Source organism: Enhygromyxa salina (assembly GCF_002994635.1).
GTDB lineage: Bacteria > Myxococcota_A > Polyangia > Nannocystales > Nannocystaceae > Plesiocystis > Plesiocystis salina_B.
In genome coordinates this window covers 115,343-173,013 of sequence record NZ_PVNL01000030.1, presented here as the reverse complement: position 1 = coordinate 173,013, position 57,671 = coordinate 115,343, and the positions used below count along the sequence as shown (strand labels likewise).

Below are 57,671 nucleotides of genomic sequence, written 5' to 3'. Positions count from 1 at the left end.
GGGCTGACGAGACCCAAGACTTTCTCGGGCACAGCGTGCGGCTCGCCGAATTGTCCGATCCCCAGCTGACCGTCGCGGTTTTCCCCCCAACACCAGACATCTCCGCCCTCGACCAGGGCGCACGTGAAGTTCGAGCCGGCGACCAGGCTCGTCGCGGCCGCAGGCAGAGCGACGTCGACGGGGATGTCCGCGCCGTCGGATTCCCCGACTCCGAGCTGCCCGAGCCCGTTGGCGCCCCAACACTGCACGTCCCCCGACTTCAGCAGCGCGCACGCATGTTGGTCGCCAACGGCGATCGCCTGGGCCGGACCGGACAGCTGCACCAGGGCGTCGGGGGCCTCGACCGATGTGCAGTCGAGGCTCTGTGACAGGCCGTTGCCGAGGGTGCCAAACCAACACTGCCCCCAACACTGGACCTCGCCCGAGTCGAACAACACACAGCTGACACGCTGGTCGGAGTCGACCATTTGCGGCTGACCTGCGAGGTTGGTGAGCGAGGCCGGTGTGCTGGGATTGATCCGCCCCTCGCCGTCGCCGACCTGGCCAAACCAATCGCTTCCCCAGCACAGCGCGTCCGTGTCTGTGGTTGCGCAGGTGGTGAGCGAGCCCGTGCCAACGCTGCGGGCTTCGGCGTCGAGCACGACGCGACTCGGCGCGGCCTGATTGACGTACCCGGGCCCGTCGCCGAGTTGGCCAGCGATGTCCAGCCCCCAGCATGAGATCACGCCGTCTTCGGTCAGCGCGCAGGTGTGAGCGCTGCCCGACGCGAGCTGCTTGATCACACCCTCGAGACCCGTGACCGGGACGGGGTAGTCGCTGTCTGCAAACGGCTCGCCGTTGCCGAGCTGGCCAGCGCCGTCGGCTCCCCAACACTCGAGGACGCCAGACTCGAGCCGCGCACACGTGTGTCGTGCACCGAGGGTGACCTCGACGACCCTGGTGGTAGCGCCGGTGTCGCCGGTGTCGCCGGTGTCGCCAGTGTCGCCGCTATCACCCACATCGTCCCCGTCGGCGACGCAGCTGCTCACGAGCAACAGCACGGTGGGTAGGGTCGCGAGGCAGGACCAGCGCACTCGTTGATATCGAAGGTTCACGCGGGTGCGCATGTCCAGATACTACCAGCGTTGTACCTTCGATAGGGCTGGCCGCTGAGGGTTCGGTTCACGCTTCCAAAGCCTTGGCCTGGATGACACCCGGTGACGCACGTAAATGAGTGCAGGGTGCGCGGTCTCGGCAATACCCACAATAGCTCGCGGGTCAGCGGCTGCAGCCGGCGACAAGCCAAGCTGTCTGTGGGGCTCATATACAGCCCCCTTCCAGGGGGCCACACATGCGGTCGCAAACAACCAGCCCGATGGGAGCGAGCGAAGCGAGTGACCGCGAAGTGCCAAGCCGCCTGTGGGGCTCATATACAGCCCCCCTATTCGACCGGGACGAACTCGTCGCAGGCGGTGTCGATCGCGGCGACGGCCTGAGCGAAGAAGGGCGCGTAGTCGGCCGCACACACGCTCCCCGCTTGCCCATGGGTAAACGACTCGGCGAAGCTGCGCAGCGTCGGCGCGTCCTCGTTGGGCGCACACTGACCACCCATGACGCCGCCGTCGGCGACCAGCCCGAGCACGACGATCGCCTCTTCGTTGCCGCCCTTGGCGTCGACCAAGAACTGCTTCCAGCTCGCGGGGTCGCCCATTGACTGGTCGACGTCGTCCTCGTCGGAGATCACGGTCACGACCAGCACGGCGTCGTCGCGCAAGAAGCCCTCGTTGCAGCCACCCACCTCGCTCTGGGTGCTGATCGCCTCCATCATCGCGTCCATCGGGCGCTCGAGCCCGTCACCGCCCGCGCCGACCAACGCGGCGCAGCTGAACGTGTCTTCGAGGTTGGGCTGGCTATCGAGCATGTAGCGCAGCCCGCCCGCGATGCCGCACGCGTCGCCCGCTTGATCCTGATCTTTGCCCGCGCCGATCTCCGCGTCGCACCCGGTCGGGAGCGGGAAATTGTCGCAGGACTCCCCGTTACACATGGTCGGGGGTGGTTGAATGACGATCCCGCCGACGCCGTTGCAGGCACCCTGACAGCAGGTCGGGTGGGGCTCGCACATGATCGTGTTGTTGGAGATGCTGACACTCGACGCGCCGACCGAGGCGGCGTCCGTGTCGGTGACCATCAGGTGGTAGTCCTGGGCCATCAAGGTGTCGGAGATCGTCGAGATGAAGCCCGGGAACGAGGTCACCAGCGCCATCTGCTCCTCGGTCATCGAGCCCGAGTTGTCGATCACGAACAGAAAGTCGACCTTCTCGCACCCAGCTTCGGAGCTCGTCTCGTTGCCGTCGGCGCTGCCGACCACGTCGAGCAGCGGGCCGTCATCGCTGTCGCCGTCGCCGTCGCCGTCGCCGTCGCCGTCGCCGTCCCCCGGACCCGAGCTGGCGTCGCCGCTGCTGGTGCTCTCGCCGTTGTCGGCGGTGCCCAGGCTGGTCTCACCCAAGGTCGCGGCCGTGGTCCCGCCGTCGTCGCGGCTGGTCCCGCAGGCGCACAAGAACGAGGCAATGGAGAGCACGGTAAAGCTTGGCAATTTCATGATGAGGCTCACACTCGAATACGGCGCAGATGGTATCATCTGGTGTGTCATTTCGACGGCTCTATCTCGCATGTGTCCCCCTGCTCACGCTCGCGTGTGGCGGGCCTGCTAGCCAAGATGGTGGTGGTGACAACACATCGGACACCGCCGGGACCGAGACCGCTGGCGAGCCAGTGTGCGACGCCGGCCTGATCGCGGGCGAAGATGGCGAGTGCCACTGCGGCACGCCCGAGGGCGTGATCTGTGGCGAGGACGCCTACTGCGACGAGCCCAGCGGAACCTGCGTGGAGCCCACCTGCGGCGCCGCGCCAGCCTGGAGCCCGGGCACCCAGGCATTCACGGAGGTCACGCAGGCGTGGGGTCTCGCTGGGGTCGAGGGCACGCGCCTGAGCGTGACGGATCTCGACGCTGACGGCTGGCCGGATCTGTTCGTGCGCCGCGGTGGAACCCGCAGCGACGACTTCAACACCGACACCCGCCACACCTGGCTGCTGCGCAACGCCGACGGTCAGGGGTTTGAAGACGTCACCCAGGACTCTGGCGTGCTCGCCCCGCGCCAGGCCTTGGCCACTGGGATCGGGCGCCCGGCAGAGATCGTCGCCTCGGCCGACGTCGACAACGACGGCGACCTCGACATCTTCACCGGGATCACCACCTCCGACCCCATGGCGAGCCTCGGCGAGACCAGCGAGCTGATGCTCAACCAGGGCGACGGCAGCTTCGTGCTCGCCAGCGTCGACAGCGATCTACGCCACGCGGCCAGCGAAGACATCGTCGCGGGCGCGTCGTTCATCGACGCCAACCGCGACGGGTTCGTGGACATCTGGGTGACCGAGCACGGGATCCAGGACGAGCTGTACTACGGCACGGGCGACGGCGGCTTCGTCAAGGCCACCAGCGGCTCGGGGCTCGCTACCAGCGGCGCAGCCACGATCGCCGAGCTCAACTCTGGCGCCGTCCACAGCCGGGCCTGGAGCGCGCTGGCCTGCGACCTCAACGGCGATGGCTGGACCGAGCTGCTGGCCGGCTCGTACGGCCGCTCGACCAACCACCTGTGGCAGGGCCGCCTGGATCAGGAGACCGGGTTCGTGGCCTTCGACGCGCGCGGGGTCGAGTCCGGGTACGCCCGCGATGAGAACTACGAGTGGCAGAGCAACCAGTTCGCGCGGTGCTACTGCCAGTCCAACCCGATGGCCGAGGACTGCGCGGGCGTCCCGGCCCCGGCGATCAACTGCGGCACGCCCAACTGGAATCACAGCTCCGACCGCGAGCCCTTCCGCCTCGGTGGCAACAGCGGCGCGACGGCCTGCGCCGACCTCGACAACGACGGCGACATGGATCTCTACACCGGGGAGATCCGCCACTGGTGGGCCGGGCTTGGCTCGGACATGAGCGAGGCGCTGATCAACACGGGGGCGCAGGACGTCAGCTTCGAGCGCCCGGGTCGTGACGCGATGGGGATCACCGTCGAGCACGTGACGGGCGCGTCTTGGGACGAGGGCCACATGAGCTTGACCACCCTCGACTTCGACAACGACGGCTGGCGCGACGTGTACGTGGGCGCCTCCGACTACGCTGGCAACCGCGGCCTATTGTTTCACCAGCGCGACGTGCTGCAGTTCGAGCCGGTCTCGACGGCCGACGCGTTCGAGCACAACCGCTCGCACGGGGTCGTGACCGCGGACTTCGACCGCGACGGTGACCTGGATCTGATCGTCGGGCACTCGCGCTCGCGGTGTGACGCCAACGCCCCCAACGACTGCTACGCGACATCGGCGATCCGCATGTTCGAGAACGTCTACGGCGACGGCGGCAGCTGGATCCAGCTGAAGCTCGAGGGCGTGACCGCCAACCGGGCCGCGATCGGTGCTCGGGTCCGCGTGACCGCGGACGGCGTGACCCAGACCCAGGAGGTCGGCGGCGGCTACGGGCACTACGGGGCCCAAGATGATCTGGTCCTGCACTTTGGCCTGGGCGACGCGTGTGCGGCCGAGATCGAGATCCGCTGGCCCGACGGCGATCTGACCACCCAGCAGCTCATGCTGCCGGGCGGGCATCGCTTCCACGTGGTCCAGGGCGAGCGCGCGACCTTGGAGTAGCCACCGTCCCCACGGGAGTTGGCCGGCTGTCTGCGGTTCCCTCTGGCCGCAGACAGCCCCGCTCAGCGGCGGCTACGGCTCGCCGTCGCCGTCGCCGTCGCCGTCTCCGTCTCCGTCTCCGTCGCCGTCTCCATCGCCGTCTCCGTCTCCGTCTCCATCCCCATCGCCGTCGCCGTCTCCATCCCCATCGCCGTCGCCGTCGCCGTCCCCGTCGCCGGTTCCGCCACCGCAGTCGTCGAACGCGACCGAGCCGCCCTCGCACCACCAGTTGTTGCCGTTCTCGTCACAACAACCGACGATCGTGAGGCCCATCGGGCACGCGCCGCCCGGCTCGAGACCTTCGGGGCACATCAGCGGCTCGGCTGGGTTCTCCGTGACCTCGCCGCACGCGTTCCAGCCGTTTCCGTTGTCCCACCCACAGTTGGGATAGGGGCTCGCGGGGAACCCACAGATGTCTGCGATGCACTCGAGGCCGCCAGCGCAAGCGCCGTTGTCACACATGCAGTCGAGCGTGCCAGGCGTGCAGTCGGGCGGGCCCTCGAGCTCGCAGGTGCCGTCGACACACATCAACCCCTCGTCACACAGGCCGCCGTTGCATTCACAGTTGAAGGCGCCGGGGGTGCAGCCCGGATCGCCGTCACCGGCAGGGTCGCCGTCGCCGTCGCCGTCGCCGTCGCCAGTGGGATCACCGTCACCATCGCCGCTGCTGGTGGTGCCCTCCGCAGCGGTGTTGCCGTCGGCAGTGGGCGGGGTGGTGCACCCGAACGGGAGCGTGATCAATGCCAGGCCGAGGACGCACTCGACCGAAACGAACCAAGGTTTAGCCATTTGTCGCATCATGGGTAGCGGCGACCGTCTCACAGTTCTGGGGCTGCTGCTACGAAGAATGACCGGGGATTGCAGCCGGACCGGCGGGGTAGCGCACACCCGTGCGCAGCTCGGACACCTCCCACAACCGCGCACCGTCGGCCTGGCTGCGGGCGGCCTTGGTCGTGCCCACCTGCTTGGGGTACCCCCACATCTGGTAGAGGCCGCGGGGGCCGTAGTAGTCCCCGCTGCGCACGCCAGGGTCGGTCGCGGCCCGCAGCGTCGGCAGGGCGCCCTTGGCTGGCGCCATGCCAAGCAGCGGGTTGAGCAGATCCGCGAGCCCCCAGTGCTGCTGGAGGTTGGTCCGGGTCCAGCCGGGGTGCGCGGCGGCGACGAGCACGCCGACCCCGGCGGCCTCGAACCGCCGCTGCGCCTCGAAGGTGAACAACAAGTTGGCGAGCTTGCTCTGCCCGTATGCGGCCATACGATCATAACCGCGGGCCTCGAAGTCGAGATCGTCGAAGTTCATCCGCCCCGACCGATGGGCCTGGCTCGACACGCTGACGACCCGGGCGCCGGGGCGGGCCTGCAAGCGCTCGAGCAGCAGGCCGGTCAGCGCGAAGTGGCCCAGGTGGTTGACCCCAAACTGCAGCTCGAAGCCCTGCTTGGTCGTGCTCGCGGGCGGCATCATCACGCCGGCGTTGTTGATCAGCAGATCCAGGTGGTCGAGGCGCTCGCCGAGCTGCGCCGCGAACTGCCGGACGTGGTCGAGATCGGCCAGATCCAGGGCCATGACCGCCAGCTTTGCGCTGGGGTGCTGGGCCAGGATCTGGGCCTTGGCCTGCTCGCCCCTGGCCACGCTGCGACACGCGAGCACCACGGCGGCCCCGCGGCCTGCGAGCGCCCGCGCGGCCTCGAAGCCGATGCCGCTGTTCGAGCCCGTGATGACCGCGTGCTTGCCGGTCTGATCAGGGATCTGCGCGTGCGTCCACTTGGCCATGCGAAGGCTCGATCGCTCGCTCAATTGATCAGAGCAGCCCGCACTCGTTGAACGACTCCGACTTCGGATAGTACAGCACGAAATTAATGCACATCTCGTCGGCGGTCTCGGGGCCACCTTCGACGGGGTTGACGCCGTCGGAGTTGTCGTACACGCAGTGAGTCCGAACTTCGTCGCCCGGCATCAGCACCGTGTTGGCCGGGACCAACGAGAAGGTCTGATTGTCGAAATAGTACGGGTCCTCGCGCCCGAGCTCGTAGGGCGCGCCACCGCCAGCGGGCACGACCTCGCCCCACAGCACGCTGCCGATGTCGTGGGCGTGCAGCCAGGTGGCGATGACGTTGAGCGGGCCGCCAAAGTTCGCGGCGGTGAAGTTGCTCGGGCAGCTTGCGACGTGCTCGTGCGCGGCCTCCCCGGCGGGGATGTAGATCGAGCCAATGTCGCCAAACGTGGCGATCGCGGCGTCGTTGGGCCGCAGGTTCTCCGTGTACAGCACGTCAAACCCACCGCTGTCCGTGAACGACTGGTTGAGCGGGTTGTCGTAGTGGACTTGAAAGCGGACGGTGACCGTGCCGTTTTGACCCGCGCGAAAGCCTGCCTCTGCCGGTAAGTACAGGTTCTCGCCGCCCGGGGCCCAGCCCCAGATCATGTCATCCCACGGGTCTTCCACGCACAGATCAGCGGGGTCGTCGGTGGTCGGCACATCCAGCATCTGCACGACATAGTGGTGCACGTGATTGTCGGTGACCTTGGGCTCGAAGCCGACAATGTGGACATCCGAGGGGACCTCGATGGTCTGGGTGTAGCAAGAATAATAGGTCGGAAACAGCGAGGGCGGGCTGAAGTCCGGCATGCGGATCTCCCAGCGCTGCAGGTCCTCGTCGCCGTCGCCGTCGCCGTCACCAGGGTCACCGTCGCCGTCACCGTCACCCGTGTCGCCGTCGCCCGCGTCGGTCTCGCCTGCGCTCGCCGACGTCGTGGAATTGCCTTCGTCCGCGCTGGGGGGATCGCCGACACACGCGGCGGCCAGACCAAGGGATACGACGAGACTCAGGGTGGATCGAATGCTTGTGTTCATGTCAGGCTCATGCGTTTCGTGATCGCGCGTCATCCCGGCGCGCCGCCGGCAATCCACGCTTCAATGGTCTGGATCTGGGCCTCGTCCAGCGCCTGCAACGGCGGCATCGGGTCGGTGCCCATCTGGCCCCCAACGTCGACGTGGGTGCCCCGCAACTTGTGGACCAGGTAGCTGTTCTCAGGGTCCCCCGCGGCGACGCGCTTCATGCTGGACAGCTGCACCGCGTCGACCCCGACGAGCTCACCGAGCCCCACGCCCGCGTTGAGGATCAGGTAGGGCGCCGACATGTCGCCGCCGTTGGCGGGCATGAAGTGGCACAGGCACGCGCTCTCGAGGATCGGCTGGACCTCGGCCGCAAACTCGGGCGTCTCGCCCCCGGTCGAGTCGGTCGAGTCCGTCGAGTCCGTCGAGTCGGTCGTCTCGGTGCCAGTGTCCCCTGCGTCGCCTGCGTCGTCCGTGGGCGACGCGCACGCCGTGAGCAGCGCGACGCCCACGCAGATCTGCCACCTGGGTCGCATCGGGGTCGAGACTACCAGGAGAACGATGTCGCGATGACCTGTCCCTCCGTGCGCGCGCGCATGTTCAGGTTCAGCGCCGGCGGGCATCGCGCGTCCAGCGCGGAGATGTTCTAGAACTCGCGCAGCAGCTCGCCGAGGCCGAGCACGCGCAGCGCCCACATCCCGACCAGCACGTGCGAGATCACGACCCCGAGCAGCGAACGATGCCGGGCGTAGAGCGCCCCCCAGACCAGCCCCGCCGCGAAGGTCACGATCGCCAGGTAGGGCGAGACGTGGGCGTGAAGCGCTGCGAACAACCCGTTCGACAGCACGATCGCGAGCGTGACCCCGCGCGGGTCCGCCTCGAACACCGCCGCCAGCGAGGACTGCAGCGCTCCGCGAACACACAGCTCCTGCAGCGCCAAGAACACGACATAGCCGAGCCCGATCACGATCCCGGTGAACCCGAGATCGAGCGGCCTGAACAGCTCGAGCCCCCACAACCCTGGGACCATGTGGATCAGCGCAACCTTGAGCCCCGTCACCAGCGCGATCAACAGCCCAGTCGCGACCGCGGTCTCGCGCAGCTCAGCCCGCCAGTCATCAGCCAGCCGCACCCCAAACAAGCGCAGCGATCCCGAGCGCTTCGCCATCATCCAGATCAGCAGAGCGCCCAGGCCCAGGTAGATGGTGTTGCTGAGCACACGCCCGAGCGACGCCGTGGCGGCCGAGCGCAGCGCGAACGCGGAGGTGATCGCATACAGCGACAGGCCCGCAATTGCGGTGATCACAAACCGATGGAGGGCGACCCCACGCTTGCCCCCGTCGGCCTCGGCGCGCAGCCCCTCGACGGTCTGGCTGGTCCGACGATCGAGGCGGGTGGCCCCCTCGCGGGCCAGGTTGAGCAAGAACCCGGGCAGCCAGCTGTGCGCTTGCGGAGCCTCGCGGACCTCACGAGTCTTGAGCATCGCGAGCGTCATGGCTGTGCGCGTGCGGATCGTCGCCGTACGCTTGACCCGTTCGAACAGCGCGGTCTCGCCAAAGTGCTCGCCGGGACCCAGAGTCGCAATTGGAAACTGTTGCCCGCCCCCGTTCTCGCGCTTGAGGACTTCGGCCTCGCCCGCGAGGATCATGTAGAAATTCTCGGCGTCCTCACCCTCGCGCACGATGACCGCGTTCGAGGCCTCGAGCTCCACGACCGTGACTTGCTGCATGAACGCGGCGAGCTCAGCCTCACCGAGCCCGCGCAGCAGCTCACTCTGGGCGAGCAGCAAGCTCTGTCGCTCCTCGATCATTTGGGTCGGCATGCATAGCCGAATAGCCCGATCGCTACCAGCTGATCACCCGCGCGGGATCCTGCGCCAGCACGCCCGCGTGTCGGTACGCGACGCTTGCCCCCAGCGAGCGCGGCGAGGCAACCGCCTCGTCTCTAGAGCGTCGCGAGAAAGTCAATCAACGCCGCGCGATCGCGCGGGGTCAGGTCTGTACCAAAGCGATGTCCGACCACCGGCCCACGTCCACGCGCCCCCGCTGCATAGTCTGGCTCGAGCCGCGCTGTGCTCAGCAATTCCTCGAGCGAGGCGACCGAGCCGTCGTGGAGATAGGGCCCCGCTTCGGCCACGCGCACGAGCGGCGCGGGTCGGTACACGCCCGTGCCGCGAGCGTGGCCAAACGCGAGCGCGGGATCGGTGCCGATCGTCTTCGCTGACATCGGTGGCCCCGCGCCCGTGGCGTCACGATGGCAGCGCGCGCACTCGCGGTCAAAGATCACGCGACCCGCGGCAACGGCCGCGTCGTCCACACTCGGTAATTCTCGGACCGGTGGCGCGAGCGAATAGACATACATGGCCAGCGCCCACGCGAGCTCCCGCGGCGGCCGGGCTCGCTCGCCGTTGGTGTGGAGCAGCTGGGTCTCCTGTCGAATCGCGAGGGCCGCGGGGTGCTCGTGGCGAAGCGTCGCGGCCTGGGTCAGATCACGCAGCTCGCGGATCTGCCACAGATCTGGAATCGCAACCGGATCCGCGTCTTCGTCGTCCGTGACGTCGGCGCGACCCGGGCCCCAGCTGGCCATGCGCGCGGCCAGCTCGGGATCGATCGGCGTCTCGCTGTCGTGGTAGTAGGCCAGGCGCATGCGCCCATAGTCGAGGCGACGGCGTGCCCGGCCCACGATCATCGGATCGCTGGCGTCCCCGCCTGCAGCCTCGCCCACATGGCACAGCGCACAGGTGATCCCCACCTTTGTCTGGCCATCGAGATCCGCGAACGCGACCACCCCCGGCCAGCGTCCGTCGGCGTCGGCTCGCAGCCCGACGGCCTCGCCGAGGTCTGGGTTGGCCAGCGCGTAGTGGGCGAACGGCTCGGCGCGCAGCGGATACTCGAAGAACACCCGCTCGCCCAGCGCGACCCACTCGGCGAGCCCGCTCGGGCGACGGCGATCCCACAGCGGCGAGCCCGACCCAGGCGTTGGGAGCTCACCGGTCTCGCGAAGGATTGCGAGGTCCGCGTCGGTGATCGGCGCGACCGCGGGCACCCACTCGGGGAGCCGATCCCAGCCGCGATCACCCAGCGCGTAGCTGCCCACGCGCTTGCGGGAGTACTGGTTGTCGCGGTTGCGCAGCGAGGCCAGCAGCGCGGCCCGGCGAAACTCGGGATCGTCGAGGTAGCGGGACGCCTCGAGCTCGAGCCAGCGATCCGACCACGGCTCGGGCCCAGCGCTCGCCGGACTCGACCGCGGTACGGTCGGCGTGTCGCCCTGGACGCGCGTAGCCAGCTCCGGCTGCTCGCTAGAGTTGGCGCCGCAACCAAGTGTGAAGGCGAGCGCGGCGGCGACGATCCTCGCTCGCATCAGGTCACGATGACGTGGGGCTCCTCGCGGGGAAATTCCGGCGACTGCAGGGTATGGAGCTCACCCGCGATCTCCACGTCGACCTCGAGCTTGAACATGTAGCCGAAGCTGGGCTGACCGATCGCCGCGTCGACGGCGTTCCAGTCGGGCAGCGAGAGCTTGTAGCTGGCCTTGACCTCCTCGGCGCCCACGGTCTCGTCCCACGGTACGTAGCTCTGATCGACCCACGCGGTCGGCTTGCGCGAGCTGAGCGTGCCGACCGTCTTGCCCTGCTTGTCGAGCAGCCGGATCGCGGCGACCCGTACCTGCTGCGGTTCGTCGCCCTCGACCGCCAGGGTCAGCTGCATCGTCGACTGGGTGCAAGGCTGGACGAAGCCTGGGCCGGCCTTGCGGGCCGCCCCCGCAGCGGGCTCCGCGGAAGGCTTCGCCACCCCGGGAGCCATGCTCTCGTCAGCCCGGAGGGTCGGGGCCGCCTCGGTCGGGGCCGCCTCGGGAGGATCGGGACAGTCCTCGATCACTTGCACCGAGGCCACCGCCAGCTCGACCGCCAGCTTGGGCGGCGGCTGCTCGGGCTCGACCGAGGTCTTGGCCCCGCCGTCGCCCTTGTCATTGGTTTTGGGATCGGGCGCCTCGCCGCCAACGGCCGCACACGCCGACGCGGACAGGAGTGACGCACACAGCAGCGGGATCAGCCAGGGTTTGGACATCCGCGCAACAATGCCACGAGTGTGGGCCAAAGCCGAGCCCCGGCTGCGCGACGACCATACGCGATCGGTCACACTGCGAGCCGATATCCTCGGCCGTGCCTCGAATTCGTCGCGTTTTCCTGGTCTTCCCGTTGTTGTTGCTCGTCGCGGGCGATGCAATCGCGGCCCCAGTCCGGACCCTGGACCTGCGTGATCGCGTCTCCGCATCACCCGCCACCGCACAGGCCCGGCGCGACGGCTACGACGAGCTCACGGTCGCTACATCGTTACAGGAGATCGTCAACCTCGACGCGCCCAACCTGACCTTGTTCTATGTCACCAGCGTGGTCGACGGCAGCGTCCAGACCGATCAGCTGTGGTTCGACCGGCTCGCGGATCCCGGGATCGGCGGGGGTATCTTGGCGGTCGCACGATCGAGGCGCTGCCAGACCTCGACGGGCGCCACCCGCTCGTGGGCACCACCGAAAAGTGTGCTCGACACCGTCCATCGTGCGGAATTTCAGCATACAGCGGCGCGCCCGGCATAGACCTCGACCGTCGCAAATCGCCGCCGTTACTTGCTGTCGAGCCGCGCCACACCCGTCCAATCACTGGGCACCCCCACCCGCTTGAAGTAATCACAATCATTCCGCAGCAACCTGGCCGGAATGTCCTGCGGACACGACCGCAAGCACGCATCAAACTCCACGGCCGCCTCATCAAACCGCGCAGCATAAAACGCCGCGACCCCCCGCTCGTACTTGGCCAAAGTCGCGAGCTTGGCGTCCCGCACGGGCAGCCGCATCTCGGCGTCAATGACCTCGTAGAGCGTGGTCGGGATCTGGCTGCCAGCCACGGTCACGCGCCCGACCACCCGGGTGGTGTAGCGCGCCGCGTCAGCCAGCGCGGCGATCGACGAGTCGGTCACCAGCAGGAAGGTCTGATAGCGCTTGGTCAGCTCCTGCACGCGCGCGGCCAGGTTGACGCTCTCGCCGATCACCCCGCACTTGATGCGGGTCGGCCCGCCGATCGTGCCGAGCGTGAGCGGGCCGCTGTTGATCCCGACGCCCATGTTGACCGGCGCCTCGCCTCGGGCCGCGCGCTTGCCGTTGAGCTCGCGCAGCTCGGCGCTCATGTCGACGGCGGCCTGGACGGCGCAGTCCGAGGTGCCCTCGAACAAGGCCATGATCGCGTCGCCGATGTAGCTGTCGACGAAGCCGTGATTCGTGGCGATCGGCGGCTCCATGTATTGCAGGTATTCGTTGATGAACTCGATGTGCTGCTGAATCGGCAAGCTCTCGATCAAGCTCGTGAACCCGCGGATGTCGGAGAACAAGATCGACATGTCCTTGGACACGCTCAGGCCCAGGCCGACCTCGAGCAGGGTGTCCTTGCCCAGACAGCCCAGAAACTCGCTGGGCACGAACCGCGACATCGACTTGTTGATGCGCTCGAGATCCTGCGAGTAGCGGTTCAAGTTGGCGTACAGCCGCGCGTTTTGTATGGCGATGACCGAGTGCGAGGCGATCAGCTTGAGGGTCTCGATGCGACCGGGGGTGAACGCGCCCGCGACCAGGTTGTTCTCGAGGTAGATGACGCCAAACAGCCGGCCCTGCTGGACCAGCGGGGTGCAGATGACCGAGCGGACCCGATTGCTGGCGATGTAGGGGTTTTGGACCACGCGACCGCGGGCGTGGGCGTCGTCGAGCACCATGGTGTCGCGGGTCCGCGCGACGTACTGCGCGACGCTGACACACACGGGCAGGCCGTCGGCTTGCTCGAGCGGGATCGGGGCGTCGGCGAAGGTCTGGATGTCGGCGCGCGGACCATCGAGCCGACCCGAGGCCTCGACGCGCAGCTCGTCACCGTCGGCGATCAACAGCACGCCACGCTCGGCCCCGGCGTTCTCGAGCACGATCGTCAGCGTGGTCTGCAACAGCCGCTGCAGGTCGATCTCGCTGGTCAGGACCCGCGAGGACTTGAGCACCGAGGCCAGGTCGATGCCGCGCGGGTCTCGTGAGGTCAGGTCGCCCTCGTCCTGCTGCGCGTGGCTGTCGGCGACGGCGTCGGGGAACTCTTGGCGCAGCTGCTCGACCTTGGCGCTGGCGCCCCACATCGCGTAGCGGTTGCTGGCCTCGCGCAGGTAGCCCTTGGCGACCTTCTCGCGGCCTTGCTCGAGGTGAAAGCGACCGGTCCGCTCGTTGGCGAACGCCTCGATGTGCACGAGCTCGTGCTCGCGCGCGGCCATGATCGCCTGGTCGTAGCCGGTCATGGCGTCGAGCTGATCCCCGTCGAGCCGCGACTGCTCGGCCTGCAACAACAGCCGCATGGCCTCGAAGTTGGAGGGCGCGTTGCGGGCGTAGATCTCGAGGCGCTCGCAGCAAGCATCGGCGGCCGCGCGGCGCTCTTCGGTGTGCTCGTTGGCGGGCTCGCTCGACAGCAGATCGCACAGCGCGACGCCCTGAAAAAATACCCACCACGCGTTGACGACCTGGGCGAACAGCACGATCGCGGGGTCGCCCGAGCCGAGCGAGGCCTCGGCCAGCTCGACGGCCTCGCGGCTGCGCCCGAACAGCACCAAGCCGGTGATCGCAGCCACATAGTAGTGCTTGAGGCCCAGCACCCGGCCGGGCTCGCTGTTCTGCGCGATGAAGCTGGCGTCGTCGAAGTTGGCGTCGGACAGGGTGCCGGGCTCGGGGGTGCGCCCGGTCAGGCTGAGCACCAGCTGCAGATACCCGCGCGTGCCCGCGGCCGACAGCGGATCCATGAGCGGCAGGTAGCGCCCGACCGCGTCTTCGACCTCGTCGAGGCGCGCGCCGCTGACCAGCGTGTGAACGGGGACGAAGAAGGTGTTGTAGGCGGCCCAGATCGGCGCGCCAATGCGCAGCGCGTGCTCGACCCCGGACTTGAGGATCGGGATGCCGTCGGCGATCGGCGCGTACCAGTGGTTGGTGAAGGCCGCGAACCAAAATGCGGCCTGGCACTCGGCCCGGCGGTCGCCCTGACGGCGCGAGAGCTCGAGCCCGACCTTGCCGAACGCGTAGCCGGACGCGTAGTCACCCAGCGCGCTGCCAACGACCATGCCGTGGGCGCCATAGGCCGGCCCCGACACCCGCGAATTGCCCCGCTCGATCGAGAGCGTGACCCGCTTGAGCGCGCCGATCGACGCGAGCTGCGGGTTGTAGAACATGCCGATCAGCGACAGCTCGTTGTAGAGCTCGGCCTCCGCGAGCGCGTGCGGATCGACCATGGGCGGCAGATCCACGAAGCTCGAGATGCTGTGGCCTTCGAGCAGCTTGGCCAGCGTCGCGCCCTCTTTGGCCGCGAGCGCGTCGAGGCCCGCGGCGTCGCTGACGTCGGGGAATTCGTGGCCGAGCACCAGCAACCCCGCACGCGTCGCGGCCAGGGCCTCGGGGTACTTGGCGCTGTGATACGAGAGCGTGGCCTTGAGCTTGTAGATCTCGACGCGGGTCAGCTCGGCGTGCGCGTGCTCGAGGATCTGATCGAAGTGGAGGTCCGCGGCCTCGGCGTCACCAATGAGGTACTCGCACTCGGCCAGCTCGCGGTGCAGCCCGAACGCCAGCTCCTGCCCGCGCGCCCACGCTTGCTCACCGCCCGCGAGCTCGAGCCCGGCGACGAGGTAGCTGCGGGCGGCGTCGTAGGCGGTGGACGCCTTGGCCTGGCGACCGGCCGCGAGCTCGAGGCTGGCGATCCGGCGGCGCTCGTCGGCGTCTTCGATCAGCTCGATGCACATGTTGAAGTGCCGGCAGATGTCGAACAGCTGCTCTTCAATTTGTTGCTCGCCGGGCCGCCCCTCCCACAACAACCGACCGATCCGCAGGTGCGCGCGGCGGCGGGCCTGCTCGTCGAGCAGCGAGTACGCGGCCTCTTGCACGCGATCGTGCGCGAAGCGATAGCGAACGTTGAGCTCGGCGGTCTCTTCGGCGCGGACCAGGCCGAGCTGCACGGCCTCCCACAGATCCTCGACGACGTCCTCGATCGGGCAGTCCATGACCGTGGCGAGGGTCGTCGCGTCAAACCGACTGCCGATGCACGCCGCCAGCTCGATCACCCGCTGGGTTCGATCGGCGAGCTTGCGCAGCTTCGCGACCATGAGGTCGATGACGTTCTCGGTGTAGCCCTTGGCCCGCAGCGCCGCGATGTCCCAGCCCCAGCTCATGCCGTCGGCGCCGGCCCCCCAGGTCAGCTCGCCGCTCTCGTGCAAGCTGGCGAAGAACTGCCGGAGGAAGAAGGGGTTGCCGCCGGTCTTGTCCCGCAGCAACCCGGTGAGCTCGACGACCCGCTCGCTGTCGTCGTGGAGCGTGTCGGCGACCAGCTTGGTGACCGAGTCGGCGTCGAGCGCGAGCAGCTCGAGCTCGGTCAGGGAGACCTCGGTCTCGCGCAGATCCGCGAGCGCGAGGGTCAGCGGGTGGGTGGGCCCGATCTCGTTGTCACGATAGGCCCCGATCATGAGCAGCGAGCGACTGTCGGCGTTGCTCGCGAGGTGCTTGAGCAGCTTCATCGACGCGGCGTCGGCCCACTGCAGGTCGTCGAGGAAGATCACCAGCGGGCGTAGCTCGGCGGTGAACACCTGCACGAACCGGGTCAGCAGCCCCCGCAGCCGCTGCTCGGCCATCGCCGCGTCGACCTCGGGGACCGGCGGCTGGTTGCCGATCAACAGCTCGAGCTCCGGGACCAGCTCGATCAGCACTTGGCCCTGGTCGCCGAGGGTGGCCTCGAAGTTGCGCTTGTACTGCGCCACGGTCTGCGCCGACTCGGTCAGCAGCTGCAGCACCAGGTCCCGAAACGCGGCGACGAAGCCCGAGTAGGGCACGGTCTGCGCCCGCATGTCGAACTTGCCGACCGCAAAGAACCCGCGGCGCACCACCGTTGGACGGTGCAGCTCATAGACCAGCGCGGTCTTGCCAATGCCCGAGTAACCCGAGACCAACAGCAGCTCCGGGCGTCCGTCGGCGACCCGCTCGAACAGCTCGAGCGCACAGGCAAACTCGGTCTCGCGCCCGTACAGCTCCTGGGGGATCAAAAATTGCTCGGACCGATCATCGCGCCCGAGCACCATCGACTCGTCGGCCCCGCGCGCGAGCTGCGCCTCGATCCGCTCGAGGTCGCGGAGAATGCCGGAGGCGGTCCGGTAGCGATCTTCGGCGTTCTTGGCCAGAAGCTTGAGGATCAAGGCCGAGAGCGCGCGCGGGAGCCCAGCCGACTTCAAGCGGGGCCGCGGCGGCGTGCGGGCGATGTGGGCGTGGACGAGCTCGACGGGATCGCTGCCCGTGAACGGAAGCTCGCCGGTTGCGAGCTCGTAGAGCGTGACGCCGAGCGAGTAGAAGTCGGTGCGATAGTCGACCTCGCGGTTCATTCGCCCGGTCTGCTCGGGCGAGACGTAGGCCAAGATCCCGTCGGTCGTCCCGCCAGCGCCGACGCTGCTGCGCTCTCGCGACACACGCGACGCCAGCCCATAGCTGATCAGGCTGACCCGCCGCTCGCTGAGATCGACGAGCACGTTGTGCGGGGTGACGTCGCGCAACACCACGCGCTGCTGATGGGCGCGCTCGATCGCGGTGACCAGGCTCTTGGCCAGCGCCAGCATGGTGTCGAGGTCGAAGCTCGAGCCGAGCAGCGGCTTGAGGATCACCCCGCCGGGATCGGGCGTGACCACGGCCATCGCCGCGTCGAGATCGGCCTCGCGCGGGTGCACGGGCCTGGGCTCGAGCCCCAGCAGCTCGAGGATCTCGTGCTCGCGGCGGAGGCTGATTGGACCCTTGCTCGCCGCCGGGATCCGAATCAGCACCTTCTCGCCCGTGTCGCGATGTCGAGCGCGATAGGTCTGGGTCCGCGCGTTGCGGTAGAGCAGCTCTTCAATCTTGTATGTGCTCGACGGCATGGCGGGCCTGGCACGGCTCGGGCGAGCCATGAAGCGCCGACAGTAGCAAGATTTTGGCGCACGTCGTTGGCCCCGCGGACACGGGAAAATGCGTTCAGAGCTGGCTCCGAAGCGGCCGTGGGGGCCCACCAGACACCCTGGCACCTCGCCGACGGTGGCCGGTTCGCGCTCGGTCGATTCGCAGCTCGGGGTCGTCCCCGCGGACGGGTGCGTGCGGAGCAGCGCTGCCACCAGGCGCGGTCCTCGCTCGGGCGAACAGTGGTAGACAGCGATCATCGTGTGGAGCGATGAACTCGCGGAGGCGCTCTCGCGTGGGCGCTGAGGCCCGACGGCTGTATGAGGAGCTCGTCACCCGCGGGCTCGAGCTCCACGTCGACGGTGACCAGCTGCGAATTCGGGCGCCAGCCGGGACGCTCGATGCGGCCCTCCGCGACCGCCTGCGCGCGCTCAAGCCCGAGCTGTTGGCCCTGCTCTCGGATCGCAACGCCGCCGCCCCGCTGACCGGGGCCCAACGTCAGCTGTGGTTCGTCACCCGGGTCGATCCGGACAGCGCGGCGCTCGAGCTGGTGCTGCGCGTGCGACTGCGTGGCCACCTCGAGTCGCGGTCGCTCGAGGTTGCCCTCGACGCGCTGATCGATCGCCACGAGGCCCTGCGCACTCGGTTCGAGGAGCGCGAGGGTGAGCCGGTTCAGGTCGTCCTCAACGAGCGATCCGTGCGCTGGTCGAGCGGGTCGACTGAGCCGCTGGATGGGCGCCCGTTCGTGGCGGCGCTCGAGCCGATCAGCGCGACGGAGCACGTCCTGGTCCTGCGCGTCCATCACCTCGTCTGTGATGGCTGGTCGATGTCGGTGTTGCTGACGGATCTCGGGCAGCTGTACTCGGCGGCCTGTCGGCGAGAGCCGGTCACGCTCGGGCCGCTGCCGGTCCGACTCACCGAGGTCGCCCGGGAGCTGGCGCGGCACGAGGCGACCCCCAGCTCTCGCGGCCGGCTGGATGGTTGGGCGCGGCGACTGGCAGGCGTCGGCGCGATCGAGCTGCCGATCGATCACCAGCGGCCCGAGCGTGTGTCTTCGGCGGGCGCGAGCGTGAGTCGATCGCTCGACCTTCCCAGCTGGACCGTCGCGCTCGCGTACGCCCAGGCTCGCGCGGCGACGCCGTTCATGCTCGTGGCTGCAGCCGTGAGCGTCGTGCTGGCGCGGTGGACGGGCAGCCGCGATCTGTGCGTGGGTGTTCCGTTTGCGAACCGTCCGCGCGCGCAGCTCGAGGGGGTGGTCGGGATGCTGGTCGACACCTTGCTGCTGCGCCTCGAGCTTGGTGACGACGCGCTCGATTTCTCGCAGATCCTCGAGCGCACCCGGGCGGCCGTGCTGGCGACCTTCGAGCACGCGGACCTGCCCCTCGATCGTGTGGTCGCCCGGTTGCATCGTGACGGCGGTCGCCCGGCGATCCCCAATGTGATGCTGAACTACGTCGCGTTCGTCGAGCCGCAGCCGCGCTTCGCCGGGCTCGAGTGCGAGGTCGAGGCCAGCATGCCCGGCTCGCGGTTTGATCTGACGATCTATGCGTATCCGCGCGAGCATGGGCTCGAGCTCGAGGCGGCCTATCGTACCGAGCTGCTCGAGTCGGCCAGCGTGGCGGCGTTGCTCGACCAGATCGCGGCGGTGCTCGCTGGTGTTGGGGCGTTCGCGGGGCCGTGGACGGCGATCCCGTTGGGGGCGCAGAAGCGCGACCCGATGCTCGAAGCGCCAACGCCCGCGCCGTCGCACGGCGCATGGATGACAGCCACGCTCGACGCGGTGCCGGCCGGGCAGATCGCCGTGGTCGGACCGCGCGAGACGATCACCCATGGTCAGCTGCGAGCTCGCGCGCGCGCGCTGGCTCGAGTGCTCATCGCCAGCAGCGACGACGAGCGCGAGCCCGGGCGCGTGGTCGTGCTCGCGCGGCGCGAGCCCTCGCTGGTCGTCGCCCTGCTCGCGGCGATCACCGCGGGGGCCTCGTTCGTCGTGCTGGACGCGAGCTATCCACCCGCGCGGTTGATCCAGATGCTGGAGATCGCCCAGCCCCGCGGGTGGATGTGTCTCGACGGAGAACCTGGCCCCGAGCTCGCGCGCGCGCTGGCACGGCTGCCTCGGATCGCCGAGCCGGCCGCGGCAATGAACGGGGCCGAGTGGTGTCCGCCACCGCGCCGCCAGGCGGAGGCGTATCTGGCGTTCACGTCGGGGACCAGCGGGAAGCCGCGCGCGGTGATCGGCACCCTGGACCCGCTCGCGCACTTCTCGAGTTGGTACCGCGAGTCGCTGGGGATCGACGAGCACGATCGCTTCGCCGCGCTCTCCGGCCTTGGCCACGACCCGACCCTGCGCGACATCTTTGGCGCCCTGATCGCGGGCGCGCGGGTGCTCATGCCGCCGGGCGAGCCCGGCCAGCTCGGCGCGGAGCTGGCGACGTGGATCGACACCGAGGGCGTCACGATCCTCCACATCACGCCGCCGCTGGCTCGCTCGATCGCCGCCAGCGCGACCGGCAGTCTGCCGAGCTTGCGGCGGGTCTGCTTTGGCGGCGATCAGCTGCGCGGGCGCGACGGCGCGACGTGGCGGCGCCTGGCGCCCAACGCCGAGCTGTTCAACTTCTACGGAGCCACGGAGACGCCCCAGGCGATCGCCGTGCACCGCGTCGTCGCGGCGGACGAGGGCCGCGCGATCGTGCCGATCGGGCGCGGGATCGAGGGCGTGACCCTGGAGGTCCAGACCCCCGCGGGGCCGGCTGCGATCAACGAGCTCGGTGAGATCGTCGTGTGCACGACCCACCTGGCGAGCGGATACCTCGACGAGCCCGCGCTGACCCGTGAGCGGTTCTTGGTGGAGCCCGGCCCGCGCTATCGCACCGGAGATCTCGGCCGACGGCGCCACGACGGCGACGTGGTCTGCGTGGGTCGGCTCGACGCGATGCTCAAGATCCGCGGGGTGCGAGTCGAGCCGGAGCAGGTCGAGGCGGTGATCAGCGAGCTGTCGGGTGGGTCCGCGGGCGTGGTCGCGCGCGAGTCCAGCGACGGCGAGCGCGAGCTCGTGGCCTGGCTCGCGGGATCAGTGGAGATGGCGCCAGCGCAGCTGCAGGCGAGCCTGGCCACGCGGCTGCCCGCGGCGATGGTGCCGACGCGGTGGGGGGTGATCGAGGCGCTGCCGCTGACCGCGAACGGCAAGCTCGACCGCCGGGCGCTGACCGAGCGGGCGCACGAGTTGGACATGGGCGCGCCCGCGTCGAGCGCTCGCTACGAGGCCCCCGCGACCGCGCTGGAGACCGCGCTCGCCACGATCTGGTCCGGGTTGCTCGAGCGCGAGCGCGTCGGTCGGCACGACGACTTCTTTGCGATCGGTGGCCACTCGCTGCTGGCGGTTCAGCTCGCCGCCCGCGTTCACGCGGCGCTCGGGCTGGAGCTACCGGTGCCCGCGTTGTTCGAGCGCCCGACCCTGGCCGGCTGCGCCCGCGCGCTCGAGCAGCGACGCGCCAAGGACCTCCCGCAGCTGCGCGCGCGACCGCCACTTCAACCCGCGCAGGCTTCGTTCGCGCAGGAACGGATCTGGTTGCTGCACGCGCTCGACGGCTGGCGTCGCAGCTCCAGGCCGCAGCTGAGCATCACCCACACGTTGCGGCTGGACGCCCCGCTCGAGCTCCCCGCTCTCGAGCGCGCGCTGGTCAGCCTCGAGACCCGCCACGAGGTGCTGCGCACGACCTTCGAGCTCCACGGTGACCGCCTGATCCAGCGGGTCGGGCCGCCCCGCGCGGCCGTGCTCGAGCGCGGCGCTGCGCCGTCCCAGGCGCGGCTCGAGCGGTTTGACCTGGCCCGCGGTCCCGTCTGGCGGGCGCGCAGCTGGACCGCGACAGACGGCAGCGAGCGGCTCGAGCTCGAGCTCCACCACATCGTCGGCGAGGCCGCGTCGATGCGGATCCTCGCCCGGGACCTGGTCGAGCTGTATCGGGCGGCGTGTGAAGATCGACCGCCGCGGTTGCCCGAGGTCGAGCTCGCCTACGCCGACGTCGCGGCCTGGCAGCGCGCGCTGGTCGATCGCGCGCAGTCCCGCCAGCAGCTCGCCAGCTGGTGCCAGCGGCTGCGTGGGGTCGAGCCGCTCGAGCTCCCGCGCGCGCGTCCCCGGCCAGCGCGCCAGGGTCACCGCGGCGCGTGGCTGGAGCTGGAGCTCGAGCCCGCGCTCATCCGGGCGATCGGTGAGCGGGCGTCTGCTGCTCACACGACGATCTACGCGGTGATGCTCGCGGCGCTGACGGCCGTGCTGGCCCGCTGGTGTGGGACCACCGATGTCACGATCGGCTCGCCGGTTGGACTGCGCCCGCACCCGGCGACGGCGGACATGCTCGGTCCGTTCCTCAACCTGGTGTGCCTGCGCCTCGACGCGGGCGGGGATCCGTCCCTGGCTGAGCTGCTGACCCGCGCCCGGGCCTGCGCGCTCGAGGCCTTCGCCAGCTCCGAGCTGCCGTTCGAGCAGGTCCTGCAGGCGCTGTACGACCACACCGACGACCCCGATCGGCCAGCGCGGGACCTGGCGCGCACGCCCCTGTTTCAGGTGTTGCTCAACATGGTCGACATCGGCGAGACCGAGCGCAGCTGGGCCAGCCTCGGGGCCCAGCGCGTGCTCGAGCGCGGGCCGGTCGCCCGCTATGACCTGGCCGTCTACGCGGTGCGACACCCAGCTGGGCTGCGGGTCTGCGCCCTGTACGACGTGGATCTGTTCGACGCCGAGCAGATCGACCTGCTGCTCGAGCACCTGCGCGCGTGCTTGCTGGGCTTGGTCGAGCAGCCCGAGCAGCGCCTGTCCACGCTCGCGCTGCGGCGACCTGGCGCCGAGCTCGAACCTGCGGTGGTGGTTGGTGAGTCCATGCTCGTGTTCGAGCGCTTCGCCTTGATCGCCAGCGCGCACGCGGGCGTGATCGCAGTCGACACCAGCGCCCGCCAGACCACCTACGCCTCGCTGCACGCCAGCGCGCTCGCGGTCGCCAGCGCGCTGGGGAGCGGTGGCTATGAGCGCGCCGGATTGCTCGTATGCGAAGACGAGCACATGGCCGCGGGGATGCTCGGCGCGCTCGCGGCTGGCGTCGCCTACGTGCCGCTGGATCCACGCCTGCCGCACGCGCGGCTGCGCGAGCTCATCGATGACGCGCAGCTCGATCTCATGCTGTGCGGCCCCGACCACGAACCGCTCGCCGACGCGCTCGCGCCTGGGCTGACGCGGATCCTGATCGACGCGCCACCCACCACCACGGCGGCGCCTCGCAACCCCGCGCCCGAACAGCTCGCGTACCTGCTGTACACCTCGGGCTCGACCGGTCGCCCCAAAGCGGTCATGCAGTCGCAGGCCAACTTGCTGCATCACGCCAGCAGCTACGCCAAGCGGCTCGAGCTGAGTCCGGGTGATCGCGTGAGCCTGGTGTCGACGCACGCCTTCGATGCGGCGGTCATGGACATCTACGGCGCGCTGCTGTCGGGCGCGACGCTGTGCCCGATCGATCTGCACGGCGAGGCGCTGGTCGATCTGCCCAGCGAATTGCGAGCGCGGAGCGTCAGCGTGTTCCACAGCACCCCGACGGTGTTTCGCCACCTGGTCGCGTGCCTGAACACCGCCGCCACGCTCGCCGGACAGCTCCGCTGGGTCGTACTCGGCGGTGAAGAGGCCCGCCGCGACGACGCCCTGGCCGTCGCCCGGTGGTTTGGCCCCACGACGCGGCTGATCAACGGGCTCGGTCCGACCGAGTGCACGCTCGCGCTGCAAGAGCTGGTCAGCGAAGACCCGCGCACGGGCAGCCTGCCGATCGGGACCCCTGTGCCCGGCGTGCGCGTGCGGCTCGAGACCCCGGTCGGTGAACAGCCTGCGCTCTACGGTGTCGGCGAGATCGTGATCGAGAGCCCCTACCTCGCGCTTGGCTACTGGCGGCGGCCGAGCCAGACCGCGGCCGCGTTCGCGCAGGTCGACGGCCGGCGTCGCTATCACAGCGGCGACCTCGGTCGCGCGCTCCCGGGCGGTCGGTTTGAATTCGCTGGGCGCCGCGGCGGGTTCCTCAAGCTCCGCGGCCACCGGATCGAGCCCGGCGAGATCGAGGCCAAGCTGCGCGCGCTCCCGGGCGTGCGCGCGGCGGCTGTGGATCTGCGCGAGCCCAGCTCCGGGCCGGCGCAGCTGGTTGGGCTTTACGTCGCAACCGAGGTCGGCACCGACGCGACGGCGCTGCGGGATCAGCTCGCGCAGGTGTTGCCGAGCGCGATGGTGCCGGCGGTGTTGGTCCGTGTGGACGCGCTGCCGATGACCTCGACTGGCAAGCTCGATCGGCGCGCGCTGGCTCGCTTGCCCGCGCCCAGCGAAGCCGTGCACCCGCGTGATCACGACCAGCCACACGATGAAGCCGAGGCCGCGGTCTGGGCCGTGTGGACGGACGTGCTCGGACACGCGCCGCCGCGGCTCGACGCTGATTTTTTCGCGAGCGGCGGCGACTCGCTCGGCGCCGCGCGCTTGGTCGCCGCGCTCGACCGTACGCTCGGGTTGCGCGTGGCCCTCGCTGAGCTGTTCGAGGGGATCGACGTCGCGCGCCTGGCCCGAAGGCTGACCGGCACACACGAGGGCGCACCGGACCAGGCACGCGCGCGCCTGCACCAGCTCGGCGACGGGCCCGGACCCGCGTCTGTGTGTGTGCTCCCCCCCGGCCAGCGCCCGCGTTTGCTCGCCGAGCTCGCCGCGCAGCTCGGCGGTCCGGTCTGGGCCCTCGAGCCGCCATCGTTCGGCGAGCGCGGTCCCCTGCCCGAGCTCGCGGACATCACCGCAGCCCTGCGCTCGCAGCTGGACTCGCTCGCGCCTGGCTCATACCTGCTCGCGGGTGCATCCAACGGCGGTCTGCTCGCGTGGGCGCTGGCTCAGTCGCTGCGCGCGTGCGGTCGACCACCGCGAGCGCTGGTGCTGCTCGACAGCCTGCCGCCGGGGCTGCTCGCCGAGCGACCGTGGCGCGAGCGCGATGAGCTCGAGCACCTCACCGCGTTCGTGCAGCAGCTGTCGGGCCGATCGCCCATCGCGGCGGAGCTGGCCGAGGTCGCGCCCGCCCAACGGTTTGCCCGGGCCTGCGAGCTCGCCCTCGCCAGCGGCGACCTCGACGGCAGCGCGAGCGTCGACGAGCTCCGCGCGATCTACCAGCGCTACCTCGCCCACGGTGAGCGAGCGTGGCAGGTCCTGTCCGAGCTCGACCTGCGCGACGGCGATCCTTCCCTCGTGCTGATCGAAGCCCGGGAGGGTCGCTCACGCCAACTAAGCGAACGCTGGCGCGAACTCGTGGCCGAGCTGCGCGTGGTCGAGGTGCCGGGCGGTCACCTCGACATGCTCGCGCCGCCCCATGTCGGAGCGTTGGCGCAGGCCCTGCGGCTGCTCATGCACGACGGCACCGCACGAGTGCGAGCCCCGACATGAGGTCATGACATCGCCCGAGCCTGCCGACGTCGTGGCCGGACGATGAACCACACGACCAGGCCGAGCAGCGCGAGCTGTTGAACCATCGACACGCTCACCATCGCGACCGCGGGCATCGGCGGCACACCGAGCAGCAGCACGAAGCCCACGACGATCGCCACCACACCCCGAGCTCCGCGGACCTCGGCCGCCCACAGGCTCAACAACCACAGCGCAGCGAAGCCCACGTAGGGCGGCGCGAACGGGCTGCGCAAGCCGCCGAGGGTCAAGACCGCCAGCCACAGCCCGACGTGGACCCGTCGATCTCCGCCGCGCAAGCCCGCGCCGACGCTCAGCCCGACCGCGCCGAGCGTGAACACCGTGCCGATCATCGCGGCGCTCGCCCAGACGTCGTCGATCGCCAGCCCGAGCACCTCGAGCTTGAACGGCAGACCGAAGGGCGCGAGGTTCGACGCGATCTCCTCGGGCGAGACGGTGAAGAACTCGAGGGCCTCGCCCGAGCTCAAGCGCGGGAGCTCGTAGCCGACAAACGCCTCGAAGGGCGCGAGCCCGAACACGAGCAGCGCGAGCAGCGTCCACCCGAGTCCGAAGCCCGCCGTCCACAGGGCCTCTCGCCAGCGCCGTTGCGCCAGCAGCACGATCCCGAGCAGCCCCGGCGAGATCTTGGCCAGGATCGCAAACGCCAGCAGCGCGCCGCCGAGGGCCGGGCGCTCACGCTCGAACGCGATCATCCCGACGACCGCGGCGACGACCACCGCCATGTGCACGTTGCCGACCTGGAGCGTGACCATGATCGGAGGCGCGCCCCAGATCAACGGTCCGAGCAGCAGCGCCCGGATCCCCGCGCGAGCGTCGGTCTCGCCGATCCACCCGGCCACGAACCACAGCCCGAACGCGAGCCACACACCCCCGGCGCCGAACCACAGGGCTCGCTGGACGCTGAAGTCATCGCTGAGCGCGGTGACGAGACGCGGCGCGAGCAGGAACTGGGGCGGGTAGGCGTAGGCGTCGAGATCGAAGGGCGCGTAGGCCTCGGCCTGGGCCTCGCCGGTCGGCGTGTGACCGACCGAGGGCCACCAGTCTGCGTCATAGAGATTGTCGACGCGGGCGTCGGCGAGCTTCGCCGCCTGCACGTAGGCGGTCATGCACGCGTGGTAGTTGTATCGATCGAGGAACGGCAAGGCCGAGCTATCGGCCCGCTCGGGATCGCCGATGAAGGTGCTGACCCGGGCCGTCTGGACGATCGCGAGCAGCCCGAGCACGACGACCAAGCCCGTCGCCCAGCGCTTGCGACCCGCGAGGCCGTCGAGCTGCCTCGGGGTCCGCTCGATCATGATCGGCAGGGCCGCGCACGTCGAGCCCGCGACAGCCAGCAGGGCCACTCCCGCCGCGACAACCCCGGGGCCCGTCTGCCCGACGACCGGCGCGGCGAGGATCGCCGCCGCGCCCGGGATCCCCCACCCAAGCCACGCTCGGGCCGGACCAATCCAGCGCCCGACCACGGCCGCTGCCGCGACGACCAGGGCCGCGATCGTGATCCAGCCTGCCTCGCCGCTGCTGCCGAGCCCGACGATCAACGGCCGCCACAGCCCGTGGGCGACGACCGGCGCGAGGATCAGCGCCCACACAGCGGCGAAGGCCAGGCGCTCGCGCGGGGGTCCAGCTTGGAGATCGGCCGCCGCTCCGTCGAGCATTCCCGAGTCTACCGTGTCGCTCGGAGTGCCGCACCGGCGCGCGCAAGCGCGGGACCGCAGACGCTCGCCACGCTCAGCGGACTCATGACACCGCAGCTCGCCTTCGTCGGCTCGCTGCGGTGGGCTCACATATATTGCTCGACTCCCGCGCGACTCAGTAGGCGACGCAGTCGCCCTGCTGGCTGTGGTCGCAGCTGTCGGTGCCGATGTAGACCTGCGTCGAGGCCTCCTCGACCGGCAGCTTGGCCAGCGGTGAGGCGAGCTCGACGTAGTCGATCCAGCCCTGCGCGTACTCGGTGTAGGTGTTCTCGTACGCGCCCATGTCCCAGACCAGCCCGAAGGTCTCGTAGCCGTCGAAGCCCTTGGCGATGAAGTCGTTGGTCACGACGACGTAGGTGAGGTTGAGATCGATCGCCTCCCAGCTGCCCGCGAGCCGGGGGTTGATCTCGACGTTGCTGATCCGGCCACCCTCGGCGGCCGAGGCGTCGACGTCGTAGCGGATGCCCGAGGCGTAGGGGTACGAGCCCGTCGAGCCCATGTCGTCGAGGTGGTTGGACAGCGCGTCCTCGAGCACGTTCACGATGTCCATGCCGGTCATCTCCAGCGTCACCAGGGTGTTGGAGAAAGGCAGCAGGTTGAAGGCGTTGGCGATCGTGTAGTCGCCGGGCTCAACGGTCTCGCGCACGCCCCCGCCGTTTTGAATGGCGAAGTCGGCGGTCGGGGTCACGGTCATGAAGGCCTTGGCCACGAGGTTGCCGATGTCGCTGCCGTGCGCGTAGGTAGCCTCGGTGCACTCGACGTTGCCGGACGTGCCCTGGCCGGGGAAGCGCTCGAGGCAGATCTGCTCGGACACGCTGCCGATGACCGTCTGCTCGAGCACCGACACCTGCTCGTTGAAGGTCGAGAGCGCCGCGCTCGCGTCGGCGTCGGCGTCGACCACGACGATCTCCTCATAGGCGGTCAGCGCAGCGACGACGGCGTCGATGTCCGCACCCTCGAGCACGCGACGCTCCTCCTCCAACATGTCGTTGACGTACTCGTAGGCGAAGGTCAACCCGTCGATCGGCAGCTTGGGCGTGCCCGAGCAGCTGGTCACGATACCCGCGGCGTCAAAGTCGACGTGGAGCTCACCGAGCAGGTGGGCGTACTCCCAGGCCTGGACCACGCAGACCATGTTCCCGTCCTTGTCGGTGACCTCGGTCGGGTAGTCGCCGCCGACCTGAAAGCCGAGCTCGGTCAGGTTGCTGCCCCCGAGCAGGGTGTGCGAGTCGCCGCCAACGATGACGTCGACGCCGGACAGGTTGGCCGCGAGCTCGAGGTCCTGCTGGTACTGGTAGTGGGTGACCAGCACGATCTTGTTGACGCCGAGGCGCTCGAGCTCGTCGATGTACTGCTGCGCGGTCTCGAGCTCGTCGAGGAACTGCGTGCCCTCGTCGGGCTGAGACGAGACCTTGGTCTTCTGGGCAATGTCGATGCCGATGAGCCCGACCTGCTGGCCGGCGACGTCGAAGATCACGTAGGGCTCGAGGTAGCCGTCGACGAGCGGCGAGCCCTCGTGGGGCACGACGTTGGCGGCCAGCACCGGAGTCGCGCAGTCACTCTCGGCGAGGAAGTCGAGGAACGTGGCGAGACCGGCGTCGCCGTCGTCGAACTCGTGATTGCCGAGGGCGAACGCGTCGAAGCAGATCCCGTTCATCAGCTGCGCGTCGGCTTCACCGTCGAACAGCGAGTAGTAGAGTGTGCCCGTGATCGCATCACCAGCGTGGATCTTGAGCACGTCGTCGTTGGCTTCCTCGAGCTCGCCGAACAGCGCGGTGAGCATGGGCATGCCGCCGTAGGTCACCTCGACCTCCTCGAGCACAGCGTCGTTGGCGTCGGCCTTGGCCGCGAGGTCGAGCCCGGACACGTCGAAGGCGAACTCGTCGCTGTCGAGGTGCGAGTGGTGGTCGTTGATGTGCAGGATGGTCAGCGAGCTCGCGCCTGCAGGATCGCCGTCACCGTCGCCGTCGCCGTCGCCGTCGCCGTCACCGTCGCCGTCGCCGTCGCCGTCGCCGTCACCGTCGCCGTCTCCGTCGCCATCTCCGTCTCCGTCTCCGTCGCCATCTCCGTCGCCGTCACCGGTCTCGGTCTCGGAGGTGCTGTCGGTGTCGCTAGGCGCGTCGTCGGTACAGGCGGGGGCGAGCAGGGCAACGGTCGCGAGGGCGAGCGCAGGCCAACACAGCTGCTGTCGAGTCGAAGTCGTCATGTTCGCCCCTCCTAGACTCGCGACCAGCGATCGACAACGGCGGACGAGGCCCTGAGTGTAAATCCACCGATTCGTCGCGAGACCAAGCACTGCCCGAATCCTGATCGTGACAGACCCGTGACCTGCGCCAACACCGACGCGATCTTCTCCACTGCAGTCCAGGGTGCGAGATACGCAGACGAGCTGCAGCAACCGCAGCGCGGTTCGGCCAGATCCCGCGTGAAGTGATCGTCGCGGGTGGCACACAGCTTGCTTTGCCGTCGCGCATGGTTCCAACACATCGAGCTTGGGCGTTCGCCTGGGTGCTCGTCGCCTGCGTCGCAGACGACGGATCCGCTGGCGACACGATCACCGACACCACCGACACCACCGACACCACCGGTGACAGCGACGGCGACACGGCGGCCGGGGCGTCGACCTACCAGGGCGAGGTCTGGGCCGACAACTGGTCGGCCATGTACGTCGGCGAGACCCTGGTGATGGAGGACTCGGTGTCGATCACCACCGAGCGCTCGTTCAACGCCGAGGTCTTCACCTTCGAGGCGACGCCGCCGTTCCTGCTCAGTGTGGTCATGAAGGACTACATCGAGAACGACTCGGGACTCGAGTACATCGGCCAGCCCAACCAGCAGATGGGCGACGGGGGCTACATCGCCCAGATCACCGATCTCGACACAGACGACGTGGTCGCTGTCTCGAGCTCGGACTGGCGCTGCGTGACCATCCACGAGGCGCCGCTGAACAAGGACTGCGAGGACGACCCCAACCCCGAGGAGACCTGCGAGGCGTCGATCTCCGACGAGCCGACCGGGTGGATGAGCGAGGACTTCGACGACTCGGCGTGGACGAACGCCAGCGAGTACACCGCGGCCGAGGTGTCTCCGAAAGAGGGCTACAACGAGATCACCTGGGACCCGTCGGCGGCGCTGATCTGGGGCGCCGACCTCGAGAGCCACAACACCATCCTTTGCCGAACGTGGGTCATGTCATGAGCCGAGATCAACGTATCTCCAAGCGCATCGCCGAGCGGTCGCACACGTTGAAGTGGCGCGCCTGGATTGTCGTGATCGGCCTGGCCGCCCTCGCCTGTGCGGACGACAGCGCGGCGGACGACGAGGTCGGCGAGACCGGGGACGGCGACGGCGACGCGGGTGACGGGGACGGCGACACCGGGGACGGGGACACTGGCGAGCTCGTTGGCGAGTGCTCGGGCTGGGACCTGCTGAGCGACTTTTACCCCGATGTCAGCTTTGCCGATCTGACCTCGTGCAACGGCGAGCATGCCGAGGCGATCGGTGACAGCCTGATGAACTTCGACGGGTTGACGATCACCGGGGACTCGGTCGTCGGCGAGGACGGCAGCAACACGGCGACCCCCTGCGTCGAGGTCCTCTGCGACGACGACTATGCGTACATCGCCTCGAACGCCCTGCCCCACTACAATCCTCAGGCGGCGCCGATCTTCGACACCGTCGACACCCCGATCGTCCACCGCATCCCGCTGGTGCCTGCGGCGGTCAGCTCCGACGTGAGCGCCGACGACTGGTACGACGCCCCTGGCTGCGAGTCGGCGCTGGGCATGGCCGTCGTCAACATGACCCCGACCATGCCGCCCTCGACTCACTGCTGGTACGAGACCGAGGACGGCACGGCGAACACTGGCGAGTACCACGTGACCGACGGTGAAGAGGTCGTGCACAAGGTCATGTGCTACGGCCAGACCGCCTCGCTGATCACGGGCATCCCCGCGTTCGCACCGTGCGAGGAAGCGCGGCCGGACCCTTACGGCTCACCGCTGTTCTCGGCCTACGAGGACCCCGACACCCTGTTCGTCGACTACTGCGGTACCCACCCGGCGGCGATCACCCACAACCACTGGCTCAACGAGGTCTGCCTGGCCCAGGACGCCGACAACAAGCCGGCGAACAGCTACGCCACGGGCGCGGTGAGCTTCGTGATCGAAGATTTGGACGCGGCGGACTGCACCGCCGAGTCGGACACGCTCGGCTGGGTCTACGATGGCCACCCGCTGCAGGGCGGCTGTGTGTGCATGGCTCGCGACGGCGACGGCGAGTGCACCGACCTCCGGCGCGCGCGCTCGGGCTATGTCTACGCCGGCCTGTCGCGGTGGGCGAACGACGCGAGCGCCGACGCGAACATCCACGCGGACTCGGTCGCCGCCAGCCACCTCGGGGTCGAGCTCGCCAGCTGCACGACCCGCGACGACTGCTGTGACGCCAACACGATGAACTGCCGGATGTACTGCCACCCGCTGCTGATCGAGGACGCCGGGGCGGTCACGCTCGAGCAGCGCTGCGTGACCCCGGACTACAGCTGGTGCGGGCACGAGTTCGTCGAGCACACCGACGTGCTCGAGGACGCCGGCTACGTCTACCTGGATCGCTGTAACGGGGTCGAGACCGCCGACGGCTACCTCTACGCCGGCACCCCGACCTTTCCGTACGTCAACGGCTGCTACAAGGACGCGCCCAGCGAGATGGCGATCGACGACACCTACACTCGGCTCGACATGGACATGGGCGGCATGGGCGGCATGGGAGGTGGCGGGGGCCCGCCATGATCACCGCCCGACTCCTGCTCGGTGTCGTGCTCGTGCTCGTCGCGTGCGACACCGAGCTCGAGCCCGAGCCGCCTCCCGACAGCCTGGTCGCCACGCGTGTTCACTACGCGCTGGCCACCGACTGGGAGGACGCCGAGCAGGTCGACGGCGCCCGGGTGTTCACCACGGACCTCGGCTACACCGTCGGGCTGACATCGTGGTGGCAGAGCACCACCAACCTCGAGCTGGTCGCGTGCACCGAGGACTTTCGCCACTACGGTCACGTCCACGACGTCTCGCAGCTCGAGCTGCAGGTGATCGAGGAGCTCGTCGCGGGCGAGACCGCGGTCGTCGGCGAGGCCGACGGCGGCGACCAGCCCTACTGCGGTCTGTATCAGATCATGGGCACGGTGCCGCTCGACGGGGTCGAGATCACCTCGCGCCTGACCGGCTGGTACCGAGCCCCGGGCGCGGCCGAGGCCGTCCGCTTCGACGCCGTCGATACCGTGCCCGTGTCCGTCTTGCCCAATCTCGCTGTTGGGGTCTGGGACGACACCCTCGACGTGGACGAGGCCCACGTCGAGCTGGTCCGCTACCCCGCGCGCGCGCTCGACGGGCTCGTGCTCGAGGCGCTCAGCGACCTCGATCTCGCGTTCTCGGCCAGCCAGGCGCTGGGGTGGGACGCGGAGGTCCACTGGGCCCTGGGTCGCTGAGCTCGACGAGCCCCGACTGCCCGACGGGGTTCGGTTGGGCTCGTGCTCATGCCCCACCGCGCATGGGCGGAGACCCGCGGGTTTTACGCGGAGTGGCTCCCGCGCGCGAGCCAAAAAAGTTTGCACACTTCAGCGGGGTCGCCCCTCTAGGTTCGCATGCATCATGCGCACCTCGTACTCACAACCATGCTCCTGTCTGCGGCCCTGGTCGGCTGTGACGACGACGGCTCGGGGGAGGCCGGCAACCCGATCGACGGGACCGACGGGACCGACGAGGGCAGCGAGGGCAGCGAGGGCGGGGGTTCACACTTCGCCAGCGGGTTCGAGGGCGACTGGTCGGGGACCTACCAGGACAACGACTTTTCCCAGTTCGCCGGCGGCGTGAGCTCGACGATCGAGGTCGACGAGGCCAATCAAGCGCTCACCTTCACCCTCGACTTCGACGGCCCGATCCTGGCCCAGAACGACCCGCCAGAGGAGACCTTCACCGGCAGCTACGACGAGACCTCGTTCACGGTCTCGACCCAGTCGGTGGTGTTCGGCCCCGTGACGCTGACCTTCGACATCGACGGTGACATCGATGGCGTCGGGGCCCCGCCAGGCTTCGAGTCGATCGTGTTCGCCGGCTCGGGTACGCCCACGGCGATCACGCTCGGCTACACCCTCCACGACGGCGGCGGCGTGGCCTCGACGGGCAGCCTCACCCTGGCTCGTAAATGACCCCCACATGGACCTTAGACTTCGCCGACTGCAGCCGCTGGCGCGTCTGGTCGCTTCGCTGCTCGGGGCTGGGAGGGGGCTCGTAAATGACCCCCACAGAGGCACTGCATTTCCTGGGTCCATGGGTCGCACGACGTGCGGAAAAATCTCGCTAAAGACTGATGCCGGGCGGGGCCGCGCTGGGATCGGCGCTCTCGACCAGGATCCGGCCCAGGGACAGGTCGAGCCGACTGACCAGGCCGCGGACGAGGCTGTCGAGCTCGGCGCCCTCGAGCGCGAGCTCGCGGGCGAGATGCCGCTTGGTCGCGACAATGAGCTCGGTGGTCGCGCGCTCGACCCAGCGCAGCGCCGTGGTCCTGTGGACGGCGTAGATCTTGGCGATCTCGCCGTCGCTCAGCCCGTCGAGGACGTCGAGGCGCATCAGCAGGCGCTGCTTGGCCGACAGCTCGGCGAAGGCGGTCGTCAGCGCGCGGGTGAAGGCGGCACGGTGCTCGCGGATGTGGAAGTCGGTCTCGAGGTCGGCGGCCTGGGCGGTGACCGCCTCGGCGACCTCGAGGTCGCTGGTCGGCCGAACGCGGCGGGCCAGCGAGCGAGCCTCGCGGACCGCGACCACCGACAGCCAGCGCTGGAGACTCGAGCGCCCGCGGTAGCTCGCAATGCGAGCCGCGCGGGCCTCGGTGGGCACCAGCAAGCGGAAGCGCACGACCTGCAGCGCGTCGTCGATCGTCGCGCTGGCGATCCCCGCTCGCCTGAGGGCGCCCTCGAGTTGCGGGATGAACTCGGCCTCGAACACCGCCAGCGCAGCCGCGTCACCGGCTGCGAGCGCGCAGGCCAGGACCAGGTCCGGGCGGAGGCAGTCGAGCTCCTCCGGGCCCTGCTCGCGAGCGGCGCTGTCGATCTCTGGGCGCACGAGCTCGACCAGCTCGCTGCGTCGGGTCGTCAACGTCGGCCAGCGCTCGATCGCCGCCGTGACCAGCGAAGTCGCCCGGTCCGTGTCCGGTTCGCGCATCGAGGGCAGTGTATATCAGACCACCGCGCTCGCTCGGCGCGGCCGAGCGAGGGAGCCTCGTGCCCTGCCTGACCGCCAACCAGCTCAGTGAGTACATCGAGGGGGTGTTGCCCGCGAGCGAGCGAGCCGCGGTCGAGAGCGAGCTGGCCAGCTGTGACGAGTGTCGTGCGCTGCTGCGCGACTGGGCACAGACCACGCTGCGCTCGATCGACGCTCGGGAGCAGCCCACCGCCCCGGAGCAGCCCCTCGTCCATCGCCGGGGCGACCGACTCGACGCCTACGAGCTCGTCGACTACCTGGGCGCGGGTGGCATGGGCCTGGTGTTCACCGGCCGCGACCTCGAGCTCGATCGAGACGTGGCCATCAAGGTGGTCCGCCCCAACCTCGTGGCGAGCGCGGCCGCGGCCGAGGACCTGCTGGCCGAGGCGCGGGCGATGGCGGCGGTCAAGCACCCCAACGTCGTCTGCGTCTACGCGGCCGGGCGCGCCGAGGGGCTGGCGTTCATCGCCATGGAGAAGGTCGACGGCGCGCGCTTGACCGAGTGGCTCGGCGAAGGCCGAGGCCAGGCGGCGGTGCTGTCAGTGTTCTGCGGCGTAGCTCGAGGGCTCGCGGCCCTGCACGCGATCGGCTTCGTGCATCGGGACGTCAAGCCCGACAACATCCTGGTCGAGCGCGATGGCACGGCCAAGCTCGCCGACTTCGGCCTCGCCCGTCGGGGCGTCGGGGAGGAGTTGGTGGGGACCCCGGCGTTCATGGCCCCGGAGGTCCGCGCGGGCGTCGGGGCCAGCCCGGCCAGCGATCAGTACAGCTTCTGCTTGACCCTGCGACAGACCTGGCCCGAGGCGCCGCCCGAGATCGCGGCCATCGTCGCGCGGGGCCTCGAGCCGGAGCCCGAGCGCCGCTGGCCCGACATGGGCGCGCTCGCCGACGCGATCGAGGTGATCGCGGCTGGCGGGCGACCTCGCCGGCGCTGGCTCGCCGTCGCCGCGGTCGCGACCGCCTCGACGGTGGCCCTCGCTGTTGGCGTGTTCTCGGCCCTCGCTCCCGAGCCCGATCAGGACCGCTGCAGCGGACTCGACGACGGGCCACGCGCGCTGTGGGGCTCGCAGCGGCGGGCCGCGGTCAGGCGGCAGTTCCTGGCCAGCGAGCGCCCGTGGGCCGAGCGCGCGTTCGATCGCCTCGACCGTGGGCTGAGCGCGGCGACCGAGGACCTCGGCGCTGCCCGGCGACGGCTGTGCCTCGACTCGCCTCCGCCTGTGCGGGCCCGGGCTCGCCGGCTGTGCCTCGACCGGGTCTCGACGGACCTGGCCGACACGGTCGCTCACCTGACGACGGCGGACCCTCAGGCCGTCAACGCCGCCGCCGAGCTGGTCGAGTCGCTCGCCGATCCACAGCGCTGCTCGGGCGACGACTCCATGTCGGCGACGGCCAACCCGATCGCCGCGGCGGTCGGCCAGGCCGAGCTGCTCAACGCCGCGGGCGACTACACGGGTGCGCTCGAGCGCCTCGCCGCCATCGAGGCCGCGGTCTCGGCTCTGGAGGCGGACGACGAGGGACAGGCGGACCTCGGTCTCGCCGTCCGCTACCACCTCGCGCGAGCCAGCGTCGCCCAACGTCGCCAGCGCTACGACCAGGCCGCCGACGCGCTGGAGCGGGCCGCTCGCCCGGCCGCGGCCGCCGGGCACCCCGGTCGGCTCGCGGAGGTCCACACCCAGCTGGCGGTCGTCACCGGCTACCACCAAAGTCGCGTCGAGGTCGGCCACGCACACCTCGAGACCGCCGCGGCGTGGGCCGAATTGGCAGGCGAGCCGCGGGTCCTCGCCGAGCTCGAGGACGCGCGGGGGCTCGTCGCGGCGGCCCAGGGTGACTACGAGGGCGCCGCGCAGGCGTTTAGCCGCGCCGTCGCGGTCCGCGAGACCCTCGACGATCCCCTGGGTGAGGCCGAGTCGCTGTACCTGCGCGGCACCTACGGTCGCTACCTTTCAGACCGGGAATCGAGCGCCGCCGACCTCGAGCGCGCGCTCGAGATCCGTGAGCGCGAGCTTGGCCGGGCCCACCCGGATGTGCTGCGGATCTACGGGTCCCTGGGGCTGTTGGCCTCGGCCAACGGAGCGGTCGAACCCTCGCTGGAGTGGTTTCGGCGCGCGGCCGCGGAGGCCGAGGCCACGCTCGGCTCCGACGACCTCGAGCTCGCTCGCCACCTGCACGCTCTGGGCAGTCAACAGGTCATTCACGGCGACTACGACGCGGCCGAGCGAAACCTCGAGCGCGCCCTGGCAATTCGCGAGCGCCAGCTCGAGGCCGCGGACGTCGACATCGTCCGCACGCTGGTCGGCCTGGCCTCGCTGAACTACTACCGTGGCGCCTACGCCGAGTCTCAGCGGTACTACGCCCTCGCCCTCGAGCTCGGCAGTGAGGCGTATCCGGCGACTCACCCCGAGCTCGGCATCCTCGCTCGGGGCTACGGTCTCGCCGCCCTCGGGGCTGGCGATCTCGACCTCGCGCGTCGCCACATCCAGCGCGCGGTCGACATCGCTCGCGAGCACGCGGGGTCGGCCGACCTCGCCGCAGCGCTGAGCGACCTCGGCCTGGTCGAGGCCATGGCCGAGCGCTGGCAACCCGCTCGAGAACGGGTGTCCGAATCCCTCGCCCTGCGCGAGGCGGCCCAGCGCGTCGCTGACCCCGACTGGGCCTACTCCTACGCGCTGCTGGCCGAGATCGAGCTCGAGCTGGGCGAGGTCGACAGCGCGGAGCTGTCGATCGAGCGGGCCATCGCCCTGCGTACCCAGCACGGCGTCGCGCCCAGCCTGATCGCCGAGTGCGAATTCGTGCTCGCCAAGATCCAGTGGCGCCGCGGGCAGCGAGCGCGCGCCCGCCAGACCGCTCGAGCGGCGTTGACTCGACTCGGTTCCGCTCGGCCCGCGCTCGCCGAGGTGATCCGCGAGTGGATCACCTCACCGAACGATCACGGGTAGTCGATGACGACCACGAACTCGGCCACGTCCGGCGCGAAGGCCCCGACCGTTCGGGGGTATGCGATCACGGCGATCGTGGTCCCGGGGGTCACGGCGTAGAGCGCGGCCGTGTCCCACAGCGCCCCTGCGACCGCCGATGCCTCCTCGGGGAGGACATGGAGATCGCCGACGACGAAATTATAAGGCCACAGCTCCACGGCCTGTGGCGGCTGGGTGTCGGCGCAGCCAGTGCCGAGCATCAGCGGGTCTTCGACGTGTTCGGGGTGGAGGATGTCGCCCATCCCGGCCCACACGATGCTGCCCTCGAACAGCAGGCCCGAGCGCTTGCTGAAGTAGGTCACGCCGCCGAAGTCGCCGGGCGACGTGTACAGCACGTAGGCGTCCTCGGTCGTGCTCTCGTCGTTGCCTGGCCACGCGCTCATCATCTGAGCTTCCTCGAGGCTGAGGTCGGGAGTGGGCGGCGCACAGTTGATATGCCAGCCGATGAACTCGGCGGTCTCGTAGGTGTAGCGCAGCACCAGCGCGCAGCTGTTGCCGTTGCCCTGCTCGTCGGAGAGCTTCTGCTCGAGGGCCGCGAGGGCTGGGGCGCAGCTGTCGTCGGCGCCGGTCTCATCGGTGCTCGATGTGTCGCTGCTGTCCCCTGGCTCGCCCGATTCGCCCGACTCGTCCGACTCGCCTGACTCGTCCGACTCGCCTGACTCGCCTGACTCGCCTGACTCGCCAGACTCGCCATCGAGCTGGCCGATCTGCTTGTCGGGGCCATCGCAGGCCGCGAGGGTCAGCGCCAGTCCGGTCGCCACGCAGAGCAGCGCGGGAAAGCGCAGGTGAGATCGCATCATTGGCTCGTTCATTACCTCTCTCATGGCCGGCTCGATCGCGAACTATTCACGCAGAGCCGGACAAATTTCGATGACGCGCGCGGCGGGTACCCGGCCCCCCGCGCGCAAGGCTGCGGCGGTCTTGCGTGCGTCGTCGAGCTGCCCGAGGGCGCACTGGGCCTGAACCCGAAGGAGCTCGCGCTCGTCCTCGAGCTGCCCGCGGGGAAACTCGCGGCGGTGTTGGTCGAGCAGCGCGAGGGTCTGGTCCGCCGAGTGTGCAGCGCGGGCCCGCTCGAGCAGCGCGAGTTCGGCGGTCAAGCTGTCGGCCTCCGGTGCGGTCGGCTCCGGTTGCGACGCGGACGCTCGACCCGAGTCCAGCTGTGTGCGCGCATCAGCGAGCGCGGGCGTGTCGCCAGCGACACGCTCGGCCGGCGCTGCATCGCGCAGATGCTCTGCCGCGGTCTCGTCGGTCGCCATCGGAGCCGCGATCTCCTGCTCGGTCTGAGTGGCCTGTTCGATCTGATCAGGGACATCGGCGGTAGCTGGGCCGGTCGGCGCGAGCGCGTGATAACCGAGCGCGGCGACGCGCAGACCCAGCAGCCCAGCCCCAGCAAGCCCGACCGTTGCGCCAATCACCTTGGCCGCGAAGCCGAGCTGCGATCCGCTCGAGCCCAGACCGAGCTCGCCGCCGGATCCATCGAAGCCGCCATCATCGAGACCACCGTCATCGGAGCCACCGTCATCGGGACCCGGCCCCACTCGCGCGGCGACGGCAGACCACATCCGATCCTTGGTGGGCCCGTCGGGTTGTGCGAGGGCGCGCAGACGGTCGAGGTCCGCGCGGATCGACTCATCGAGATTTTGCATGCTGTCGCTCCTGATTGGGCTCGTCGAGTTCACGCGCGGTCATGGCTCGGGTGACGTGCGCGCGCGCTCGACGAAGGCGCGTGTAGACCGTGTTGAGGTTGCAGCCCAGGGCCTCGGCGATCGCGGGCGCGGTCAGTTGATCGATATCGGCGAGCACGAAGATCTCCCGGTAGACAGGATCGAGGCTGTCGATCGCCTGGGCCAGCGCGACGAGTCGGGCGCGCCCCTCGATCCTGGCCTCGAGATCCTGCGGCTCGGGCGGGACCAGCGAGGCCAGCTTGCGTTGGCGACGTCGCTGGCCGCGGTGATGGGTGGACGCCACGCGCCGGGCGACGCCGTACAGCCACGCGCGCATCGTCGCCCGATCGTCCCACGCCCCCCACTGCCGATGGGCGACCACGAACACCTCTTGGGTCGCGTCCTCGAGGGCCGAGGGATCCACACCACGACGCGCCAGCACACGCCAGACAAAGTCGACGTGTGCGCGGTACGCCGCCGCGAATTCCGCGTCGGCGCTGCGGGTCGCTGACCCCATCGCACCCCCATGGCCGGCTCGTCCGCGATCCGTTCGCCCGGTCATGGAAGCCGCAGCTCGACGCCAACTAGGCCCCGGACGCTGACGGGAGCGATCTGTTGGATCTCGGCGGTCTCGACCGAGAAGCTCCCGCGCTGCAGCGGCACGGCGAGCTGAACATCGAGACCGACGGCGAGGCGCTCGATCGGGCTGAACCACAGACCCTGGCCGAGCGCGAGGGCGACCCACAGCAAGCTGGCCTCGTCGACCACGGGGAGCTCGTCGACGCCGCGGCCGCGGACCTGGCCGAGCTCGCCGCCGCCGCAGATCGGCAGCTCGATGCGCTCACGGGCACCGACCGCGGGGACGAAGCAGCCGCGGCCGGCGATGAACCACCCGTTGAACACGCCGCCGACGTTGGCCTGGCGCGGATCACCCGAGGGACGACCCAGCTCGCGTCAAGCTGGGCGCGCCAGCGTGGGCCGAGCAGCGCGAGCCCGCCACCGAGCGTCGCCGTGCCAGTGTTCGTGGGTCCATAGCCGCCGCCTGCGTGAAGCCGCAGCGCCGCTCGGACCGCTGACGCTCGCCGCTCGCCGCCGCGCGCGGGGGGAGCCGCTCGAGTCGGCGGACGCGGGTCGGGCTCGGGGTCGGGCTCAGGCTGGACGTCGGGCGGGAGCTCCGGTTCGGGCTCGTTCTCAGGCTCGGAGGTCACATGGCTCTGAAGGGTCTGCGCGCTCGCGACTGGATCGAGGAGCACGGCCACGAGCAGCGCCGTCGCGCTGACGAGCACATCGCACTCGCGTGACTCGAACTGACGATCGAGGGTGGTGGTCTGCGGGGCCGTGAGGGTGAGCGTGACGACGTAGCCCGTCGCGCTGCGCTCGACCGTGCCACGCAGCGACGCCGTGGGGGCGCGGGTCGAGACACCAGGGGCGGCGCGCTCGATCCGGTCGAGGAGCTCGCGGCCGTCGGGGCACTCGCTGGGGGCTTGCCAGCTGATCGCCATGCGCTCGTCTGGGCGCTGAACCGGCGGGCGAGCCATCAGGCTCGCCGCGAGCGTGAGATGGGCGAACACGGGGGGAGTGTACACACGCGGAAGAGCGGAGCACCTCGCACTGGCGCCCGACGCTCGGCCGTAGATGATCCCACGGCTGAGCCTCTCTCAGCGGTGGCGTCAGAACGATGCTTCCCGTGCTCGGGCTCCTCGCCAGATCGAGCCTACTCAGAATTCGAGCACGACCCCGACACCACCACCCCCCGGCACCCAGGTCGGTCCGATCCCGGTGAGTCGCGGCCCCCCACCAACGCCCGCCGCTTGCCCGCCGGACTTGCCCCGCCGGACCATGCGCAGCGCGAGGAGGGCCGCCCCGCCGATCAGCAGCGCGCTACCAGCCACGAAGCCGACCGCGGAGACACGCCTTCGAGTCACGAGCTGATCCTCGAGTTCAGAAGGGCAGGCCGCGACGCCGTTGCAGCTGAAGTTGCTGCCGAAATAGTCGCCGGGCATGGACGAGTGTCGATCCCCGACCACGTCCAGCTCGTTGCGGGTGCTCGTGGCCATGGCGGCGCCGACGGTCCCGAGGCCGAGGCCGACGCCGCCGAGAGCGAGGAGGGCCACGCCGCCGATGAGCAGGCGCTCGTCGTCCTCGTCGCCCTCGCTGTGCTGGTCGTCCTCGTCGAGGCTGAAGGGATCTTCGCTCTCGGCGGCCTCGCCGACGGCGTTGAGCTTCAGAAAGCTCGCCTGGCTCGCGCACCCACTGGCGTCGAGCTCCTCGATCATGCGCTGGGCCTCGTCGAGCTCGTCGACGTGCTTGTCGTTGTCGGCGTAGGTCAGAAAGTGGAGCAGGTAGTCCTGCGCGCGGTCGCAGTCGCCGGCCTCGTAGGCAGCGACGGCGACCTTGTGGGCAAAGCCGTGCTTGCCGGGGACGAGGAAGTAGGCCTGCTCGTAGTGATCGGCAGCCTCGGCCCATTTGCCCCGTTTGGCCAGCCGCTCGGCCGCGACATACAGCTTCTTGGCTTGCGCGAGCTTCTCGTCCTCACTGAGCGGCGCGTTGCTGGCGGGGGCGGTCACGGCCAGGGGCTGCCGCGCCAGGCTGGTGACGGGAAGCGCGAGCGACAGCGAGATCGTCAGCGGGATGCGGATGAGGTGCATGGCAGGGCGACGGGTGAGCGACGCCAGCCATTGTCAATGAGGCGACCATGGGCCGTTAAGTGCCAATTGACTCGGAACCAGCGTGGCACCGAGGGCCGACGAACTCGATGACCTGGTTCGATCAGTCCGAGCTCTGGGCGACCTGCGGCTCGGCTCCCTCGAACACGACCGCGACGCGGTTGATGACCTGGTCGAAGGGCGGCATGTCGATGCGCTCGACGTGGCTGCGGCTGACCATTAGATCGGGATCGCGGCGCGCGGCGTGCTGCGGTGGCAGCAGCTCGATCTCTTCGGCGCTGAAGGGTCGCTGAACCTCGCGGCGCTGAACAAAGCAGCCGCGCTTGAAGAACGGCGGGTAGTCGTTGAAGTTGACCCCAGCTCGAAACAACAGCTCTTGCTGCTGCCCGGAGCTGCACCCCATGACCTCGTCGTGAGTGTAGTAATGGCGGGCCGCCATCGAGATCGCGTTCTTGGTCGCGTCTCGCTCGCGCCACAAGAGCGTGTTGGCGGCCTCTTCTGGGTTTGGCACCGTCCAGACCCGACAGTCGAACAGCGCGGGCTGATCGCGTCGCTCGGGCAGTCGCTCGGCGACGCCAGCGTTGAACCACGCCGTGGTCATCGACGCCAGCGTCGAGGTCAGCTTCTGAATGCGGCCATCCATGAACGGCTGGGCCGCGAGGGTCGTGGTGTGGAACACCAGGCTGATCTCGTCCGACTGCGTGTAGCCGATCACCGCCTGGGTCTCACCGACGAGCTGTGTGGTGACCTGCTGCATGAGCGCGGACAGGCGTTCGTCGTAGGGGCGCGCCAGACCGTCGGTCCAGCGTGAGAACCGCTTGCCGTCGATCCGGGCGCAGATCGGCAGCAGCGGCATGGCGCGACGGCCAGCCTCGCGGCGCTCGTAGAGCTTCATGCGATCGCCGAGGCTCACGCGGCCTCCGTGACGGTGCGGACTTCATCGAAGCCCTCGTCGTCGGTGACCGCTTCGAGCTTGGCAAAGGTCCCGCGGATCGCGATCTCGGACACCCGCGCGGCGGCTTCGCGCGCGGCGTTGCGAGCCAGCGCGAGCTCGAGCGGGACCGAGAACACGACCACGATCGTGCGAAAACCGGCGGCCTTGGCCGCGGCCACGTAGCGGGCCCGGGTGTCGCGCTTGGGGTTGGTGTTGTCGATCACGAAGGCCTGTCCGACCGCGAGGCAAGCGTGCATCAGCACGGCCTCGCGGTTGCCGGTGCGCAGCATGTCCCGGTTCAGGCGCACGTGGGTGTCGGCGTAGTGCCGGGCGAAGAAGGTTGACTTGCCGCTACCCTGCACGCCGACGAAGACGACTGCTTCCATGGGGGCAAGGTAGCATGGGTCGCCGCGTGCGATGCTGTCCAAAGCCAAAGGTGGCGGGCAGGCATGGACCAGCAGCATGACGCTCCTGCACACGAGGAGATTGAGGTTGTTCGACGCCGAGGCAACCGAACTCGAGCCCTCAGCGATCAAACCCGGCAAGCACGATCTTGCCGCGCGATCCTCCACTCTCGATGAGCGCGTGCGCCCGCTTCAGGTGCGTCGCGTCGATCGGGCCGAGCTCCTGCTGCAGCGTCGTGCGGAGCACCCCGGCGTCGACGAGCGACGCCACCTCTGCCAGCAGCCGCCCCTGCGCGGCCATGTCCGTCTCGTACATCGAGCGCGTGAACATCATCTCCCAGTGCAGCGACAGGCTGCGCAGCTTCATCTGCATCACGTCGAGCTTGCGCGGCTCGTCGATGAGCGCGAGCTGCCCGAAGGGCGCGAGGAGCTCGACGAACTGCGGGAAGTAGACATCGGTGTGGGTGAGGCTCGCGACGTGCGTGACGGCGCCCACGCCGAGCGCCTCGATCTGCGGCCCGAGGGGCTCGCGGTAGTCGATGACGTGATGGGCGCCGAGCGCCTCGAGCCACGTTACGCTCTCGGGCCGCCCCGCGGTCGCGATCACCGTCGCGGACGTGAGCCGAGCGGCGAGCTGCACGAGGATCGAGCCGACGCCACCGGCCGCGCCGGAGACGAGCAGCACGTAGCGACTCGGAGCCTTGCCCAGCTGCAGGCGAAAGCGCTCGAACAGCAGCTCCCACGCGGTGATGCTGGTGAGCGGCAGGGCCGCTGCCTCGGCCGGCGACAGCGAGGTCGGCGCGAGCGCGACGAGCCGGGCGTCCACCGTCTGCAGCTCCGCGTTGCAGCCGGCTTCGTTCAGCGCGCCCGCGTACCAGACTCGGTCGCCGATCGAGAAGCCGCGGGCCTCGTCGCCCATCGCCTCGACCACCCCGACCGCGTCCCAGCCGAGCACGCGAGGCCCGTCCGGCTCCACGCCAGCGCGGATCTTCACGTCCACCGGGTTCACCGAGACCGCCTCGACCCGCACCAGCAGCTGCCTCGCGCCCGGCGCGGGGTCGGGTAGCTCGAGATCCACGAGTGATTCGGGGTGGTCGATCGGCAAAGATTGTTTGTAAGCGACGGCTTGCATGGGTGTCTCCTCCGTGGGTGTGAAGAGACTTTGGAACCGTAATTGGTGGCCGGAAAGCGGAACTTCGTTGAAGGACCTTCAACGAGTGGTTGATAATGGGCGCATGAAGCTGGATGAGATGGAGCTGCTCGTGCGGGTCGCGGAGACGGGGTCGATGACGCTGGCCGCTCGCCAGATGCACCTGACGCCGGCCGCCGTCAGCGCCGCGGTGCGCCGGGTCGAGGAGACGATGGGCGTGCGCCTGTTCGAGCGAACGACTCGCTCGCTGCACCCCACGGACGAGGGCCTCGTCGTGCTCGAGGGCTGCCAGGACGTCGTCGAGCGGTGGGAGCGGACCCTCGAGGAGGTCCACGGCACCACGCATGAGCTGGTCGGCACCGTGCACCTCTCGGCCCCGGCCGACACCACCTACCAGGTCCTCGCCCCCGTGATCGTCGCGGTCGCCGAGGCGCACCCCAGGCTGCAGGTCGTGGTGCACTCGAGCGACGCCCTGCAGCACCTCCAGCGGGACGCCATCGACATGGCCATCCGGTACGGCGCGATGCCGGACAGCTCGTTGTCGGCCCGCAAGCTGGCGGAGTCACCGGGTGTGCTCGTCGCGGCGCCCGCCTACCTCGCGCGACGAGGCCACCCGCGCGCCCCGGAGCAGCTCGCCGGCCACCGCTGCCTGACCCTCCAGCTCGCGAGCGTCGCCGTCACCAGGTGGACCCTGCACGGCGAGGGGTCCGTACATGAGGTCTCGCTGGGTAGTCCCCTGTGCGGCGACGGCCACCTCGCTCGGATGTGGGCGGTCGCTGGCATGGGCATCGCGCTCAAGAGCCTGTTCGACGTGATCGACGACCTCGAAGCGGGCCGGCTCGTCCGCGTTCTCCCCGGCTACGCGAGCTCACCGACGCCCTACCACGCCGTGTTCCCGAGCCGCCGCTACCTCCCCGCCCGCGTCCGCGCCCTCGACGTGGCGCTCACCAGCGAGTTCACCGCTCGCCACGCCCGCTGCGAAGCCTGGCTTCGCCGAACAGCGCCGTCGGCAGACGCGTGACCGGCAACGACCCGCGAGGCGTCCAACCGAAGCCGGGCGATCTCGGCCTCGAGTTCGGCGATTCGGGCATCGTGCGCGGCGATCACCCTCGCCACTCGTTCGGCAGGCAGCAGCATGGGGATGTGCTGGGGGCAGTTCGCGTCCCAGGTCCGAACCTCGAACAGGATCGCGCGCTCGGCCCGGCCGCCACCCTCCACCCGAAGCTGGTCCATCAGCGCCGCGTCGCCCTCCACCACGCGCGCCGTACCCCACAATTTCAGCCGCCGCCGCGCCTCGAAATCCATCGCGAAGAGGAACGCGGCGGGGTTCTCCGACAGGTTGCCAACCGTGACGTATTGCCGATTGCCAGCGTAATCCGCGAGGCCGATCGTGTGTGCGTCGAGCAGCTTCAGAAAGCCGGGCGGGGCGCCCCGGTGCTGGATATAGGGCTGCCCCGCGCGGCTGGCCGTGCCGAGAAAGACGCTGTCGCGGGCCGCGAGGAAGGCGGCGGCTTCGGGCGTCAGCCGGTCGGGCCAGGGACGTCTTGATGTCGCCTTCTCGTAGACTGCACGAGAGCCGCGCACGGTCTGCGCCGCTTTCACGGCGTCGGAGAAGGCAATGTCGCTGGGGGTCTCGCGCATGGCTCAAATCCCCAGGTCAAGCGCGAGGGGTGATCGACCTGGCGGCGCGCGGTCTGGGATGCTGTCCTACCAGGTCGCGGACGCGATCCACACCGGGCGGCTCTGCCCGGTGCTCACCGAACACGAGCCCGAGGCCTGGCCGGTGAACCTGGTCTACACCCCGCGCGAGCTCCTGCCGCAGAAGCTCCGTGCGTTTCTCGACTTCGCCGCGCCCCGGATCGAGCGGGCGATCCAGTCGCGCGGTGCCCCCTGATCGTGTCGGTGCTCGGTGGTGGCGTGCTGTCGATGCCCCGCTCCGCGGACCGGCATACTGCGAGCGCCGAGCGACAACGGCAGGAGCGGCCCCAGATGTGCCTGGCGTCGTGAATTCAAACTGATTGGTGCTCTAGCCGTTCGGGATCCACCGCGGGATGCCAAGATCCGGCACCTCGATGCTCCCGGGACCGAGCAGATCCTCGACAACCCAAGGGTCGTCGGGCGCCGGACCGAGGCGCGCGTAGCAGCGCCCCCCGGGCGCGATCTGCAGGCCAGCCCCGTACCCGAGCTCGACGTAGGCGTTGTCCTGGGGTCGCATGATCTGGGTGGAGCCGCCGAGCAAGGCCTCCATTGGCGGGGGATCCCAGACCCCGGGGCAGCTGCCGGTCTCGTAGGCGGTCAGCCAATAGGTGCCTTCGTGCATCCCGAGGTAAAGGCCGGCGAATTGGCTGACCGGCAGGCTCAGCTCGGCGGGCGCCCAATCGTCGTTGACGCCGACCAGCTCCCAGATGTTCGCGCTCGCTGCGTCCCGCCAGACCGTGAGCAGCTCGCCCTGCGCCCCGACGACAGGCAGCGTCACACAGCCCGTGGCCGAGTGCCCCTCCGGCGGGATCATCGAGACGTCGTTGCTGGTGTCGTCCGCGGCCAGATGCAAGTAGCGGTGCTGCCCGTTGTTGCTCAGCCGCACCAGCACGTCATGGCCATGACCGCGCAGGCCCATGAGGGTGAGGTTCCAGGCGCCGAACAGGTAGGGCTCGAGCTCCGGCCACGGTCGCAGCGTGACCTCGTTGGCGTGCTGCTCGACGACGTGGAGCTCACCGTTGATCGAGCTGAGGTAGATGAGCAGCGACTCGGAGCGCAGCCATATGCTGTTGTAGTCATCCCAGATCGAGTGGGCGAGCCCAACCTGCTGCTTGGTGACCACATTGCGGAATCGGGGGAAGCTCTCGCCAACCTCGATCGCCATCCAGTCATCGGGCATGACGGGGCCGGCGGCCACGCCGGTGAAATGATCGACCAAGCCGTCGGGCCCGAGCACCCGCGAGTAGCTGTTATCGGAGTTGTTGTAGGGTGAATAGGCGAAGAAGGCCACGCGCCCATCCGAGGCAACAAAGGGCGCTCGCCCTTCGGGCTCCCACTCGTCATCGGCGAGCTCCCACACGACCGACCCCGTGTCGCGGTCGTAGACGCGGTAGTGCGCGCGGGTGTGTACGTCGCCGCCGAGGTCATCGTAGACCCCGACAAACACCGACTCACCGCGCGCGTCCATGATCAGGTCGAGAGCGGCGTCGTTGGCCGCCGCGGGCAAGCTGGTGTCGAGCTCGATCGTGGCCTCGTCGTCGCGCAGCAGCGTGACCGTGAGGGTGTCCTCGTCGAACAGGGTCATGATCCCACGCCCCGGCTCCCAGCCACACAGGCCCTCGGGTTCCTCGCCCGTGTCCGTCTCGCCCGTGTCCGTCTCGTCGGTGTCGGTGTCCGTCTCGTCGGTGTCGGTGTCCGTCTCGTCGGTGCTCGAGTCGGTCTCGGTGCTCGAGTCGGTCTCGGTGCTCGAGTCGGTCTCGGTGCTCGAGTCGGTCTCGGTCTCGCCTGTGCTCGAGCTGGTGTCGCCCGGTTCTCCAGTGGAGCTGGTGCTGGTGTCGGCGCTGGTCTCCGATGTCGAATCGGAGACCTCTCCGCCCGGCTCGACGCAGCCAACCACGGCGGCGACGCTCAGCACGAACGAGGGAGAGAGGAGCCGAGCTGCTCGCTGCGGTGTCATCGCGCCCACAGTAGCATTACTGTCAGCCCGAGCCGTCGGCGACTGACCCGAACTGCAGCTGCGCGTCCGCAAATTCTGATTCACTCCGCGCCGAAGACCTCGTCCACGAGCAGCGTGCACCCGACGCTGTCGAGCACGAGCGACTCGCCGGCCCCGGCCTCGACGAACTCCCAGCGTCCGCGCTGGCCCCGGACGAACAACTCGATCCGCGGCGCATCCTGGGCCACCAGCAAGTACGCGCGCAGTGAAGGGATTCGTCGGTAGTGGGCGGCCTTCTGCCCGCGATCGTAGGCCTCCGTCGAGGGCGACAGCACCTCGACGACCAGCGTCGGATTCGTGACCCCATCTGGATCGTCCGAGGCGGTCGTCGCCTCGCCGCACACGATCGTGAGGTCCGCGTACGTCGCGATGTTGGTGGCCAGTGAGCGAACACGCAGGTCCGCGCTGTAGACCCGGCACGGACCACCGAGCAGCGCGTTGCCAAGTACCCGCGCGAGCGTCGCTTGCAATCGCGCGTGCTCGATCGTCCCACCGGCCATCGCAAAGACCTCGCCGTCGATCCACTCGTGACGTTGCGCGGCCTCTCGCTCGAGCCGCAGGTACTCCTCGTAGGGGACGCTGGCTGTGCTCGCAGGCTCGGACATGCGATGAGCATAGCCGAAGGCTCGGCGGTGTCGGAATTCAGCCGCAAGGCTGGAGCGTCTGGCTGCCACCATGACGCCCTCACTCTGGCTGAGCGGCGATATCCAGACCGAGCTGGCGACACCGCGCAGGCGTTGCGCACCTACTCGGCGGTGACCGAGCTGCTGCGTGAAGATCCCGAGGCCCAGCAGTACGCCGCAGGTCCCATCACGTCTAGCGCTACAGCATCGCCACGAACGCGCTCGCGGTCATCGGCTTGGAGAACATGCCAAAGTCGTGCTCGATCGCGTTGTCGTGCGCGGCTTGTGACGTGGCCGCGGCGCAGTCGGTGAGGGTGACGACCTCGTAGCCGTTCTCGTACGCGCTGCGCATCGTGGACTCGACGCAGCAGTTGGTCAGGAAGCCGCCGAGGACGACCGTCTCGATGCCCTTGCTGCGGAGCATGAAGTCGAGGTTGGTGCTGGCGAAGGTGTCGAGACCGCGCTTGCCCTCGACCACGATGTCGGCTTCGTGAGGGGCGAGCTGGTCGACGATCTGAGCGCCCCACGTCCCCTTGACGAAAGCCTGGTTCTCGACGACGCCCGCGAGGATCCCGTACGGATGCTTGGTGATCTCGTTGTAGCCCTTGGCGAAGCTGATGGGCGCGTGCATCACGGTCACGCCGGCTGCCCGCGCACGCTCGACCAGCGACGTCGTCTTGGCGAGCATCTCGGTGCTGTCCATGACCGCCTTGACCGCGTCGTGAAACGCGCCGCCGGGGCTGGTGAAGTCGTTTTGGTATTCGATGAGGACGAGGGCGGTCTTCCCGGGATCGAGGGCCATGGCGCGAGGCTATCACTTGTCTGACAAGCGGACTAGTGATAATCCTCCACGATGTCAGATGCGTTCAGCGCCGTCCTGACCGAGACGGCGCGCCTGCCGTTGAGCCTCTCGATCGCGCGCAAGCTTCAGCAAGCGATCGTCTCGGGCGCGCTCGAGGATGGGACGCCGCTGCCGAGCGAGAAGGAGCTGTGCGAGCGTCTGTCGGTCGGCCGGTCCACGGTCCGCGAGGCGCTTCGGATCCTGCAGGCGCAAGGGTTGGTGACCGGCGGGGATCGGGTCTCGACTCGTGGGCCGCGGGTGCATCGTGGTGGCGCGCTGCCAACCGCTGCGTCGGCGCTGAGTACCGCGGTGCTCCTGGCGAGGCTCCCCTGCGACGACCTCGTCGAGCTTCGGCTGCTGATCGAGGCAGAGGCGGTGCGGCGTGCAGCCGAGCTGCGCGACGAGGATGCGCTGGGGCGGGCCCGGGCTGCTCTGGACGTGATGTTGGACTGCCAGACAGATCCCGAGGCGTTCTTGCAGGCCGACGTCGCCTTTCATACCGCGCTCGTCGAGGCGTCCGGCAACCGAGCCTATGGGCTGGTGATGGCGGTGGTCCGCGAGGCGATGGCGACCCACCTTCGAGATGCGCTGACCGTGGCCACCCCGCTCGACGAGACCCTGCAAACGTTGGGTCGAGAGCACGCCACCTTGCTCGACGCGATCGCGGCCGGCGACGCGAACCGTGCCGAGGCCTTGGTCTGCGCGCACATCTCGGGCTTTTACTGGGGCGCGCCGTCGCAGTGAGCACCGTCGTCCAGCTGCTCGAGGCCGAGCTCCCCGACACCGAGCTGAGCACCGACGCCGACGTGGCGCAGACCTATGCCGCCGACCAAGCCGGATTCTGCCCGGCGGGTCGAGCGGCTGCGGTCGTCCGCGCTCGCTCGGTCCACAGCGTGCAGACGGTCATGCGAATCGCCTCGGCCACGGGAACGCCGGTCGTGCCTCGCGGCGCCGGGACCGGGCTGAGTGGAGGCGCCAACGCAGTCGATGGCTGCATCGTCCTGTGCCTCGAGAAAATGGACCGGATCCTCGAGCTCGATCCGTCGAGCAGGCTGGCGCGGGTCGAGCCGGGCGTTCTCAACGGGAGCTTGGATCGTGCGGCTCGAGCGTACGGCCTGATGTACGCGCCCGATCCGGCCAGCCGAGACATCTCGACGATCGGGGGAAACGTCGCGACCAATGCCGGTGGTGCGTGCTGCTTGAAGTACGGTGTCACGCGGGATCACATTGCGCGACTGGTGGCCGTGCTCGCCGACGGCTCGCTGATTCGAACCGGGTCGGACACGCTCAAGAACGTCGCCGGGCTCGACCTGACGTCGCTGCTGGTGGGCTCCGAAGGGACGCTGGCGGTGGTCGTCGAGGTCTGCGCGCGGCTCATGCCCGCTCGACCCGCGTGCGGCACCATGGTGGCTCAATTTGCAGACCTGGCCGCGGCCGGTCGGGCGGTCGTCGAGCTCGCGGGACCGCGCAACCTGTCCAAGCTCGAGATCATGGATCGCACGACCGTGCGCGCCGTCGAGGCGATCGCCAACATGGACCTCGACACGAGCGCCGCCGCGCTGCTGCTCGCGCAGGCCGACACCGTCGATGCCCCCGCGATCATGGCGGCCAGCGAGGCGACGTGCGAGCGGCTCGGCGCCACGTTCGTGGCCACGACGCTCGACGAGACCGAGGGCGAGCTGTTCATGCGGGCACGGGCGATGGCGCTGCCGGCGCTCGAGAAGCAGGGACACTGCCTCCTGGACGATGTCGCGGTGACGATCCCGCGCGTACCCGATCTGCTCGAGCTATGCGCCGCGATCGCCGAACGCCACCGGGTCACGGTGGGCACGTTCGGCCACGCCGGGGACGGAAACCTGCACCCGACGATCGTCTACGACGCTCACGACCCGGCTCAGGCGGCCGCTGCCCTCGCCGCCTTCGACGACATCATCGCGGGCACCTTGAAGCTGGGGGGCTCGGTCACCGGCGAGCACGGCGTCGGCATGCTCAAGCGGCCACATCTCGCCCGGATGCTCGGCGAGCGCGAGCTCGCGCTGATGCGCGGCATCAAGGGGGTGTTCGATCCACGCGGCATCCTCAATCCGGGCAAGGGCTACTGACTCGACATGAAGCCCCACCTCACGACCGTCACCGGCCTCTTCATCGGAGAGGTCGAGGCGCGCTGGCCCGGCCGCAAGCCCACCGCGATCGCCAAAAAACCTGTCGTGGGCCCTGTCGAGCTCACCGCGACCGGTCTCGTCGGCGATCAGCAAGGCAACAGGAAAGTACATGGCGGACCCGAGAAGGCCCTCCACCACTACCCCGCCGACCACCTCGGCTTTTGGCGCGATCGCTTCCCCGAACAATCACCTTGTTTCGTCCCCGGCTGCTTTGGTGAGAATCTCTCGACCATCGGAATGACTGAAGCGAACCTGTGCCAGGGCGACATTCTACGCATCGGGACCGCGCTCGTTCAGGTCTCGCAAGGGCGCCAGCCCTGCTGGACGCTGAGCACCCACCTCGGCCTAAAGGACCTCGCCCTCGCGGTCCAGACCACCGGCCGCACTGGCTGGTACTATCGGGTCCTCGAGGTCGGCACCATCGCCCCAGGTGACCCTGTCAGCGTACAGGAGCGCCCGCTCCCCCAGTGGCCCCTCGCGAGGCTGATCCCGTTGCGGTTTCAGCGACACATTGACCCCGAGGTCGCCCGTGAGCTGTCGGAGCTGCCTAGCTTGGCCGCGGGGTGGCGAGAGGCCTTCAGGAAAAAGATGTCACGCGATTATGTCGAGGATACGAGGCCGCGGCTCGGGCCCGAATCACCGGATGTCCCAGAGGAGGGGTAGAGACGACCGACGCCGCGGACCGTGATGATGGTCCGCGTGAACGGGTGCCGGTGATCTGCTCGAGCTGATGTCGGAGGTACTGCGGCGCAACGACGACCGAGATATTGTGGAACTTGTCCTCGTTGACCCAAGCTGACCGGTAGCCGGGCGAGTAGATCGCCGAGCGGTTGCGCGTGACCGTGGCTCTGTCGGCTCCGAATTCCACGCGAGGGCTCCCCTGCCCCGCCAAACTGATGATTGTGTTCGCTACAGAACCACGCAGACGACCGCCGCTATCGAGGTGTTGCCGCAACCGTTCACCCACAATACCGTGGCTCCCGTGGTCATGGCTGTGGGGCTGTCGCGGCGTTGCTGGTCTTGATATCGGCGACAATCTCATAGGAGCGCCGGCGGTCTTCGTGACGGTACAAGCTCGAGTAGATGATGATCTCATCGGCCGCGGTGGCGGCGATGAACGCGTTGAGCTTGGCCTCGACGGTCTCTGGGCCGCCGATGATCGCCGCGCCAAGGAAGCGCTCGACGGCTGCTCGTTCAGCGGGGCTCCAGCGGCCATCCATGGTCCGGATCGGCGGGGGCACGGGCGTGGGGACATTGCGGAGCAGATTGAGGATCTGCTGCTGCGCGGAGGTGGAGAGGTGGCGGGCGTGCTCGTCGCTGTCGGCGGCGATCACCGGAACGCCGACCATGGCGTATGGCTGCGGGCAGACGGCGGATGGTGTGAAGGACTCGCGGTATAGATGCAGCGCTTCGTGCAGCAGCTGCGGCGCGAAGTGGGCGGCGAAGGCGAAGGGCAGGCCGAGGAGGGCGGCGAGCTTGGCGCTGAAGGTGCTCGAACCGAGCAGCCACACGGGGACCTGCGAGTCGGCGCCTGGGATCGCCTTGACCCGCTGGCCGGGGTGCGGCGGACCCAACAGGGCGATCAGCTCCTGGACCTGGGCAGGGAAATCATCGGCGGCGGAGGCATCGCGGCGCAGCGCACGGGAGGTGAGCTGATCCGTGCCGGGGGCGCGGCCGAGCCCGAGATCGATGCGACCGGGGTAGAGCGCCTCGAGGGTGCCGAACTGCTCGGCGATGATGAGCGGCGCATGATTTGGCAGCATGATGCCGCCGGCTCCAACGCGTAAGCTGGTGGTCGCCGCGGCGACGTGGCCAATCAGCACGGCAGTCGCGGCGCTGGCGATACCGGGGATGTTGTGATGTTCGGCCAGCCAGAACCGGCGATAGCCGAGCGCCTCGACGTGGCGGGCCAGGTCGACGCTGTTGCGAAAGCTCTCCGCGACCGTGCCGCCTTCCTTGATCGGGGAGAGATCGAGGACTGAGATGGGGATCTTCGCGAGGTGTTGCATTCGAAGCGCTGAAACCTGGGCGTCAGGTCGTGGAGGGGACATCTGTATCGCACGGCGACGGGTGAGCCTGACAGAACCTCGCGCACCACCAGCCGGATCCTGAAGGAGGTTGAACTGCCCCTGGAATTCGTCGGGACGGTCCGCGTCCAGTTCAGCGGCTGATCCGGTTCCGGGCATGCGCCTCGAAGCAGGCGCGCATGTTCAACAGGAGCTGGTGCCGACTGATCGGTTTGGCGAGTTCGACGCAGTGCAGGCCGGGTCGAGCCGCTCGCGGCGCGTCCCCGTACCCGGTGAGCAGGATGACCGGGACGTCGAATCCTTCAGCGCCGAGAGCATCGGTGAGGCCGTGGCCGTCGAGTCGCGGCATCTTCACGTCGGTGATCACCATGTCGATGGAGTCGGCGTGCTGCCTTGCGACATCGAGGGCCTCGAGGCCGTCGATCGCTTCGAGGACGACGTACCCGGAAGCTCGAAGCACCTGCGACAGGACCTTGCGTACCATGACGTCGTCGTCGCAGAGCAGCACGGTCTCCGTCCCAGATGCGCGGTCGAGAGGCGGCAGCGTTCCCTCCTGCTTCGACTGGCGTGTGCAGCCCGGGAGCGACAGCGTGACCGTCGTGCCCCGTCCGAGCTCGCTCTCCACGGACGTGCGCCCACCGAGGTCCTCGACGATCCTGTAGATCGTGGCGAGCCCCAGCCCGGACCCCTGTCCGGAGTCCTTCGTGGTGAAGAAGGGCTCGAAGATCCTGCTCATGACCTCCGGGGACATCCCGCAGCCCGTGTCGGAGACGAGCAGCTGCACCCACGGCGCGCCGTGATCTTCAGCATCGGCCACGCGCGTCTCGATGGTGATGCGACCGGACCCTGCCACGGCGTCCTTGGCGTTCACGACCAGGTTGAGCAGGATCTGCTGGACATCGGTCGGTATGCACTCGATGGCAGAGATAGCCTCGTCGCAGCGAACCTCGAGCTCCACCGAGTTCCCGACGAGGTGCTGGAAGACGTGACGAAGCTCCTCGATCTCCCCGTTCAAGTCGACTTCGCGCGTGCTCTCATCGCCCTTGCGGGCGAACGCCAGCAGCCGATCCACGTGCTCCGCGGCACGCTCCGCGGCGCGCCCGATCGACCCCAAGTACTCGATGGCGGGGCTGTCCGGGTCGAGGTGGTCGGCGAGCATCTCCGAGTTCCCCGTGATGACCATGAGCAGGTTGTTGAAGTCATGGGCAACCCGGGCGGCCAGCGTGCCGACCGAGTGCATCTTCTGCGCCCTTTGCAGATGCTGGCTCTCCTGCCGCCGGCGATCCGTAATGTCACACACGACTCCCACGACACGCTCGAGTTGGCCGTGGTCGTCGTGGATCGGCGTGCCACGCTCCGAGACCCAGCGCAGGCCGCGAGCCGGTGAGGTGACCCGGTACTCGACATCGAACGCGGCGCCCGCGATGCCGGCCTCGAGGCTCGCCTTGGCGAGGTGGCGGTCCTCGGGATGAACGAGGTCGAGCCAGGCGGAGCGGTCCTCGTGACTGTTGCCGGCGTGTCCAAAGATTCGCTCGTACGCGCTCCCCACGAAGCTGAACTGGTGGGTCTTCGCGTGGTGCACCCAGGCGTAAGCCTCGACGCTGTCTGCGAGCTTCTCGAGGGGCTCGCGCATGAGGGCGAGACGGTTTGCGTCGGCGCGCACCGCCCCGACCTGCGCTTGAAGTGAATTGAACGAGGCTTGCAGCGCCTCCGTGCGCAGCAGGGCCTCGGCGCTCATGGCCGCGTCCCCACGGGACACGGTCAAAACCAGTCGCCGCAACGAGGAGAGATCCGTGACGAGTTGCGTGTGAAGGACGCTCGGATGGCGCAACACGTTCGGCTGACTGGAGTAGTGAGCGTCGATCCAGGCCGCGATCTCGATCTGCTCCGAGAGGAGCTGCTGGACGTCGCCCTCGTGGGTCAGGCCCGGGAAGCTCTCCGTCCAGAAATGTGCGGCCCGGATGAAGGACAGCAGCTCGACGAGGCTGCAGTAGTCCTGCGGCGAGAGGGCGTGCCGAAGGGCCTCGTTCGGAAACACAGCGTGTGCCGAGTGCAGGAACACAGCGACGCAGCAGCCAAAGATGGCGTCTTCGAGCTCGCTCTGGGGCGGGGGCCACGGCATCGGTCGGCCCGACACGCTCAACAGGCGCTCGGAGTGCCGCACGATCTCCTCGCTGCTCGGCGGCTCGCGCCTGAGCAACTCGAGAACGTCTGCTCCCGCCATGGGTGGGCAAGCGGCGTCGCCCGAGATGAAGCCGCGACCCATGAGAAACGCCGCGTGCCGCGTGAGGCAGTAACGCACCGAGCAGAACCTCGAGAGGTAGACGAACAGGCGTTCCTTGAACAGCGCGGGCAGGGAGTTGTCGAGGTACGCCGCCTGGGCGTGCAACCAGAGGTGTCGTGACACGGTCTCGTTGGCGCGCGCGAGCCCGAAGAACGACGGGCAGACGCCCATGCGCCTGGTGATCTCTTGGCTGAGGTTTGAGTCCATCTTCGAGACATGTGCGGCTTGGTCGAGTCCGGCTGCCAACATGGAGCACTTCCCGGCAGGCGTCGACAGAGCGGGGGGCGCCTCCCCAACGAAGTGCCGCCGAGGCGCGAAGCCTTGCCGCAAACGACCTCCGACCCGGAGATCCTGCGATCAGCTCGTGAAGGCGCGCGCGGGTGGAGCACGTGCGCGGGGAGCAGCGACGCACGGGTGGCCGCGATGGTGTCCGCAAACTGCGACCGCATGATGGCACTTGGCGGCAGGCGACCGCTGTCGTTCTCCAACGTGCACGACACAGCAGCGCCCGAATGGGGAAAGGCGGGTTCGTGCTGCCACCCAAACTCGATGACACTTGCCCGAGTTCATGCGAACCTGCGCGCAATGAGCCTCGCGGCGATGCCGCCAACAGACCGTGCTCACGAGCAATTGAAGAAAGGAAACACTCAGATGACTGAACTCGTAACCTGCGTGTGGTTCGACCATGGAGAAGCGCGCAAAGCCGCTGAATTCTATGCCGCGACCTTTCCGGACAGCCGAGTCGAGCGTGTGAATACGGCCCCCGCCGACTTCCCCGGCGGGCGGGAAGGCAGCGAGCTGACCGTCGAGTTCACCGTGGTGGGGCGCCGGTTTGTCGGCCTCAACGGCGGCCCGAACTTCAAACCGGACGAAGCGGTCAGCTTCATGGTGATCACCGAAGACCAGGAGGAGACCGACCGCTACTGGAACGCCATCGTCGGCAATGGCGGGGCCGAGAGCGCCTGTGGCTGGTGCAAGGACCGCTGGGGCGTTTCCTGGCAGATCACGCCGCGGCTGCTACTCGACCTGACGACGGGCACCGACCGCGACACGGCCAGCCGCGCCTTCGAGGCGATGATGACGATGACGAAGATCGACATCGCCACCCTCGAGGCTGCGACCGCGGCTCGTTCGTAGGTCTGTGCCCGACAGCTTCTCAGCCAGCGCAGCAGCGGAAGCCGACCGAGACGACCTGCCGCATCCGAGGCCAGCGCAGGTCCCCCGCCATCGCGCAGCGCAGGCCCACGTCGTTGAACTCGAAGCTCCCGCCCCGAATCCGGCACGGCGCGTCGGGCTCGTCCCCGTCGCAGCCGTTGTCCCACTCCGCCGCGTTGCCGCTCAGATCGTAGACCCCGCTGTACGGGTCGACGGCGGAGTGGCAGCCCGCGAGGGTCCCGACCTCGACGAAGCCCCAGGTCGTGTAGTCCTCCGCGTCGGCTCCCCGGCAGGTCAGCGGGTCATACTCGTCACCGTACGAATACTCGGACTCGCCGCCCGCGGTACAGGCCGCGTGCCACTCGCTGACTGACGCGTCGGCGTACGAATCGAACTCATAGCCGCCGCCGCCACCACCGATCTGGCCACACAAGCGCTTGCCCGCGGCCTCGCAGTAGGCCCGCGCGTCGCACCAGTCGACACACACCACGGGGTAATTGGCCTCGTGATCGGGTGGAGGCCACGCGCAGCTCGGCTCGAAGTCCTGGTTCTCCGCGCACGCGCTGGGTTGGCCGCTGGTGCTCGGCGCGGTCTCGAGCCAGGCGCTGTACTGCGCCCGCGTGACCTCCGTCGTGTCGATGCAGAATCCCTCAGGTAGCTCGACCATGCTGGGACCCATCCCGCCGTCCGCTTGGCCTGCCGGGCAGGTGATGTCCTCGAGCGGCGGCGGTGCGTCCTCCGATGCGTCCGTCGTCGCCCCGAGCGCGAGCAGCCCGAGCAACGCGGCGATACAGCCGGTCGCGGCGATCTTGATCTTGGTAGTGGTATTGGTCGTCATGGCGATCACCAGAACACCGGTGAGGAGTTGCGGTACGGCGAGTCGTCCGCCATCGGAAAGTGGACCGGGACGTCGCCCTCGGCAGGCGCCCCCTCGTCCCGGTTGACGATGTTGCCCTCTGCCTGGCCCGCGACGTTGCGCAGCTTGAAGCGCTCACCCGAGACCCGATTGATGCGATTGTCCTCGAGGCGGGTACACTCCAGCAAGTACGCGAGCAGCGTCCCCTCGTGGATGGTGTTGCTCGCAATGTACTGAAGCCGGTTCCACGCGTTGTGGATACCGCAGCCGTAGAAGGTGTTCCCCGAGATGTTGTTGCCGACGGGGTTGT

At 69.1% G+C, this 57,671-nt stretch carries 43 protein-coding genes (2 of these 43 running past the window's edge); 14 read left to right on the top strand and 29 right to left on the bottom strand.

The window, feature by feature from the left end:
• Together ENSA7_RS05655 and ENSA7_RS05650 are read right to left on the bottom strand one after the other, a co-directional pair.
• Positions 1–1,106 carry the 5' portion of a hypothetical protein gene (locus ENSA7_RS05655; RefSeq protein ID WP_146157369.1) on the bottom strand. Its footprint begins 700 nt before the window's first position, so the window shows 1,106 of its 1,806 coding nt (coding positions 1–1,106); it begins with the start codon at positions 1,104–1,106; its stop codon lies off the left edge, out of view.
• A gap of 314 nt (positions 1,107–1,420) precedes the next feature.
• Positions 1,421–2,578, bottom strand: coding sequence for a hypothetical protein (locus tag ENSA7_RS05650; RefSeq protein WP_146157368.1), 1,158 nt, complete (start codon positions 2,576–2,578; stop codon positions 1,421–1,423).
• A gap of 44 nt (positions 2,579–2,622) precedes the next feature.
• On the opposite strand from ENSA7_RS05650, the gene ENSA7_RS05645 reads away from it, so the two are divergent.
• Positions 2,623–4,677 (top strand): CRTAC1 family protein, encoded by a 2,055-nt coding sequence (locus ENSA7_RS05645; protein ID WP_181233224.1) that lies wholly within the window; start codon positions 2,623–2,625, stop codon positions 4,675–4,677.
• A gap of 72 nt (positions 4,678–4,749) precedes the next feature.
• Here the strand turns inward: ENSA7_RS05645 and ENSA7_RS43235 are convergent, their stop codons facing one another.
• From ENSA7_RS43235 to ENSA7_RS05610, 7 genes are all read right to left on the bottom strand, one after another.
• On the bottom strand, positions 4,750–5,505 hold the full coding sequence (locus ENSA7_RS43235) for a hypothetical protein (RefSeq protein ID WP_181233223.1): 756 nt from the start codon (positions 5,503–5,505) through the stop codon (positions 4,750–4,752).
• Positions 5,506–5,554: 49 nt separating this feature from the next.
• On the bottom strand, positions 5,555–6,484 hold the full coding sequence (locus tag ENSA7_RS05635) for an oxidoreductase (RefSeq protein ID WP_106088161.1): 930 nt from the start codon (positions 6,482–6,484) through the stop codon (positions 5,555–5,557).
• Between the two features lie 28 nt (positions 6,485–6,512).
• A complete protein-coding gene (locus ENSA7_RS05630) occupies positions 6,513–7,562 on the bottom strand; it encodes a monooxygenase (protein WP_181233221.1) in 1,050 nt (349 codons plus the stop codon).
• Positions 7,563–7,591: 29 nt separating this feature from the next.
• Positions 7,592–8,080, bottom strand: coding sequence for a hypothetical protein (locus ENSA7_RS05625; RefSeq protein WP_106088159.1), 489 nt, complete (start codon positions 8,078–8,080; stop codon positions 7,592–7,594).
• Positions 8,081–8,190: 110 nt separating this feature from the next.
• On the bottom strand, positions 8,191–9,366 hold the full coding sequence (locus ENSA7_RS05620; RefSeq protein ID WP_106088158.1) for a cyclic nucleotide-binding domain-containing protein: 1,176 nt from the start codon (positions 9,364–9,366) through the stop codon (positions 8,191–8,193).
• 122 nt (positions 9,367–9,488) lie between these two features.
• Positions 9,489–10,904, bottom strand: coding sequence for a cytochrome c family protein (locus tag ENSA7_RS05615; protein WP_106088157.1), 1,416 nt, complete (start codon positions 10,902–10,904; stop codon positions 9,489–9,491).
• Complete coding sequence (locus ENSA7_RS05610) at positions 10,904–11,611, bottom strand: hypothetical protein (protein ID WP_106088156.1); 708 nt, start codon at positions 11,609–11,611, stop codon at positions 10,904–10,906. The genes ENSA7_RS05615 and ENSA7_RS05610 overlap by 1 nt, the downstream gene beginning before the upstream one ends.
• Positions 11,612–11,706: 95 nt before the next feature.
• Here ENSA7_RS05610 and ENSA7_RS05605 point away from each other — a divergent pair, with 95 nt between their 5' ends.
• Positions 11,707–12,138, top strand: coding sequence for a hypothetical protein (locus ENSA7_RS05605; RefSeq protein ID WP_146157367.1), 432 nt, complete (start codon positions 11,707–11,709; stop codon positions 12,136–12,138).
• A gap of 26 nt (positions 12,139–12,164) precedes the next feature.
• Here ENSA7_RS05605 and ENSA7_RS05600 read toward each other — a convergent pair whose 3' ends face one another.
• Positions 12,165–17,492: an AAA family ATPase gene (locus ENSA7_RS05600; protein ID WP_181233219.1), complete on the bottom strand. Its 5,328-nt coding sequence runs from the start codon at positions 17,490–17,492 to the stop codon at positions 12,165–12,167.
• 311 nt (positions 17,493–17,803) lie between these two features.
• Here ENSA7_RS05600 and ENSA7_RS05595 point away from each other — a divergent pair, with 311 nt between their 5' ends.
• Positions 17,804–24,946: a condensation domain-containing protein gene (locus ENSA7_RS05595; protein ID WP_181233217.1), complete on the top strand. Its 7,143-nt coding sequence runs from the start codon at positions 17,804–17,806 to the stop codon at positions 24,944–24,946.
• A 2-nt stretch (positions 24,947–24,948) separates the two neighbouring features.
• Here ENSA7_RS05595 and ENSA7_RS05590 read toward each other — a convergent pair whose 3' ends face one another.
• Together ENSA7_RS05590 and ENSA7_RS05585 are read right to left on the bottom strand one after the other, a co-directional pair.
• Positions 24,949–26,640, bottom strand: coding sequence for a glycosyltransferase family 87 protein (locus tag ENSA7_RS05590; protein ID WP_106088152.1), 1,692 nt, complete (start codon positions 26,638–26,640; stop codon positions 24,949–24,951).
• 154 nt (positions 26,641–26,794) lie between these two features.
• A complete protein-coding gene (locus ENSA7_RS05585) occupies positions 26,795–28,885 on the bottom strand; it encodes a 5'-nucleotidase C-terminal domain-containing protein (RefSeq protein ID WP_106088151.1) in 2,091 nt (696 codons plus the stop codon).
• A 266-nt stretch (positions 28,886–29,151) separates the two neighbouring features.
• Here ENSA7_RS05585 and ENSA7_RS05580 point away from each other — a divergent pair, with 266 nt between their 5' ends.
• From ENSA7_RS05580 to ENSA7_RS05565, 4 genes are all read left to right on the top strand, one after another.
• Entirely contained in the window at positions 29,152–29,877 is a 726-nt protein-coding gene (locus ENSA7_RS05580) for a hypothetical protein (RefSeq protein ID WP_219907916.1), read from the top strand.
• Complete coding sequence (locus ENSA7_RS05575) at positions 29,874–31,466, top strand: hypothetical protein (RefSeq protein ID WP_146157366.1); 1,593 nt, start codon at positions 29,874–29,876, stop codon at positions 31,464–31,466. The genes ENSA7_RS05580 and ENSA7_RS05575 overlap by 4 nt, the downstream gene beginning before the upstream one ends.
• Positions 31,463–32,158 carry a hypothetical protein gene (locus tag ENSA7_RS05570; protein ID WP_106088149.1) on the top strand — a complete coding sequence of 232 codons (696 nt, stop codon included), beginning with the start codon at positions 31,463–31,465 and terminating at the stop codon, positions 32,156–32,158. Before ENSA7_RS05575 ends, ENSA7_RS05570 begins: the two co-directional genes overlap by 4 nt.
• Before the next feature lie 186 nt (positions 32,159–32,344).
• Complete coding sequence (locus tag ENSA7_RS05565; protein WP_106088148.1) at positions 32,345–32,878, top strand: hypothetical protein; 534 nt, start codon at positions 32,345–32,347, stop codon at positions 32,876–32,878.
• A 151-nt stretch (positions 32,879–33,029) separates the two neighbouring features.
• On the opposite strand, the gene ENSA7_RS05560 is transcribed toward ENSA7_RS05565, so the two are convergent.
• On the bottom strand, positions 33,030–33,887 hold the full coding sequence (locus tag ENSA7_RS05560; RefSeq protein WP_106088147.1) for a sigma-70 family RNA polymerase sigma factor: 858 nt from the start codon (positions 33,885–33,887) through the stop codon (positions 33,030–33,032).
• Positions 33,888–33,946: 59 nt separating this feature from the next.
• On the opposite strand from ENSA7_RS05560, the gene ENSA7_RS05555 reads away from it, so the two are divergent.
• Positions 33,947–36,862, top strand: coding sequence for a protein kinase domain-containing protein (locus ENSA7_RS05555; protein WP_106088146.1), 2,916 nt, complete (start codon positions 33,947–33,949; stop codon positions 36,860–36,862).
• Here the strand turns inward: ENSA7_RS05555 and ENSA7_RS05550 are convergent.
• From ENSA7_RS05550 to ENSA7_RS05515, 8 genes are all read right to left on the bottom strand, one after another.
• Positions 36,853–37,701 carry a hypothetical protein gene (locus ENSA7_RS05550; RefSeq protein WP_181233215.1) on the bottom strand — a complete coding sequence of 283 codons (849 nt, stop codon included), beginning with the start codon at positions 37,699–37,701 and terminating at the stop codon, positions 36,853–36,855. The genes ENSA7_RS05555 and ENSA7_RS05550 overlap by 10 nt on opposite strands.
• Positions 37,702–37,743: 42 nt before the next feature.
• Positions 37,744–38,547, bottom strand: a complete 804-nt coding sequence (locus ENSA7_RS05545) for a hypothetical protein (protein WP_106088144.1) — start codon at positions 38,545–38,547, stop codon at positions 37,744–37,746.
• Entirely contained in the window at positions 38,531–39,082 is a 552-nt protein-coding gene (locus tag ENSA7_RS05540) for an RNA polymerase sigma factor (RefSeq protein ID WP_106088143.1), read from the bottom strand. The genes ENSA7_RS05545 and ENSA7_RS05540 overlap by 17 nt, the downstream gene beginning before the upstream one ends.
• A gap of 41 nt (positions 39,083–39,123) precedes the next feature.
• Positions 39,124–39,468, bottom strand: a complete 345-nt coding sequence (locus tag ENSA7_RS05535; protein WP_106088142.1) for a hypothetical protein — start codon at positions 39,466–39,468, stop codon at positions 39,124–39,126.
• 815 nt (positions 39,469–40,283) lie between these two features.
• Complete coding sequence (locus ENSA7_RS05530) at positions 40,284–41,213, bottom strand: hypothetical protein (RefSeq protein WP_106088141.1); 930 nt, start codon at positions 41,211–41,213, stop codon at positions 40,284–40,286.
• Positions 41,214–41,334: 121 nt separating this feature from the next.
• Positions 41,335–42,144 (bottom strand): tRNA(His) guanylyltransferase Thg1 family protein, encoded by an 810-nt coding sequence (locus ENSA7_RS05525; protein WP_244923720.1) that lies wholly within the window; start codon positions 42,142–42,144, stop codon positions 41,335–41,337.
• On the bottom strand, positions 42,141–42,551 hold the full coding sequence (locus tag ENSA7_RS05520) for an AAA family ATPase (RefSeq protein ID WP_244923719.1): 411 nt from the start codon (positions 42,549–42,551) through the stop codon (positions 42,141–42,143). The genes ENSA7_RS05525 and ENSA7_RS05520 overlap by 4 nt, the downstream gene beginning before the upstream one ends.
• A 139-nt stretch (positions 42,552–42,690) precedes the next feature.
• Positions 42,691–43,701 carry a zinc-binding alcohol dehydrogenase family protein gene (locus ENSA7_RS05515; protein WP_106088140.1) on the bottom strand — a complete coding sequence of 337 codons (1,011 nt, stop codon included), beginning with the start codon at positions 43,699–43,701 and terminating at the stop codon, positions 42,691–42,693.
• Between the two features lie 103 nt (positions 43,702–43,804).
• On the opposite strand from ENSA7_RS05515, the gene ENSA7_RS05510 reads away from it, so the two are divergent.
• Positions 43,805–44,740, top strand: a complete 936-nt coding sequence (locus ENSA7_RS05510; RefSeq protein WP_181233213.1) for a LysR family transcriptional regulator — start codon at positions 43,805–43,807, stop codon at positions 44,738–44,740.
• Here ENSA7_RS05510 and ENSA7_RS05505 read toward each other — a convergent pair.
• Complete coding sequence (locus ENSA7_RS05505; protein ID WP_106088138.1) at positions 44,626–45,360, bottom strand: pyridoxamine 5'-phosphate oxidase family protein; 735 nt, start codon at positions 45,358–45,360, stop codon at positions 44,626–44,628. The two genes, ENSA7_RS05510 and ENSA7_RS05505, sit on opposite strands and share 115 nt — an antisense overlap.
• Positions 45,361–45,418: 58 nt before the next feature.
• On the opposite strand from ENSA7_RS05505, the gene ENSA7_RS05500 reads away from it, so the two are divergent.
• On the top strand, positions 45,419–45,613 hold the full coding sequence (locus tag ENSA7_RS05500; RefSeq protein ID WP_106088137.1) for a type 2 periplasmic-binding domain-containing protein: 195 nt from the start codon (positions 45,419–45,421) through the stop codon (positions 45,611–45,613).
• 132 nt (positions 45,614–45,745) lie between these two features.
• On the opposite strand, the gene ENSA7_RS05495 is transcribed toward ENSA7_RS05500, so the two are convergent.
• The 3 genes from ENSA7_RS05495 to ENSA7_RS05485 all read right to left on the bottom strand — a co-directional run bounded on the left by ENSA7_RS05495 (position 45,746) and on the right by ENSA7_RS05485 (position 48,838).
• On the bottom strand, positions 45,746–47,374 hold the full coding sequence (locus ENSA7_RS05495) for a hypothetical protein (RefSeq protein ID WP_146157365.1): 1,629 nt from the start codon (positions 47,372–47,374) through the stop codon (positions 45,746–45,748).
• An 80-nt stretch (positions 47,375–47,454) separates the two neighbouring features.
• Positions 47,455–48,018 carry a Uma2 family endonuclease gene (locus ENSA7_RS05490; protein ID WP_106088135.1) on the bottom strand — a complete coding sequence of 188 codons (564 nt, stop codon included), beginning with the start codon at positions 48,016–48,018 and terminating at the stop codon, positions 47,455–47,457.
• A 217-nt stretch (positions 48,019–48,235) separates the two neighbouring features.
• Complete coding sequence (locus ENSA7_RS05485; RefSeq protein ID WP_106088134.1) at positions 48,236–48,838, bottom strand: cysteine hydrolase family protein; 603 nt, start codon at positions 48,836–48,838, stop codon at positions 48,236–48,238.
• Between the two features lie 51 nt (positions 48,839–48,889).
• On the opposite strand from ENSA7_RS05485, the gene ENSA7_RS05480 reads away from it, so the two are divergent.
• From ENSA7_RS05480 to ENSA7_RS05470, 3 genes are read left to right on the top strand one after another with little or no spacing between them, the layout of a single operon-like run.
• The gene (locus ENSA7_RS05480) at positions 48,890–49,621 is read left to right on the top strand and encodes a FadR/GntR family transcriptional regulator (RefSeq protein WP_106088133.1); all 732 of its coding nucleotides are present in this window, start codon (positions 48,890–48,892) and stop codon (positions 49,619–49,621) included.
• Positions 49,618–50,979, top strand: coding sequence for an FAD-binding oxidoreductase (locus tag ENSA7_RS05475; protein WP_106088132.1), 1,362 nt, complete (start codon positions 49,618–49,620; stop codon positions 50,977–50,979). The genes ENSA7_RS05480 and ENSA7_RS05475 overlap by 4 nt, the downstream gene beginning before the upstream one ends.
• Before the next feature lie 6 nt (positions 50,980–50,985).
• Positions 50,986–51,702: an MOSC domain-containing protein gene (locus ENSA7_RS05470; RefSeq protein ID WP_106088131.1), complete on the top strand. Its 717-nt coding sequence runs from the start codon at positions 50,986–50,988 to the stop codon at positions 51,700–51,702.
• Between the two features lie 323 nt (positions 51,703–52,025).
• On the opposite strand, the gene ENSA7_RS05465 is transcribed toward ENSA7_RS05470, so the two are convergent.
• Together ENSA7_RS05465 and ENSA7_RS05460 are read right to left on the bottom strand one after the other, a co-directional pair.
• A complete protein-coding gene (locus ENSA7_RS05465) occupies positions 52,026–53,048 on the bottom strand; it encodes an LLM class flavin-dependent oxidoreductase (RefSeq protein WP_106088130.1) in 1,023 nt (340 codons plus the stop codon).
• A 151-nt stretch (positions 53,049–53,199) separates the two neighbouring features.
• Positions 53,200–55,557, bottom strand: a complete 2,358-nt coding sequence (locus ENSA7_RS05460) for a hybrid sensor histidine kinase/response regulator (protein WP_181233211.1) — start codon at positions 55,555–55,557, stop codon at positions 53,200–53,202.
• Positions 55,558–56,001: 444 nt separating this feature from the next.
• Here ENSA7_RS05460 and ENSA7_RS05455 point away from each other — a divergent pair, with 444 nt between their 5' ends.
• The gene (locus ENSA7_RS05455) at positions 56,002–56,487 is read left to right on the top strand and encodes a VOC family protein (RefSeq protein ID WP_106088128.1); all 486 of its coding nucleotides are present in this window, start codon (positions 56,002–56,004) and stop codon (positions 56,485–56,487) included.
• A gap of 19 nt (positions 56,488–56,506) precedes the next feature.
• Here ENSA7_RS05455 and ENSA7_RS05450 read toward each other — a convergent pair whose 3' ends face one another.
• Both ENSA7_RS05450 and ENSA7_RS05445 read right to left on the bottom strand, forming a co-directional pair.
• Positions 56,507–57,343 carry a formylglycine-generating enzyme family protein gene (locus tag ENSA7_RS05450; RefSeq protein WP_146157364.1) on the bottom strand — a complete coding sequence of 279 codons (837 nt, stop codon included), beginning with the start codon at positions 57,341–57,343 and terminating at the stop codon, positions 56,507–56,509.
• A 5-nt stretch (positions 57,344–57,348) separates the two neighbouring features.
• Positions 57,349–57,671: the end of a right-handed parallel beta-helix repeat-containing protein gene (locus tag ENSA7_RS05445; protein WP_106088126.1), read on the bottom strand. It continues 1,267 nt past the right edge of the window; only the last 323 of its 1,590 coding nucleotides appear in the window; the start codon falls outside the window, past its right edge; it ends in the stop codon at positions 57,349–57,351.

Coding starts and splice junctions, on each gene's coding strand:
- ENSA7_RS05585 (WP_106088151.1), bottom strand. CDS start 28,885: ATGACGACTTCGACTCGACAGCAGCTGTGTTGGCCTGCGCTCGCCCTC.
- ENSA7_RS05480 (WP_106088133.1), top strand. CDS start 48,890: ATGTCAGATGCGTTCAGCGCCGTCCTGACCGAGACGGCGCGCCTGCCG.
- ENSA7_RS05490 (WP_106088135.1), bottom strand. CDS start 48,018: ATGTCCGAGCCTGCGAGCACAGCCAGCGTCCCCTACGAGGAGTACCTG.
- ENSA7_RS43235 (WP_181233223.1), bottom strand. CDS start 5,505: ATGGCTAAACCTTGGTTCGTTTCGGTCGAGTGCGTCCTCGGCCTGGCA.
- ENSA7_RS05600 (WP_181233219.1), bottom strand. CDS start 17,492: ATGCCGTCGAGCACATACAAGATTGAAGAGCTGCTCTACCGCAACGCG.
- ENSA7_RS05630 (WP_181233221.1), bottom strand. CDS start 7,562: ATGAACACAAGCATTCGATCCACCCTGAGTCTCGTCGTATCCCTTGGT.
- ENSA7_RS05530 (WP_106088141.1), bottom strand. CDS start 41,213: ATGCACCTCATCCGCATCCCGCTGACGATCTCGCTGTCGCTCGCGCTT.
- ENSA7_RS05500 (WP_106088137.1), top strand. CDS start 45,419: ATGCTGTCCTACCAGGTCGCGGACGCGATCCACACCGGGCGGCTCTGC.
- ENSA7_RS05465 (WP_106088130.1), bottom strand. CDS start 53,048: ATGCAACACCTCGCGAAGATCCCCATCTCAGTCCTCGATCTCTCCCCG.
- ENSA7_RS05470 (WP_106088131.1), top strand. CDS start 50,986: ATGAAGCCCCACCTCACGACCGTCACCGGCCTCTTCATCGGAGAGGTC.
- ENSA7_RS05615 (WP_106088157.1), bottom strand. CDS start 10,904: ATGCGAGCGAGGATCGTCGCCGCCGCGCTCGCCTTCACACTTGGTTGC.
- ENSA7_RS05575 (WP_146157366.1), top strand. CDS start 29,874: ATGAGCCGAGATCAACGTATCTCCAAGCGCATCGCCGAGCGGTCGCAC.
- ENSA7_RS05625 (WP_106088159.1), bottom strand. CDS start 8,080: ATGCGACCCAGGTGGCAGATCTGCGTGGGCGTCGCGCTGCTCACGGCG.
- ENSA7_RS05550 (WP_181233215.1), bottom strand. CDS start 37,701: ATGATGCGATCTCACCTGCGCTTTCCCGCGCTGCTCTGCGTGGCGACC.
- ENSA7_RS05650 (WP_146157368.1), bottom strand. CDS start 2,578: ATGAAATTGCCAAGCTTTACCGTGCTCTCCATTGCCTCGTTCTTGTGC.
- ENSA7_RS05540 (WP_106088143.1), bottom strand. CDS start 39,082: ATGGGGTCAGCGACCCGCAGCGCCGACGCGGAATTCGCGGCGGCGTAC.
- ENSA7_RS05580 (WP_219907916.1), top strand. CDS start 29,152: ATGGTTCCAACACATCGAGCTTGGGCGTTCGCCTGGGTGCTCGTCGCC.
- ENSA7_RS05570 (WP_106088149.1), top strand. CDS start 31,463: ATGATCACCGCCCGACTCCTGCTCGGTGTCGTGCTCGTGCTCGTCGCG.
- ENSA7_RS05510 (WP_181233213.1), top strand. CDS start 43,805: ATGAAGCTGGATGAGATGGAGCTGCTCGTGCGGGTCGCGGAGACGGGG.
- ENSA7_RS05545 (WP_106088144.1), bottom strand. CDS start 38,547: ATGCAAAATCTCGATGAGTCGATCCGCGCGGACCTCGACCGTCTGCGC.
- ENSA7_RS05460 (WP_181233211.1), bottom strand. CDS start 55,557: ATGGACTCAAACCTCAGCCAAGAGATCACCAGGCGCATGGGCGTCTGC.
- ENSA7_RS05610 (WP_106088156.1), bottom strand. CDS start 11,611: ATGTCCAAACCCTGGCTGATCCCGCTGCTGTGTGCGTCACTCCTGTCC.
- ENSA7_RS05485 (WP_106088134.1), bottom strand. CDS start 48,838: ATGGCCCTCGATCCCGGGAAGACCGCCCTCGTCCTCATCGAATACCAA.
- ENSA7_RS05635 (WP_106088161.1), bottom strand. CDS start 6,484: ATGGCCAAGTGGACGCACGCGCAGATCCCTGATCAGACCGGCAAGCAC.
- ENSA7_RS05560 (WP_106088147.1), bottom strand. CDS start 33,887: ATGCGCGAACCGGACACGGACCGGGCGACTTCGCTGGTCACGGCGGCG.
- ENSA7_RS05565 (WP_106088148.1), top strand. CDS start 32,345: ATGCTCCTGTCTGCGGCCCTGGTCGGCTGTGACGACGACGGCTCGGGG.
- ENSA7_RS05495 (WP_146157365.1), bottom strand. CDS start 47,374: ATGACACCGCAGCGAGCAGCTCGGCTCCTCTCTCCCTCGTTCGTGCTG.
- ENSA7_RS05450 (WP_146157364.1), bottom strand. CDS start 57,343: ATGACGACCAATACCACTACCAAGATCAAGATCGCCGCGACCGGCTGT.
- ENSA7_RS05520 (WP_244923719.1), bottom strand. CDS start 42,551: ATGGAAGCAGTCGTCTTCGTCGGCGTGCAGGGTAGCGGCAAGTCAACC.
- ENSA7_RS05620 (WP_106088158.1), bottom strand. CDS start 9,366: ATGCCGACCCAAATGATCGAGGAGCGACAGAGCTTGCTGCTCGCCCAG.
- ENSA7_RS05590 (WP_106088152.1), bottom strand. CDS start 26,640: ATGCTCGACGGAGCGGCGGCCGATCTCCAAGCTGGACCCCCGCGCGAG.
- ENSA7_RS05505 (WP_106088138.1), bottom strand. CDS start 45,360: ATGCGCGAGACCCCCAGCGACATTGCCTTCTCCGACGCCGTGAAAGCG.
- ENSA7_RS05515 (WP_106088140.1), bottom strand. CDS start 43,701: ATGCAAGCCGTCGCTTACAAACAATCTTTGCCGATCGACCACCCCGAA.
- ENSA7_RS05455 (WP_106088128.1), top strand. CDS start 56,002: ATGACTGAACTCGTAACCTGCGTGTGGTTCGACCATGGAGAAGCGCGC.